We start from the raw sequence: 57671 nt of genomic DNA on the forward strand, positions 1-57671 counted from the left end.
CCGCCGATTTCATTTCACGCTACGGTCTCAACCGTCGCCTTGGTGACCCTTGCCATAGGTTGACGCCAGGGCACGGGCTTTTTGCAGACGCTCTTCGAGCTTGGGCAGCGTCTCATCCACCAGCGCTTTTATCTCCGGCACATCCGACGCGGCACCTTCTTTCTTGAACAGGGCGATGGCGTCTTCGTTTTCCTTGACCTGCTGTGCGGTATAGGCAGCGTCAAAGGAGTCGCCATCCTTGAGTTCAGGCATCAGGGTTTCGGCTTTATCGACGATCTTTTCCCGTGGCGCGACCGGCAAATCGAGCTTCTTGGCAATGGCTGCCAAGTGCTGGTTGGCCAGGGTGCGCTCGTTGATGACCTCAATCGTGTAGTCCTTGATCTCTTGGGACGAGGTCTTGGCGTGGGCCATGCGACTGGTTTCGATATCGGCCATACCTTTGGCCGAAGCCTGCTCGATAAATTCAGCAGGCGACTGGGCGAAAGCATTGCTGGCGCCGAGGCCCAGCAGCATCGCGAAACTGGCGGTGCGTAACCGGATAGCCATGCGGCTCATGATGGGTTCCTCCAGAGCAAAAATAGGTACGGGGATCTACACCCGCCCTGGATTCGAATTTTCAGAGCCGCAAAGGTTTAGAAAAAACTTGTCAGTGCGACGAACGGTTGTCGTCATTTCATGCAGGCTTGCTTGCGAACAAGCCCGGCAATGCATGCGCCAGGGCATTAATGGCAAAGCCGATGAACATCACGCCGCAGAGCTTGGTGATCAGGATTTCATGGCGTTGATACACCGTGCGCACTCGTTGGGCGCCGACCACGCCGATCAAAATCCCATAGGCCAACAGGCCGCCAACAAAGCTCAGGAAGATCAGCGACGGCAGCATCGACCACGTCAACAACTCGGCACGGCTGGACAGCAACGCGGTGAAGGTCGCCACGGCAACCGGATAGGCTTTGGGGTTGGTCAAGCCGAACACAATGCCATGCCAGAACGGGTGCCGCGCGGCGCCCTGGGGAGCATCGCCGTTGCGGCGCTGGGTACGGATCGCCCGCCAGCCGAGCCAGAACAGATACACACCGCTGAGTACGCCCAATACATCAAACGCACTGCTGCCCACTTCTCGCGCACCGACGATGGCAATCAGCGCAGTACTGCACCACACCACATCGCCGAGCAAATGCCCGCACAAAAAACCCGCTCCGGCACGCCGGCCACGCGCAGCACCGATGCCGAACACGGCCAAAACACCTGGGCCTGGCGTAATACCGTAGATAAAACCCGAAGCAAGGACGGCGAGCAGCAAGGATGGGGTCATGAATAGACGCTCTGAGGGACTCTTAAAGGTGATTGATTCTGCATGTTTCACTGCGGTGGGTAAAACTTCATTCCTGCGTAAGGCTTGGCGCGACAAGCTTGCAGGCGCGAGGCCAGATCGCCGACATGAACCTCCAGCTTGTGGCCGTCGGGATCGAGGAAATAAAACGACGCGCCTTCGCTGCGGTTGTCACGCCACCCCTGCACGCCGGCGGCCCGCAGGCGTTCGACCAATGCGGTGAAATCAGCGGCATCGACGGTGAAGGCATAGTGGGTGTAATCCATTGCCGCAGTGGTCGAGCGCACCGGATCCAGCGACAGGCACAGCCAAAGCCCGGGCAAGGAAAGGTAAGCACCATTGTCCCAAGTGGCATCGAGTTGAACACGCAGCAGATCGTGATAAAAACTGACGCTGCGCGGCACGTCGGTGACGGCCAGGGTCAGGTGGTTGAAGCCGGTTAGCATTTAGGTTTTCTCTTATTATCGGTGACCATCGGACAATACACCGCACACCCGCCCAATCAACCACTGCAACCCAGAATCACCACCCCGCCGCACATGCCAGGCGAGCTCAAAAGCAAACGAGGGAATATGAAACGGCGGTGGCACGGTCAGCAAATGTTGATGGTCGATATTCAGTAAACCCCGGGACGACACCGTCAAAATCAGATCCGTGCCCTCGATCAACTGAGGCGCCACGCCCCAGTGTGGCAGGCTGATTGCCACATGCCGCCGTTCACGTATCGCAGCCAGTGCCCGTTCGATTTCCGGCGTACCGCTGCCGCGCATCTCCAACAGTACATGTGGGCGTGACAGGTAAGTCGGCAGGTCCAGCGCACCGCTGGGTGCAAGGCTGTGGCGGTCGACCAGGCAGGTGTAATGCTCTTCGAACAATGGCGTCGTACACAGTTCGGCGGGCATGTCGGGGAATACGCCCGCCGCCAGGTCGAGATCGCCATTGAGCACGCCGTCAACCATACCTTCGCGGCTGGCCTGGATGATCTGCAGGTCGATGCCCGGCGCTTCGCTGCGCAGGACGCGGACCAATCCAGGTAGGAGGATCGCTGCGCTGTAGTCTGACATCGCCACGCGAAAGCGGCGCTTGGCCGAGGTGGGGTCAAAACGATTCGGCGCCAATAATGCCTGCACTTGGCCCAGCGCTTCGGCCAATGGCGCTGCCAACTCCAGAGCCCGAGCCGTGGGCACCAGCGCGCCGCCCTGACGCACCAACAGCGGGTCGCCAAGCATATCGCGCAGCCGGGCCAACGCGTGGCTGACCGCCGGCTGGCTCAGGTGCAGACGCTCGGCGGCGCGGGTCACGTGTTGCTCGCAGAGCAAGGCGTCGAGGATCACCAGCAGGTTAAGGTCGATGCGGCGTAGATCATTCATCAGCTGCATGGTCTGTATAAGAACTTGGAATTTAAATCTGCGCGACGAATAGCCTAGAGTCCAGCGAAACTTCTGGGAGCATGGAGATGAGCGTGTTGCATTGGATGGGTTTGTTAGCGCTGGCGGTGATCGCCGGAGCCGTGGTGCCGTTTCAAAGTGCAATCAACGCTAATCTTGGGCGCGGCCTCGGCCATCCATTGTGGGCCACCTTGGCGTCGTTGCTGGTGAGTATCATCGTGCTGCTGCCAGTGATTATCGCTTTGCGTCTGCCCTTGCCGAGCCTGACGTTTATCACCAAGGCTCCGTTGTGGATGTGGGCCGGTGGCGCCTTCGGCGTCTGTTTTATTTCACTGGCGTTGATGCTGCTGCCCAAACTCGGCGCGTCAGGGTTTATTGCGTTGGCGATGGCCGGGCAGATTCTAGCGTCGTTGCTGCTCGACCATTTCGGCCTGTTCGGCCTGGTGCAACGCCAACTGACAACGCCGCGGGTGTTGGGCGCGTTGCTGTTGATCGGCGGCGTGGCATTGATCCAGTTCAGTGGCGCTCAGCCGCCAGGCGATTGATCTGGGCCTGCTCTACCACCGGCTGCGGCGCGCCCAGGCTCGCGGCCTGTAACATTGCCCGGCCGACAGTCTCGGTGCTCACCACCCAAGCCGGTTTTACCCGCCGCACAAACGAAAGCACCGGCCCCAGCACGCTATAAAAAGCTTGATACACGGGGGTCTTCGAGCGCACGCCGTGCAACGGCTGAATGATCCCCGGACGGAACAGGTACACCGCCTTGAACGGCAGGCGCAGCAAGGCGTTTTCCGTCTTGCCCTTGACCCGCGCCCACATCAATTGGCCCGTCTCGGAACTGTCCGTGCCGGCGCCGGAAACGTAGATAAAGGTCATCTGCGGATTAAGCCGCGCCAGGGTACTGGCAGCTACCAGGGTGAGGTCATAGGTGAGGTGGGTATACCGGGCTTCGTTCATGCCCGCCGACGAGACACCGAGGCAGAAGAAACACGCATCAAACCCTTGCAGCAGGTTCTCCAGGGGCTGGAAGTCTAGCATGTCGCTGTGCAGCACCTGGTGCAGCTTGCTGTGTTGCTGGGTCAGGGGCGTACGGCCGACGGCCACCACTTCCTGCACATCCGCCGCCAGCAGGCACTCGCGCAGCACGCCTTGGCCGACCATGCCAGTGGCGCCGAATAACAGAACTCTCATTAGGTAACCTCAGCGGCACGCCGCAAGCTTGCTCAAGTAGAACGCGTTGAGCGTGTAGCTTAACGCCTGCCGCCTGAGGCTGCCCTATCAAAACGCGCTACGAAATATCTCCTCAATCTGACGCTGATCCGCCCGACGTGGGTTGGTCAGCCCGCACGCGTCCTTCAGGGCGTTGGCGGCCAGCACTGGGATGTCCTGCAACTTGGCACCCAGCTCACGCAGGCCGGTGGGGATTTCCACGTCCTGGGACAACCGACGGATTGCCGCAATGGCGGCCTGGGCGCCCTCCTCCACGGTGATGCCCTTGATGTCCGCGCCGAGGGCGCGGGCCACGTCGCTCAGGCGCTTGGCACTGACGCTGGCATTGAAGCTTTGTACGTGGGGCAGGAGCACGGCGTTGCAGACGCCATGGGGCAAGTCGTACAGACCGCCCAGTTGGTGAGCCATGGCATGCACAAATCCCAGGGACGCGTTGTTGAATGCCATGCCGGCGAGGAACTGCGCGTAAGCCATATTTTCCCGTGCGGCCATGTCGTTGCCGTCGCGCACCGCCAGGCGCAGGTTGGCACTGATCAGCTCGATGGCCTTGATCGCACAGGCGTCGGTGATCGGTGTGGCGGCGGTGGACACGTAGGCTTCGATGGCGTGGGTCAGCGCATCCATCCCCGTGGCGGCGGTGAGGCCCTTGGGCATACCGACCATCAGCGCCGGGTCGTTGACCGATAGCAGCGGCGTGACGTTGCGATCGACGATGGCCATTTTCACGTGACGGGTTTCGTCGGTGATGATGCAAAATCGCGTCATCTCGCTGGCAGTGCCGGCGGTGGTGTTGATGGCGACCAGTGGCAGTTGCGGCTTGCTCGACTGGTCAACGCCTTCATAGTCGCCGATGCGTCCACCGTTGGTGGCGCACAAGGCGATGCCCTTGGCGCAGTCATGGGGCGAGCCGCCGCCCAGGGACACCACGAAATCGCAGGCCGTCTGTTGCAACAGCGCCAGCCCCTTCTCGACGTTTTCCACCGTGGGGTTGGGCTTGGCGCCGTCGTAGATCACCGAGTCGATATCCTGCATCGCCAGCTTCTCGGCGATCATGCTGGCCACGCCAGCCTTGGCCAGGCCGGCGTCGGTAACGATCAAGGCTTTACGAAAGCCGTAGGCGCGAATGGCGGTCATGGCTTCGTCGAGGCAGTCGCTGCCCATGATGTTGACGGCGGGGATGAAGAATGTGCTGCTCATGGTCGATCCTCAGAGGCTTTATGCCGACAGAATCCACCGGTACCGCATGGCGCATCTTGATCAGGATCAACTTCAGCTCGTGATAAAGTCACCCTTCAGCCGATTTCGAGTAGACCCGCCGCAATGAAGGATTTCCAGGATATTGACGCCCACCTTGAAGACTGGAGCGCCCTGCGCGACGCCATCGACTTCAACGGGATTCTGATCGGCAACGGCGCCAGCCGCACGATCTGGGAAGACTTTGCCTACGACTCGCTGTTTGAAAACGCTCGCACCGTTGAAGAAAAACCCCTGAGCCAATCCGAACTCAGCGTGTTCGATGCCCTGCAAACCCGCAGTTTCGAGCAAGCCCTGGGCGCCTTGAAAACCACCAGCCGGGTCAACAAGGCCCTGGCGGTCAGTTCGGCGGCGCCGCGCAATCGCTATTACGCGATCAAGGAAGCGTTGATCAACACCATTCACACCGTACACATCCCCTGGCGACTGGTGCAGCCATCGACCCTGGCAACGATCAACAATGAGTTGGCACGCTACGCCACCGTCTTCACCAGCAACTACGATTTGCTCAACTACTGGGCAATCCTGCACACGCCCGGGATCGACGACCTGTTCCGCAGCGCCGATTCAAGCTTCGACCTGCGCAATACCCACACCGACACCACGCGCATTCTCTACCTGCACGGCGGCCTGCATCTGGTGCGCAACCTTGACGGCACAGCGCGCAAACTGCCGTCCACCGACAGCACCTTGCTCAGCAGTTTCGCGATCAACAACACGATCAAGACGCTGGACGATGTGCCGCTGTTCGTCAGTGAAGGCAAGGTGGAAGAAAAGCTCAAGAGCATTCGCAGTTCGGATTATCTGTCGTTCTGTTATGAGCAGTTGCTGAGCCATGAAGGCGCGTTGTGCATTTTCGGCCATGACTTGGGGCCGCAGGATAAACACCTGGCGGATGCGATTCGCCAGGCCGGTATCACCACCCTGGCGATCTCGGTGTCGGGGCGCACTGATGGCTTTATTCGTCAGCAGAAACAGCGGTATTCGCAGCTGTTTGAAGGGACAGGAGCGCAGCTTGAATTCTTCGCGGCGCGCACGCATCCGCTGGGTAATCCGGCGCTTTCAGTCCCGGTCGAACACTGAGCAAAATGTGGGAGCGGGCTTGCTCGCGAATGTGGTGGGTCAGTCAACATTTTCAGTGACTGACACTGCGCTTTCGCGAGCAAGCCCGCTCCCACATTTGATTGCATTTCAAATCGGGATCAGCGTCATTCCTCAGCGCTGTGCACCACCACCAGCAACTGCGCCTGCACCTCTCCCACCGAGCGAATCCGGTGGGGTTTCTGCGCATTGAAATGCAGCGCATCGCCGCGCTTCAACAGCACCCGCTCGCTCATGAAATCCACTTCCACCTGGCCTTCATGCACGAACAAAAACTCTTCCCCCAAATGCTCCTTGAAGGTCTTGTCGGTAAACTCCGCCGGCGGGTAGATGATGAACGGCAACAGGCTGCGCTCGCTCACCTGATGGGCAAGTACCGCATAACCCGGTGACGTGTCGGGCCGTTCATGGCTGCGCACCAGGCTGTAGCTGTCGAGGCTGACGTTGCCTTCGCTGAACAGCTCTTCGACTTTCACGTTCAGCGCCTTGGCCAGTTTCAGCGCAGCGGCAATGGACGGCGTGTTGAGCCCACGCTCCACTTTCGACAGGTAACTCTTGGTCATCCCGGATTTTTCGGCCAGGGCCTCCAGGGTTACGCCAAGTTTTTTTCTCAGTAATTTCAAACGGATAGACATTTGCTGCGGTTAATCCATGCAGAAAGCGATGAGCCGTGCTTGTCAATGACACAAGGTGTCATATAGCATCTTTAGTGTCATTTGCAGTCACCCAACGACCTTGCGAGCAGCGGGCGAGCAGCAAATCCGACGTCCATTGAACTACCCAAAGGACACCGATATGGCCAAGACATTAGCACTCCCAAAAGACCAACTGGTCAAGCAAGCCCTGAGCCAGATGCAAAACAGCCTGGCAGATAATACGTGGACCGAGCGCCAAAAGCTGGCGCTGACTTGCCGAATTCTGTTCGAACACGGCCACGACTCCGGCCTGGCCGGGCAAATTACCGCACGCGGGCCTGCGCCTGGCACCTACTACACTCAGCAACTGGGCCTGGGTTTTGACGAAATCACCGCCAGCAACCTGCTGCTGGTCAACGAAGACCTGGAAGTGCTCGAAGGTCATGGCATCCCCAACCCGGCCAACCGCTTTCACACCTGGGTGTACCGCGGGCGCCCGGATGTAAACTGCATCATCCATACACACCCCACGCACATTGCCGCGCTGTCGATGCTGGAAGTGCCGTTGCAGGTGTCGCATATGGACCTCTGCCCGCTGTATGAAGATTGCGCGTTCCTGGAGGCCTGGCCCGGCGTGCCGGTGGGCAATGAAGAGGGGGAAATCATCACCACGGCGCTGGGCGACAAGCGCGCCATCCTGCTCTCGCACCACGGCCAGTTGTCCACCGGGGCCAGCATCGAAGAAGCCTGTGTCATCGCGCAGTTGATCGAGCGGGCGGCCAAGTTGCAGTTGCTGGCGATGTCCGCGGGCACCGTCAAGCCGATCCTGCCAGAGCTGGGGCGCGAGGCCCACGACTGGATTTCCAAGCCCAAGCGCCACGGCGCTGCGTTCAATTACTACGCGCGGCAGAATCTGCGTAAACATGCCGATTGCCTGAACTGATCGCCCCCTTTTTCGACCGGAGTTTTCCCATGTCCAATCCAACTATTCACGGCATCATCGGCTACACCATCACCCCGTTCAGTGCTGATGGCCAGCGTGTTGACTTCGATGCACTCGGGCGTTCTATCGACCGCTTGATCGACAGCGGCATCCACGCCATCGCGCCGCTGGGCAGCACCGGCGAAGGCGCTTACCTGAGCGATGCCGAGTGGGACGAAGTCAGTGCCTACAGCATCGAGAAAGTCGCCAAACGCGTACCGACCATTGTCAGCGTGTCCGACCTGACCACCGCCAAGGCCGTTCGCCGTGCGCGCTATGCCGAGGCGCACGGTGCCGATGTGGTCATGGTGCTGCCCGCCTCATACTGGAAACTCAGCGAAGCGCAAATCCTCGCCCACTACGCCGCAATCGGCGACAGCATCGGCGTGCCGATCATGCTCTACAACAACCCGGCCACCAGCGGTACCGACATGTCGGTGGAGTTGATCCTGCGCATCCTCAAGCAGGTCGACAACGTGACCATGGTCAAGGAGAGCACGGGCGACATCCAGCGCATGCACCAGTTAAAACTGGAGAGTGACGTGCCGTTCTACAACGGCTGCAACCCGCTGGCCCTGGAAGCCTTCGCGGCCGGTGCCAAAGGCTGGTGCACCGCGGCGCCGAACTTGATCCCCCAACTCAATCTGGACCTGTATCAGGCAGTGCTGGCCAATGACTTGAATAAAGCGCGAGAGCTGTTCTACCGACAGTTGCCGTTGCTGCAATTCATCCTCAAGGGCGGGTTGCCGACGACGATCAAGGCCGGGTTACGCCTGACTGGATTGGAGGTGGGGGATCCCAGGTTGCCGGTGTTCCCGCTGGGTGAGGCGGGGATCGAGCAACTCAAAACACTTCTGAAATAAACTCAGGGCCTGTGTGGGAGGGGGCTTGCTCCCTCCCACAGTTGAATTGAGTACAGCCTTTAAATAGAGACAAATAGCAATAATTCTCGATATCATTCACGACCTTTCCACCTCGTGCTTCGTCAAGAAGGATATCCATGTCTCGTCCCAAGCCCGACCCGTCGTCGGCCGATGCCTGTCGCGGGTTTTATGCAGATATTCTGTATTTCCTGCGTAAACGCACGGACAACGCCAGCGACGCGGCGGACATGACTCAGGATGTCTTTACCCAGTGGCTGGGCTACCGCGACCGAGCCAAGGTCGAGCAGCCCCGGGCGTTTCTGTTCCAGATGGCGCGCAATCTGTTGCGCGATCACTGGCGCAAACAGAAGGTACGGCACACCGCCCATCCCGATCACGCCGAAATGGATACCGAGCCGGTCACCGACGAACAGCACGACCCCATGGCCGCCGCCCTGCGCCTGCAACGCCTGGAACAGTTGAAAGAAGTCCTCGCCGAACTCTCGCCCCGCCGGCGAGAAGCCCTTATGCTGCACCGCTTCGAAGGCTTGAGCCAGGCACAGATCGCCGAACGCATGGGCATTTCGACCAGCATGGTAGAAAAGCACATTGCCTTGGCCCTGCTGCATTGCAAGCGACGCCTTCAATCCGACCCCGGCACGGAGCAGCCAGAATGAACCGCCTGAGCGACATCGACGCCCTGGACAGCCAAGCGAGCGACTCCATCGACGCCCAGGCCGCCAGTTGGTTTGCACGCAACCGCAACGCTGCCAGCCGTGCCGACCGCAAAGCCTTTGCCGCCTGGCAGGCGGTGCCAGCCCATGCGCGTGCCTATGCCGAATTCGAACAGCTGTGGGCCGACCTGGCCCAGTTGCAACAACTGAACAAACCGCTGCCGCTGGCCAAACGCAAACGCCCCCTCTGGCGCCCAGCCCTTGCGGTGGCCGCTGCCGTGCTGTGCGCCGTGTTGGCGACCCACATCGGCGCGCCCCGCGAGCTGTATCACACCCAGGTCGCCGCTCATGCCAAAAGTATGCGTACCTTGAACCTGCCCGATGGCAGCACCCTGTACGTGAATGCCAACACCCGCATCCGCGTGGACTTCAGCGCCCATCAACGTGTCGTGCATCTGGACAAAGGCCAGCTGTATATCGAAGTGGCGGCCGACAAGGAGCGGCCACTCTACGTGCAAGCCGGCGAGTCGATCATACGGGTGGTGGGCACTGGTTTTGACGTGCGCCGCGGCCAGCAGCAACTGGTGGTGAGCGTTGCCCATGGCCAGGTGGCGTTCGAGCCGGACAGCAAAAGCCCCACCACCCTGCTCGGCGCCCGGCAACGTGCCGCTTACAGCTACGCCAAAGGCACCCTGCAACAACAAACCCTCAGCGCTGAAGAAGTGGCCGATTGGCGCAGCGGGCATTTATCGTTTCGCAATCGCGAACTGGCCAGCCTGATCGACGAGCTGAGCCTGTACCGTCCCCAGGCGCCGTTGCAGGTCAGCAAGGCCGTGGCGCAACTCAAGGTGTCGGGCAACCTGGATGTGAATGACCCCGATGCCCTGCTCAACGCCTTGCCCGCCCTGTTGCCGGTAAAAACCGTGGTCTTGGCCGATGGCAGTGTGAAAATCGAGCCGAGCAAATAGCCTGCATACTGCCCACATGAGAATATTTTGCATTCGCATGTGTGGTTTTTTTGGTCTGCCCCGTCTTCCTCCTGTCCGTGTTTGATACGCACACCTTTTTGGCTATTTAGCCGCTCCGGGGGATTTCATGTTTCGCGCGCCTTGCCACGCTTCGCACCTGTTTCTTCGACCCACGCTCCTGGCCACGTGCCTGGCCTTCAGCCTCAACGCCCAGGCCGAGTCGTTCACCCTGCACCTGCCGGCCCAGTCACTGGCCACGTCCCTGAGCCAGGTGGCACAGCAGGCGAAAATCCAGCTGCTGTTCGATGAAAGCCTGCTCAAAAACCTGAAAGCGCCGGCGCTCGACGGTGACTACACCGCGGAAGTAGCGATTCGCTCCCTGCTGAAAAACGGCGAGTTCACCCTGATCAAGGTCGGCAGCACCTACGTAGTGCGCCCCGATGAGGGCAAGGCCACCAGCAGCGCCGCGATCCAGCTGGACACGCTGAGCGTGATCGGCACCGGCAACGAAGTGAACGCCGGCACCGTCAACCGCTCCACCCTGACCCAGGCCGATATCGACCGCTACCAGTCCAATAACATTCCGAGCCTGTTGCAGACCCTGCCCGGTGTCAGCCAGGGCGGCTCGCTCAAACCTGGCGGGCAGACCATCAACATCCGTGGTTTCGGCGATGCCGAAGACGTGCCGTTGACCGTGGACGGCGCCACCAAGACCGGCTTTGAGCGCTACCAGCAAGGCACGGTGTTTATCGAACCCGAGCTGATCAAGCGCATCGAAGTGGAAAAAGGCCCCAACTCGCCGTTCACCGGCAATGGCGGCTTCGGCGGCACCGTCAACATGATCACCAAGGACGCCCCGGACCTGCTCCAGGACGGTCGCAACAGCGGCGCGATGCTCAAATACGGCTACTCCAGCAATGATCATGAACAGGTCTACAGCGGTGCCGTGTATGGCCGCACCGACGATGGCCGTTTCGACGCCCTGGCCTACCTGACCCAACGCGACGGCGGCGATATGAAGGTGGCCGCCAAGTTGCCCAACGACAACAACGAGTACCCGATCAACCCCCAGCGCTTGCCCAACAGCGCGCAAGATGTGGACGGCAAGTTGTTCAAGGTCAACGCGTACTTCACCGATGAGCAGAGTGTCGGCCTGTCGTACTCGCGTTCTCACAGCAACCGCTGGACACCGTTTTCCGCCGCGAGCTACCCGACGCCGCCTACCCAGTTCAACATCGACCGCTACGGCTACGAAGGGGCCTTGAAGCGCTTCCTCGCGCACCGCGATACGGTCGATACCACCTGGTCGGGCAAGTATCACTACCAGCCGCTGGATAACCCGCTGGTGGACCTCACCGTCAAATACTCCCAGTCCAATACCGAACAGACCGACGAGCGTGATGCTACCGCGTTTTTCCAACTCGCTACCGGCGGGCGCAAGATGGACACCGCCTACACCGACAAAAACCTCGACATCCGCAACGTCAGCTTGTTCGACACCGGGCCCTTGCAGCATGCGGTGACCGTCGGCGGGCAGATCCGCAAGCACATCCGCGAAACCGAAATGTGGATGCCCGGCACCACCTACAACACGCCGCGCTACAACTATGGGCACTTCCAGCCGGGCTTCATGCCCCAAGGCAAGGTCGATACCAACAGCTTCTTTATCCAGGACGCGGTAACCCTCGGCGATGTGACGATCACGCCGTCGCTGCGCTATGACCACGTGCGCAATCGCGGCGAGGGCAACGATGCGCCCTACTACAACAACCCCGACCCCGCGGTTGGCCACGATTACAGCGACCGCACCTACACCGGCTGGTCGCCACGCCTGGCGCTGTTCTGGACCGTGACGCCGAATGTGGGGTTGTTCGCCAACTGGAGCCAGACCTGGCGCGCCCCGGTGATCGACGAACAATATGAAGTACAGGGCCTGGGCAGCCGCACCGCGACCAGCGTGGACCTGGACCCGGAGCGCATCACCTCGATCACCCTGGGCAACATCACCAACTTCGACAACCTGTTGGTCCAGGACGATAACCTGCAACTGCGCACTACCCTGTTCCACAACAAGATCGAAGACGAAATCTTCAAGGCCACCGGCGTGGGCTGCCAGAACCAGGCCATCAACGGCGGCAGCATCTCCTCAGCGTGCCCACCGGGGCCGATGTCCAACTATCGCAATATCGGTGGCATGACCATCAAGGGTGTCGAACTCGAATCGATCTATAACTCCACCTACCTGTTTGGTTCGGTATCGTTTGCCTATGCCAAGGGCCAGCACCAGGGCGCCTACACCAACCCGTGGGGCCCGGATGTGGCGGCACGGGATATCCCACCGACCAAATGGGTGCTGGTACTGGGCACCAACATCCCGGCCTGGGATGCCCAGGTGGGCTGGATGGGTCAATTCATCGGCGCTACCGACCGCTTGCCCAGCGACAAATACTCCGGTGGCCCGGGCTCCGGCGTGGGTGATTTGTTCTTCGACCAGTACGGCAACAAGCGTTACAACACCCAAGGCCTGTTCGCCAAATGGAAACCGCAGCAGGCTTACCTCAAAGGCACCGAGGTGAACTTCACGGTGGACAACCTGTTCAACGAAATCTTCCGCCCGGCGTTGAGCGGCGACCGCGCCTATACCAAGGGGCGCGATGCGAAGATCAGCGTGACGCGATTCTTCTGACCACACACGCATTCCAAATGTGGGAGCTGGCTTGCCTGCGATAGCCGTGGTACAGCCACCATCGTCATCGCAGGCAAGCCAGCGCCCACAGGGAACGCGCTCACTTCAGGCCAGGTAGCGATCCCCGCGCAACAGGGTTTCCAGGCAGTGCTCAGTGATGTGGTAGAACGCCTTGAGCTCCTGGATTTTCACCAGCAACTGCGCGTTGTCCAAAGGCTGCGCACGCTTGACCGCAAGAATCATCTTGTTCTTGTTGGTGTGCTCCAGCGAGATGAACTCGAACACCTTGGTCTCGTAGCCACAGGCTTCCAGGAACAACGCACGCAAGCTGTCGGTGACCATTTCTGCCTGCTGGCCCAGGTGCAGGCCGTATTGCAGCATCGGCTTGAGCAGCGCCGGGCTCTGGATCTGCAGGCGGATCTGCTTGTGGCAGCATGGCGAGCACATGATGATCGACGCGCCGGAGCGGATGCCGGTATGGATCGCGTAATCGGTGGCGATGTCGCAGGCATGCAGAGCGATCATCACGTCCAGCTCGCTCGGCGCCACACTGCGTACGTCCCCGCACTTGAACACCAGCCCCGGGTGCTCCAGGCGTGCGGCAGCACTGTTGCACAGGGTGACCATGTCTTGGCGCAATTCAACACCGGTAACCTCGCCCTCGGCCTTGAGGGTATTGCGCAGGTAATCATGGATGGCGAAGGTCAGGTAGCCCTTGCCCGAGCCGAAATCGGCAACGCGCACCGGTTGGTCGAGTTTCAACGGCGACGACGTCAGCGCATGGCTGAACACTTCGATGAACTTGTTGATCTGCTTCCACTTGCGCGACATCGAGGGAATCAACGCCTGCCTGGCATCGGTCACTCCCAGATCGGCGAGAAACGGCCGGCTCAGGTCGAGGTAGCGGTTCTTCTCACGGTTATGCTCGGCTGACGGTGCTTCGCGCAGTTGCTGCGGCTGGCTTTTGAACAGCGAGCTTTTGTTCTTCTTGCTGTATTCCAGCTGGGCTTCGTCAGTCAGCGACAGCAAGTGCGCGTTCTTGAATGATGCAGGCAACAGCTCGGCAATCGCCGCCACGCCGTCGGCCGAGGGGAAATTCTTGGTGATGTCGCGGGTCTTGTAGCGGTACACGAAGGACAGGCACGGCTGGTCTTTGACGGTGACCGGCTTGATGATCAGCCGTTGCAGCTCGGCTTCCTCACCGACGTACTTGGCCAGCACCAGCTTGATAAAGGCGTTTTGCGCAAGGCTTGCGCTCAGCAATTGGATGAACTGGGCGTGATGATCCGGCGCAGGGTTGGCGGGTTGAGCGGTGACGGACATGAACAAAAACGCCTCGGGCAAAGAATGCCGGGCATTTTAGGGGGGATAGGGGTTCAGGGCACGGGGTTATTTGACCAATGGTCAGTTCCAGCAGCCACAGTAGATCCAAATGTGGGAGGGGGCTTGCCCCCGATTGCAGTATGTCAGCCACCAGATTCATTGACTGGTGCACCGCCATCGGGAGCAAGCCCCCTCCCACATTTGGAACTGAGTTGGCCGGGTTATTCGAGTACCACCAGGCGATTGGGCAGCTCATTGCGCGTTTGCGTCACCGGCACATGCACCTTGAGCAACTCGCCGCACGCCTCGATGCACGCAATAAACCCGGCCAGCGTCTGCCCCTGTTTCACCTGCTGGGTGAACGTCTTGACGATGGCGTCCCAACTGCTGTCATCCAGGCGTTTGGAAATGCCGTCATCGACGAGGATTTCCACGTAACGTTCCGCCTCGCTGACAAATATCAGCACGCCAGTGCTGCCCAACGTGTGGTGCAGGTTCTGCTCCAGAAACTGCCGACGCGCCAGGTTAGAGGCGCGCCAGTGGCGTACGGAGCGGGGAATCAGGCGGGTGGTGACCTTGGGCAAGCGAAACACCAGGCACAACACAATAAACGTCGCCCATTGCGCCAACAGCAAGGTGTACATGGTCAGGTAGCCCGACAAATAATGCACCACGCCCGGCACCACCAACGCGATCAGGCTGGCCCACAGCAACGGGATGTAGGCGTAGTCGTCGGCACGCGCCGCCAGCACGGTCACCAGTTCTGCGTCGGTGTTTTTTTCGACCCGGGCAATTGCTTCGGCGACTTGGCGCTGCTCATGTTCAGTCAGTAATGCCATGGTTGTAGATGCTCTTTTCTCGTTATTGTCATTACCAGCCGCCCGAAGCCCCGCCACCGCCGAAGCCACCACCGCCGCCACGGAAACCACCGCCACCGCCGCCCCCACCACCACCGCGGCCGCTGCTGCTGAGAATGGCCAGCAGGATAGCGCCTACCGGCAAGCCCATGCGATTGCACAGCCACAATACGCCGATCAGCAGGATAAACAGGCCGATGGAAAACCCGGGATTATCCTTGGCGAAATTCGCATCCGCCACATGGGCGGGCACCGCCAGGGGTTCACCGCCCACGACCTGGATCATCGCCGCCACGCCGTCGCTGATGCCCTGGCTGAAATTGCCGGTCTTGAACTTGGGCAGGATCACCTGGTTGATGATCACCCAGGACTGCGCATCCGTCAGCACGCCTTCCAGGCCGTAACCGACTTCGATGCGCAATTGGCGCTCATCACGGGCAACGATCAACAGCGCGCCGTTGTCCTTGCCCTTCTGGCCGATGCCCCATGCGCGCCCCAATTGATAACCGTAGTCTTCAATCGGAACGCCCTGCAGGTCGGGCACGGTGACCACCACAAGCTGGTCACCGGAGGTCTGCTCCAGCGCCTGCAGCTGTTGAGTGAGCTGCTGGCGCGTTGCCGGGTCGATCATCTGGGCGTTGTCCACCACCCGCCCGGTCAGTGCCGGGAAGGTCAGGGCCGCCTGGGCCATGCCCATGCAGGCCAGTAGCCAGAATGCCAGGCCTATCCGTAATAAACGCATCGACACCTCAAGGCAGCGTTATTTGAATTTCACCTGCGGCGCCTTGTCGGCATCGGCGCTGGTGGCTTCAAACGTGGCGCGAATCGGCAAATCGCTGTACATCACGCTGTGCCACAGACGGCCCGGGAAAGTACGGATTTCGGTGTTGTACGCTTGCACGGTCTGGATGAAATCACGACGGGCCACGGCGATACGGTTCTCGGTGCCTTCAAGTTGGGATTGCAAGGCCAGGAAATTCTGGTTGGCCTTGAGGTCCGGGTAACGCTCGGACACCACCATCAAACGGCTGAGTGCGCCGCTCAAGCCATCCTGGGCTTGCTGGAACTGCTTGAGTTTTTCCGGGTTGTCCAGGGTGCTGGCGTCCACCTGGATCGAGGTGGCCTTGGCCCGCGCTTCGATCACGGCGGTGAGGGTCTCCTGTTCGTGGGCGGCATAGGCCTTCACCGTTTCCACCAGGTTGGGAATCAGGTCGGCACGGCGTTGATACTGGTTCTGCACCTGGCCCCAGGCCGCCTTGGCCTGTTCGTCCAGGGTCGGGATGTTGTTGATGCCGCAACCGCTCAGCACGCTGCTGATCAATAGCAAAGCCGCGGCCTTGAAGCCCCAACGGTAAGTCTGTGCTGCTTGCATGGTGTTTCTCCTGCCCAATCTTGATGGAATTTGACGACTAACCCTATAAACCACGCGCTTGGGGCATAATCCGCCACCACTGGAATGCATCGAGCCAATCAGCTACAAAGATGCCCAGCGCGAAAAAGAGTTCAGAGTGTGCTGCATTTATCTGAACAACACCCGAACAACAATAGACGCTCCCCACATTTTGGCCGACCAGCGTAACCGCTGTGCAGTGAGCCGAAAAAGGATATTCATGAAGAAGCTGTGTTTGCTCGGCCTTGTTGCCACTCTGGCCACCCACCCCGTCTGGGCAGAAACAAAGCCTGCTGCGCTTAAAGACAAGGACGCCTTCGTCAGCGACCTGCTCAAGCAAATGACCCTGGACGAAAAGATCGGCCAATTGCGCCTGATCAGCATCGGCCCGGAAATGCCCCGCGAGATGATCCGCAAGGAAATCGCCGCCGGCCGCATCGGTGGCACCTTCAACTCCATCACCCGCCCGGAAAACCGTCCGATGCAGGACGCGGCCATGCGCAGTCGCTTGAAGATCCCGATGTTCTTCGCCTATGACGTGATCCACGGCCACCGCACCATTTTCCCGATCAGCCTGGCCCTGGCCTCCAGCTGGGACATGGACGCCATCGGCCGTTCCGGGCGTATCGCCGCCCAGGAAGCCGCTGCCGACAGCCTCGACATCACCTTCGCGCCGATGGTCGATATCTCCCGCGACCCGCGCTGGGGCCGTACCTCCGAAGGTTTCGGCGAAGACACCTACCTGGTCTCGCGGATTGCCGAAGTCATGGTCAAGGCGTTCCAGGGCGCAAGCCCGGCGAATGCCGACAGCCTGATGGCCAGCGTCAAGCACTTCGCCCTGTATGGCGCGGTGGAAGGCGGGCGCGACTACAACGTGGTCGACATGAGCCCGGTCAAGATGTACCAGGACTACCTGCCGCCCTACCACGCGGCGATCAAGGCCGGTTCCGGCGGCGTGATGGTCGCGTTGAACTCGATCAACGGCGTGCCCGCCACCGCCAACACCTGGCTGATGAACGACCTGCTGCGCAAGGACTGGGGCTTCAAGGGCCTGACCGTCAGCGACCACGGCGCGATCTTCGAGCTGATCAAGCACGGCGTGGCCAAGGACGGGCGCGAAGCCGCCAAGCTGGCGATCAAGGCCGGCATCGACATGAGCATGAACGACTCGCTGTACGGCAAGGAATTGCCCGGCCTGCTCAAGTCCGGCGAGATCGAACAGAGCGACATCGACAATGCCGTGCGCGAAGTGCTCGGCGCCAAGTACGACATGGGCCTGTTCAAGGACCCGTACCTGCGCATCGGCAAGGCCGAGGATGACCCGGTCGACACCTATGCCGACAGCCGCCTGCACCGCGCCGAGGCCCGCGACATTGCGCGCCGTAGCCTGGTGTTGCTGAAAAACCACAACGACACCCTGCCGCTGAAAAAATCCGCGACCATCGCCCTGGTCGGCCCGCTGGCCAAGGCGCCGATCGACATGATGGGCAGTTGGGCGGCTGCCGGCCGACCTGCGCAATCAGTGACCCTGCTCGACGGCATGAACGCCGTGATCGGCGAAAAGGGCAAAGTGATCTATGCCCGCGGTGCCAACATCACCGGCGACAAGGCGGTGCTCGACTACCTCAACTTCCTCAACTTCGATGCTCCGGAAGTGGTGGATGACCCACGCCCTGCCCAAGTATTGATCGACGAAGCGGTGAAAGCGGCGAAGAACGCCGACGTCATCGTCGCGGCCGTGGGCGAATCCCGTGGCATGTCCCACGAGTCGTCGAGCCGTACCGACCTGAACATCCCGCAAAGCCAGCGCGACCTGATCAAGGCCCTCAAGGCGACCGGCAAGCCGTTGGTGCTGGTGCTGATGAACGGCCGCCCGCTGTCGATTCTCGAAGAGAACCAACAGGCTGACGCGATCCTGGAAACCTGGTTCGCAGGTACTGAAGGCGGCAACGCCATCGCCGACGTGCTGTTCGGGGACTACAACCCGTCGGGCAAGCTGCCGATCACCTTCCCGCGTTCGGTAGGGCAGATTCCGACCTACTACAACCACCTGACCATTGGCCGGCCGTTCACCCCAGGCAAGCCGGGCAACTACACCTCGCAGTACTTCGATGACACCACAGGTCCCCTGTTTCCCTTTGGCTATGGCCTGAGCTACACCCAGTTCAGCCTGTCGGACATGGCACTGTCGTCCACCACCCTGAACAAGACCGGCAAGCTCGACGCCAGCGTCACCGTGAAGAACACCGGCAAGGTCGATGGCGAAACCGTGGTGCAGTTGTATATCCAGGATGTGGCCGGCTCGATGATCCGCCCGATCAAGGAGCTGAAGAACTTCCAGAAGGTCATGCTCAAGGCCGGCGAAGCGCGCACGCTGCACTTCACCATCACCGAGGACGACTTGAAGTTCTACAACGCCCAGCTCAAGTTCGCGGCGGAACCGGGTGAGTTCAATGTGCAGATCGGGCTGGATTCCCAGGATGTGCAGCAGCAGACCTTTGAACTGCTCTAACGCCTGACGCGGTCAAAAATGTGGGAGGGGGCTTGCTCCCGATAGCAGTGAGTCAGTCAATGAATCTGTTAACTGAAACACCGCCATCGGGAGCAAGCCCCCCTCCCACATTTGACCTCATTGTTCTTGTTAGCCGCGCCGGTCGAGCAGATTGACAACCAACCGATCAATCCACCCCCACACCCGCTGCTTCACCCGCTTCCACAACGGCCGCGCCTTCCAGGCCTCCAGGCTCACCACCTGGCTTTGGGCAAAATCCGCTTCGAAACTGCCCACCACCGCCGCCGTCAATCCCGGGTCCAACGCTTCGAGGTTGGCTTCCAGGTTGAAGCGCAAATTCCAGTGGTCGAAATTGCACGAGCCAATGCTGACCCAATCGTCCACCAGCACCATCTTCAGGTGCAAAAAGCACGGCTGGTATTCAAAAATCTGCACGCCTGCACGCAGCAGACGCGGGTAATAACGATGGCCGGCGTAGCGTACTGACGGGTGATCGGTACGGGGCCCGGTGAGCAGCAAACGCACATCCACCCCGCGCCCTGCCGCCCGGCGCAAGGCACGACGCACGCTCCAGGTCGGCAGAAAATAGGGAGTCGCCAGCCAGATACGCCCTTTGCTGCTGTTCAACGCGCGAATCAACGACTGCAGGATATCGCGGTGCTGACGAGCGTCGGCGTACGCCACGCGACCAAGCCCAGGGCCCGTCGCTGGCACTTTCGGCAAGCGCGGCAAACCGAAATGGGTCGCCGGTTTCCATTCACGGCGCGCGGCGTTAGCGTGCCATTGCCGGTCGAACAGGGCCTGCCAGTCCAGTACCAGCGGGCCGCTGATCTGCACCATCACTTCATGCCAATCGGCGCTGTCTTGCCCCGGCGTCCAGAACTCATCGGTGACGCCCGTACCACCGACCACGGCAACGCGCTGGTCGATCAGCAGCAGCTTGCGGTGGTCGCGATACAGGTTGCGCATCCAGCGCCGCCAATTCAGGCGGTTGTAAAAACGCAGCTCCACGCCGGCGTCGGTCAAGCGCTTGCGCAGCCCAAGGGTAAACGCCAGGCTGCCGTAGTCATCGAACAAGCAGCGCACCTGCACCCCACGTTCGGCGGCCAGCACCAGCGCCTGCACCATCGCGTCGGCACAGGCGCCGGCTTCGACCAGATACAGCTCAAGATCCACCTGCTGCTCGGCCCGGGCGATGCCCACCAGCATCTGCGGGAAGAAACTCGGCCCGTCGATCAGCAGTTCGAATTGATTGGCGCTGCGCCACGGGAACACTGCGCCACTCATGTCAGCGCGCCGTGAAGATCAGTACCGCACCCACCGGCACCGACAAACTGATCGACTTGAGCCCCGCCGCCTTGCGCAACGCCGCCACACCCGGCGCCAGATCGAAGTCCTCGGCGTGCAACACCACAGGCTCCAGGGTCACCACCTGGAAACGTCGCTCATCCAGGCGCGTGGCAAGCAATTCGGCGCTGTAGGTCTGGGTCTTGCCGTGCAGGGTGACGCTCAGCGGCAGGCGCAACTCCAGTTGCGCGCCGGACGCCAGGTCGTTGATCGGTTGCAGATTGATCTGTGCGCTGATCAATGCGTCGGGAAAGGCCTTGATCTGGAACAGCTCTTTGCGCATGCGCTCATCGCGCAGCGGGATGCCGCTGTTGATCGACTCCATCTCCACTTGCAACTGCGCCGCGCCTTTGGCATCGACTTTGCCGTGCAGCACCAGGAAGCGGTGGACTTCAGCAACCTCAGTGTTTTTGGTGGTGACGAAAGACAGGCGCGAGGATTCGTTATCCAGGTACCAATCGGCGTGGGCAGGCACGGTGGCGCAGGTCAGCAGGGCGAAGACCAGAGGTTTGACATTGAACATAAAGACTCATGGGGCAAAAAACCTGGGCGAACATTAAGCGCAATCTCACGAACGGCGCAAATCCATTGTGGGAGCTGGCTTGCCTGCGATGGCGGTGTGCCAGGCGAGAAATGGTTGACTGATACATCGCCATCGCAGGCAAGCCAGCTCCCACAGGGTTTTGCGGTGTTTTTAATCCAGCGTTCGCTGAACTTCGCACACCGCCTGTTCAAGGCTGGCCATATGCAAATTCAACACCCGCTCCACCGGCGCCTGATGCATGGGCCAATGCAACGCCATGCTCCCCACCAACCGGCCATTGGCGTGCACCGGCAACGCCACCGCCCGAATCAGGAAGGGCAAACGCACCGGGTATTCCCAATAGCCCTCGGTACGCTGGCCGAACCCCTGGTGCTGGGTTTGCTCGCAAGCATGGCTTTGCTCATCGGCGGCCACACGATCGCGACACGCCAGCCGCTGCACTTCATCAAGGGGCAACTGCGTCAGGCATGCCTTGCCCATCGCCGAGTGAAACAGGCTGGCGTACTGACCGACGATCTGGCAGTTGTTCGGGTAGAGCTTGCGCAACACGCTGGGAATCGCGCTTTCCATGACTTCCAGGCGCTCGCCGTCGAAACACGACAAGTCCACCACCAACCCCGTGCGCTCGCTGAGCTCCAATAACCAGGGCGCCGCGCTTTCCACCACCTGGCGCTTGAAGCGTTGCTGGGTATCACCGAACAAACGCCGAGCGCGCAGGCGGTAACGCCGATCGCTCAGGCCGCGGTAGACCCAGCCCTGATCCTGCAAGGTCAGTAACATGCGCGACACCGTGGCCTTGGGCAGCCGCGTAAGGTAGTGCAGTTCTTCCAGCCCAAGGGCCTGGTGCTCGCCCAGCAACTCGACGATTGCCAGTGCGCGCTCAACCGAGCGTACCGTGCCTGTCTCCATGTTCGATCTCCCTGTTGCTGGTGGATGATCTGTTTTACACAGCAAGATACAGGCCCGGTCGCAGGTCAGGTGGTGGTGGCAATGCACGCCGGCGGCCGGCGTTGCACCCATTGAGTCAGCTGTTCATGGGCAAATGCCAGTTGCAGCACGGCTCGGTCGGCCTGGGCCGGGCCGATGACTTGCAGGCCCATGGGCAGCCCTTGGGGGTTGAAGCCCACCGGGATGCTCATGCTCGGCAAACCGGCGAGTGTCGGGCCGATCACCACTTCCATCCAGCGGTGATAGGTGTCCATTTCGCGCCCGCCAACGAGGCGTGGCCAAGGCTGTTGTGCATCGAAAGGGAACACTTGGGCGGTGGGCAACAGCAGAAAATCGTAACGCTCAAACAACTTGGCCAGGGCCCGATACCACTCGCTGCGATCCACCGACGCCTGGTACACCTGCTGGGCACTCAGGCCCTGGCCGCCCTCCACTTCCCATTGCGCTTCGGGCTTGAGCAATGCGCGTTTTCGCGGGTTTGCGTAGGCCGCGCCGAGGTTGCCGTGCACCAGCCAATGGCGGTGTACCAGCCAGCAACGCCACAGGCGCGCCAGGGAAAAGTCCGGCTGGCAGCTTTGCACCTCGCAGCCCAGCGTGGCGAAATCATCGAGTGCCGCCTCGCACAGGCTCAGCACGCCGTCTTGCATCGGCAGATAACCGTTGTAGTCACCCAGCCAACCCAGGCGCGTGCCTTTGAAGTCGCGCTGTAACGACTGGCCCAGCATCGCGGGATCGTCCTGGGATGACAAGGGCACACGGGGGTCGTAACCGGCCTGGATGCTCAGCAGTCGCGCTACATCCGTGACACTGCGCCCCATCGGGCCTTCGGTGCCCAGTTGCTGCACAAACAGCTCCGGCATCGGCCCGTGGGGCACGCGGCCCTGGGACGGGCGCAAGCCGAACACGTTATTGAACGCCGCCGGGTTGCGCAGCGAGCCCATCATGTCGCTGCCATCGGCCACCGGCAACATCCGCAACGCGAGGGCCACCGCTGCCCCGCCGCTGCTGCCGCCGGCCGTCAGGCGTGGGTCATAGGCATTGCCGGTGGTGCCGAACAGCGTGTTGTAGGTGTGGGACCCCAGGCCAAACTCCGGCACGTTGGTCTTGCCGATGATGATCGCGCCACTGGCGCGCACCCGCGCCACGCTGATGGCGTCTTCGCTGGGTACATGCTCGGCAAACAATGGTGAGCCCAACGTGGTGCGCAAACCTTGGGTTGCCGCCAGATCCTTGATGGCCTGGGGCATGCCATGCATCCAACCGCGGGATTGGCCCTGGGCCAACTCCCGGTCGCAGGCCCTTGCCTCGGCCAGCACAACCTCGCTGTCGCGCAACGACACCAACGCATTCACACGGGGGTTGAAACGCTGGATCTGCGCCAGGTACGCCTGCATCACCTCTTCGCACGACACCTGCCGCCCATGGATCGCCTGCGACAGTTGCGTGGCATCCCAATCGACAATACTCAAGGCTTCACCTCTCTGGAAAACGCCAGCGGCTTGCTCGCCCGCGGAGCCTCGCGCATGCAATAAGTGCCGAGCAGCGTCAGCACGCACGCGAACAATACGTAGAACGACGGCGCCACCGGCGTGCCCAGTACCTTACTCAACCAGGTCACGATCAACGGCGCAAAACCGCCGAACACCATCACCGCCACGTTATAGGCCACCGACACGCCGGTCGAGCGCACCTCGATGGGAAACTGTTCAGCCAACGCCGTCGGCGCCGGGCCGAAGAACCCGCCAATGGCCGTGCACAGCATCACCTGCATCACCAGCAAACGCTCAATGGACGGCGCGGCAGCCACCCATACATACAACGGGTAGACCATCACGAAGAACGCCAGGGTGAAGGCCATCAACACCGGTCGCCGCCCCAAGCGATCCGAGAGCAGGCCGGACAAGGGAATCACCACGGTCATCAGCGCCACCGCAAACATCTGCACCATCAGCACCTGGTCCAATGGCAGGCCGAGATTCTTGTGGGCGAAGGTCGGCATGTTCACCAACACCACATAGAACGACACCGTCGCCCCGCACGCCAGGCCCATGGACACCAGGATGCTGCGCCGATGTTCACGCAGCACCTGCATCAGGCTCGGCGCCGGGCCGGTAGCGTTTTTGCGCGCTTGGATAAACTCTTCCGGGTCTTCCATGTGCCGCCGGATCCACAACCCCACCGGGCCGATCAGCAAGCCCAGCACAAACGGCAGGCGCCAGCCCCACAGGTCGAGGGTTTCGGGGGAGAAGAAGTGCGTGACCAGCGCCACCATCGCCGCACCACCAAACACCGCCAGGCACTGCCCCACCAATTGCCAGGAACCATACAACCCCTTGCGATGGGCCGGTGCGCTCTCCACCAGAAACGCCGTGGCACTCGCGTATTCACCGCCGGTGGCAAACCCCTGAAGCATCCGCGCCACCACAATCAGCAACGGCGCGCCCATGCCGATGGCGGCGTAGTTGGGGGCGAAGGCGATCAGCGCGATGGACACGGTCATCAACCGAATAATCAATTGCATCGCGGCTTTGCGGCCTTTGCGGTCGGCGTAGATACCCAACAGGATCCCGCCCACCGGCCGCATGAAAAAGCCCACGCCAAAGGTGGCCAGGGCCATCAGCAGCGAAGCGTATTCATCCTCCGACGGGAAAAACTGCCGGGCGATGATGCTGGCGAGAAAGCCGTAGACGATGAAGTCATACCATTCCAGTGCATTGCCGATCACGGCGGCCACCACTTGGCGGGTGCGCGAGACGCCTGGTTTTAAAGTCTGCATGAGGAGCACTCCATTCAACCTATAAGGGAAAGGGTCCAGCGGCAGAAAAAAGTGCAGTCGTCAGGCAGGCTTGAGCCAGCTCTCGGCCAACGCGCCCCAATAGGCGGCGCCGGTCAGCAGGATGTCGTCGTTGAAGTCATAGGCGGGGTTATGCACCATCGGCCGCGACACGCCATTGCCGATAAACAGGTAACTGCCGGGGCAGCGTTGCAGCATCCAGGCGAAGTCTTCACTGCCCATCAGCGTGCGAGTGTTGCCATCCACCGCATCGGCGCCGAGCAAGGCCACACCGACCTGGCGAGCGAATTCGGTTTCTTCGCCATGGTTGACCAGCACCGGGTAGGCCGGGCGGTGCTCGATCTGCACGGTGCAGCCGAAGCTGGCGGCCTGGGTGTTGATGATCGCGTTGACCCGCTCCAGCATCTGTTCGCGCACCTTGGGGTTGAGTGCACGCAGGCTCAGGCGCAATAACGCTTGCTGGGGAATCACGTTAGCAGCCTGGCCGGCCTGCAAGGCGCCGACGGTGACCACGGCGGCTTCCTGGGTATCGATATTGCGCGCCACCACCGTCTGCAAGGCCATGACCATACTCGCTGCAGCCACCAGTGGATCGACCGTGAGGTGCGGCATGGAACCATGGCCGCCGACGCCTTCAAGGGTGACAGTGAGCAAGTCCTGGGACGCCATCATCGGGCCAACTCTTAATCCCAAATGCCCCGCCGGCAAGCCCGGCATATTGTGCATGCCGAACAGGCCGTCACACGGAAAGCGCTCCAGCAAACCATCCGCCAACATCGCCTCGGCACCGCCCTGGCCTTCTTCGGCGGGTTGGAAAATCAGATTCAGGGTGCCGTCGAATTGCCGGGTCGCCGCCAGGTAGCGGGCAGCGCCGAGCAGCATGGTGGTGTGGCCGTCATGCCCGCAGGCGTGCATGCAACCGGCGTGCTGGCTGGTGTAGGCCGCACCGGTATTTTCGATGATGGGCAAGGCGTCCATATCGGCACGAATACCCAGCGTGCGCGAACTGCTGCCATTGCGCAGCACCCCGACCACACCGGTCTTGCCGATGCCGGTATGCACCTCATACCCCCAATCCCGCAGGGACTGCGCGACCAGCGCTGAGGTGCGGTTCTCTTCAAAGCCGAGTTCGGGATGGGCGTGGATATCGTGGCGCACAGCGTGCAAGTCGCTGGCAACATCGCTGAGCCAATCCAGAATGTGCTGGTGTGGGCGCATGGTGATTCTCCTCACAGGCGGGTGGTCCCGTTCTTGTTGGCGACACATCGACAGCTAAGCGCGATGTGGGCGTGAGGACAATCAAAGGTGGTTCCACCCTGTGGAACCTCAAGGCCGGTTCTTTTTCCGAGAACCCACGCAGATAATCTAAATGTGGGAGCTGGCTTGCCTGCGATGACGGCGGCACAGGCACCAGTGATGTTGGCTGACCTGACGCTATCGCAGGCAAGCCAGCTCCCACAGGGGAATTTGGGTGTGTCAGGGGTTGAGGCGGCAGCCTTGACGGTCGCCCAACCACCGCGCCGTGTGCGTACGCCCTAAACCGCTTGTGGTGACTTCACTGCGTTCCGGCGAGTCAGTGAACGCACTGGTCGACACGTACTGCTTCACATACCCCAGGCAATACTGCGCCGGGTTGTTCTCCACATACCGACACGAGCAATACTCCTTGGCCGTGTACGCCGCGATGATGTCGGGGAAGGCTTGCAGGTTGACGCGCTCGTGCCATACCCAACCCAATAGGGCCAGTAACAGCAGTAGCAGCAGGCTGGTAAATGGCCGACGACGAATCATGACCGCACCGCCGCCAGCACGCGCTTGAGCAGTTCGTTGTGGCGGTAGCTGCCATCGCGGTCATCGCCGTAGCGCACGATCACCAAGTGCTCGTCGGGCAGTACAAACAGTGCCTGGCCCCAGTGCCCCAGCGCAGCGAAGGTGTCGGTCGGGGCGTCGGGCCAGGGTTGGGGCGTACCCTTGTTGAGCCACCAGTGGCCGCCCGGTACCGCTTCATCCTGGCCGGCTTTGTATTTGTCGAAAGGCCGCCGATTGAAAGCCACCCACTCTTTGGGCAGCAACTGTTGCTCACCCCAGCGCCCTTCCCGTGCCATCAGCAGCCCGACCCGCGCCAGATCGCGAGCAGTGAGGTAGGCGTAGGACGAGGCAACAAAGGTTTCGTCGGCATCGGTTTCCCACGTCGCGTTGCGAATGCCCAATGGCTTGAACAGCGCATCCCACGGATAGCTCATGTACGCCTGGTGGCCGAGCATCCCTTTAAGCGCAGCGGACAGAATATTGCTGTCGCCACTGGAATAACGGAACGCCTGGCCGGGTTCGGCGGCGGCTTCGGTATCGGCGGCAAATTGCGCCATATCGCCACGCCCACGGGTATAGAGCATCGCCACAACAGAAGACTTCAATGGCGCGTATTCATAGTCTTCCTGCCAATCCAGCCCCGAAGCCCAATGGAGCAAGTCGCCCATGCTCACCTTGGGGTGTTGCTTCATTGGCGGGTAAAAACGTGCGGCCGGGTCGGTGAGTTTGAAGCGGCCTTCACCATAGGCCACGCCCAGCACGGTGGTCATCAGGCTTTTGCTCACCGACCAGGTCAGGTGCGGCGTGCTGGCGGTAGTGGGTGCGGCGTAGCGCTCGTAGATGATCTCACCGTCACGAATGATCAGCAGCGCGTCGGTACGAATGCCTTTGCGGGTGGTGTCGTCACGGGACGGGAAAGCATAGGCGTTCAGGGCATCGACAGCGGGACCTTCAAGTGACGTGCCCGTGGCCCATTCTTTTTCGGGCCAGGTTTCAGCGCGGACGGTAGCGGTAACTAAAAGCACAACAACGCACAGCAGGCCTCGGACCATGGGCACGAACTCAAGGGGGCATTCAAGCCCGCGAGCCTAGCGCAGACCAATGACAGATTTGCTACACGGGGGCTGTCACCCAACCGTCACCGTAAGTTCATGGAGATGACACCGAGGCTACATAGCCTGACTTTGGACAACAAAGTCGACTGGCCGCAACCTGGCCGGCACCCGGAGACTCGCTATGACTCAGATCGCCCGCATCAGCGACAAAGGCAATGAACGCCGTCTGCAAGCCGAACGCCTGGTGGGCGCCAAGGCCTTGCAGGAAGCCCAGGCCCTGCGGTTCAACGTGTTCAGCGGCGAGTTCAACGCCAAGCTGAAAGGCGCGGAACTGGGCCTGGACATGGATGACTATGATGTTCACTGCAGCCACATCGGCGTGCGGGACTTGAACAGCGGTCGACTCGTCGCCACCACCCGTCTGCTCGACCACCAGGCCGCCAGCACTTTGGGCCGGTTCTACAGCGAAGAAGAATTCAGCCTGCATGGCTTGCTGCACTTGCAAGGCCCGATCCTGGAAATCGGTCGCACCTGCGTCGACCCGGCTTACCGCAACGGCGGCACCATCGCGGTGCTCTGGGGCGAACTGGCCGAAGTGCTCAACCAGGGCAGCTACAGCTACCTGATGGGCTGCGCGAGCATCCCGATGCACGATGGCGGCATTCAGGCCCACGCAATCATGCAGCGCTTGCGCGAGCGCTACCTGTGCAACGAACACCTGCGCGCCGAGCCGAAAAAGCCACTGCCGGCCCTGGACTTGCCGTCCAACGTCATCGCCGAAATGCCACCGCTGCTCAAAGCTTATATGCGCCTGGGCGCGAAGATCTGCGGCGAGCCGTGCTGGGATGAAGACTTCCAGGTGGCCGATGTGTTCATCCTGCTCAAGCGCGATGAGTTGTGCCCGCGCTACGCGCGCCACTTCAAGGCGGCGATGTGATGAACCGCCTGCGCATCTACGGGCGCATAGCCCGCGTGCTGTTGGTGGTGGCGCTGGGCTTGAGCATGGCCAGTGTGTTTGGCCTGTTCGAACGTCTGGGCGTGGCCAATTCGATGGTGCGGCGCCAGCGTTGGTCGCGGTTCTTTATGGCGCGGTTGAGCAACGCCCTGCCCTTTCGCGTAACGGTGCACGGCGAGTTGCCGCAAGCGCCGATGCTGTGGGTGAGCAATCACGTGTCCTGGACCGACATTCCACTGCTGGGCATGGTCACGCCGCTGTCGTTTTTGTCCAAGGCCGAAGTCCGCACCTGGCCGGTAGCCGGCTGGCTGGCGGCCAAGGCCGGCAGTCTGTTCATTCGTCGTGGCGCGGGTGACAGCCAGTTGATCCGCAAACAGATGACCCGCCATCTGGAGCAACAGCACCCGCTGCTGATGTTCCCCGAGGGCACCACCACTGACGGACGCAGCTTGCGTACGTTTCACGGGCGTTTGCTGGCCAGTGCAATCGATGCGGATGTGTCGCTGCAACCGGTGGCGATTCGTTATTTGCGTGACGGTGGGGTTGATCCGCTGGCGCCGTTCATTGGCGATGACGATTTGCTCTCGCACCTGATGCGCTTGTTTTCCAACGACCAGGGCGATGTGCAGATTCATCTGCTCAAGCCGATTGCCTGCGCCGGGCAGGAACGCGCGGCATTGGCGTATCAGGCTCAGCAGGCGGTGCAAAAGGCGTTGTTTGGGCCGGTGCCGGAAGCTGAGCAAGTGGCTGCTCGACCTGCGTTCGCGGCATAAAGCGGGCACAGTCATATGTGGGAGGGGGCTTGCTCCCGATAGCAGTTGTTCAGTCAACATAGACAGTGACTGACACACCGCAATCGGGAGCAAGCCCCCTCCCACATTTAGACATCGGTGGTCAGTTGGATCTGCGCAAATCTCTGCAATTGGGGATAGAACACCCGGAAATCTTCACTTAACGGCTTATAAAGCTCGCGCAACTCGTGCATCGCAAATCCGAGTGCCTGCGGGTCAGTCAGCCGCCGCGAAATTCCACGCAGCACCTGCTCCATCACCGCGAACTCGCGATACGAACCCAGCCAGTCATCCGCCGCCATATACGGCGCAATCTGCGCCAGCCGCCCCGGTAACTCAGGTTCTGCCGCCAGCACGCGATACACCTGCGAGGTAAAACGCTCCAGGGGCTGCTCGGCATACAACGCCCAATCCCGCGCCAGGCAATGGTCAAAAAACACATCGAGCACGATCCCGGCATAGCGCCTGCGGGTCAGGCTGAAGCGCGACAACGCCTCGCCCACCAACGGGTGGCTATCGGTAAACCGGTCAATCGAACGGTGCAACTGGATCGCTGCTTCGATTTGCGGGCTGAACTGGCCCTGCAGGCGGCCTTTGACGAAGTCGCCATACAGGCTGCCCAGCAGTTGCGCAGGAAGTTGGCCGCCCAGGTGCAGATGTGCGAGATAATTCATGGCGCGCAGTCTATCACTGCCGCACTCATATCGTTATAACCCGATATACCGATTCGCTTTGGCCTCAGATCAAAATCATATTGGTATATCGAGATATGACGATTTAAAGTTCGCCTCATCGCGATATAACGCTTTACGACACCGAGCACCCTGCCATGTCCATCGACCTCGACGAAATAATAAAAGCCCTGGCGCACCCAGTACGACGAGACATCCTCACCTGGCTCAAAGACCCGAAAGTGCAATTCCCCGAGCAACTGCACAACCACGAATACGGCATCTGCGCCGGGCAGATCGACCAGCGCTGCGGCCTGTCCCAGTCGACCGTGTCGGCGCACCTGGCAACCTTGCAACGGGCGGGATTGATCAGCAGCCAGAAGGCCGGGCAATGGCACTTTTTCAAACGCAATGAGGAGACGATCCAAGCCTTTCTCACGGCGCTCATAACCGAACTCAGCGCACCGCAATAACCAAGGAAACGCAAATGCCCCTCTCGCTCCTCATACTGGCCCTGAGCGCCTTCGCCATCGGCACCACCGAGTTCGTCATCATGGGGCTGCTGCCCGATGTCGCGGCGGACCTGGGTGTGTCGATTCCCGGCGCCGGCTGGCTGGTCACCGGCTACGCCTTGGGCGTGGCCATCGGCGCGCCCTTCATGGCACTGGCCACCGCCAGGCTGCCACGCAAGGCCGCTCTGGTAGCGTTGATGGGCATCTTTATTGTCGGCAACCTCCTCTGCGCCCTGGCCAGTGACTACAACGTGCTGATGTTTGCCCGCGTCGTCACGGCGCTGTGCCACGGTGCCTTCTTCGGGATCGGTTCCGTGGTGGCGGCCAACCTGGTGCCGGCCAATAAACGCGCTTCTGCGGTGGCCTTGATGTTCACCGGTTTGACCCTGGCCAACGTGCTCGGCGTGCCGTTGGGCACTGCACTGGGTCAGGAAGCTGGCTGGCGCTCGACCTTTTGGGCAGTGACCGTGATTGGCGTGATCGCCTTGATCGGCCTGATCCGCTTCCTGCCGGCCAAGCGTGACGAAGAAAAACTCGACATGCGCGCCGAACTCGCTGCCCTCAAAGGCGCGGGTATCTGGTTGTCGCTGAGCATGACGGCGCTGTTCGCCGCCTCCATGTTCACCCTCTTTACCTACGTAGCCCCGCTGCTGGGCGATGTGACCGGCGTGTCGCCCAAAGGCGTGACCTGGACCCTGCTGTTGATCGGCCTGGGCCTCACGGTGGGCAACATCATCGGCGGCAAGCTGGCCGACAAACGCCTGGCGGCCACCCTGATCGGCGTGTTCATCAGCATGGCGGTGGTTTCCACGGTGTTGAGCTGGACCAGCGTTGCACTGATACCGACCGAAATCACCCTGTTCCTGTGGGCCACCGCCTCGTTTGCCGCCGTACCAGCGCTGCAGATCAACGTGATGACCTTCGGCAAGGCCGCCCCCAACCTGGTGTCCACCCTGAACATCGGTGCCTTCAACATCGGTAACGCCCTCGGCGCCTGGGTCGGTGGCAGCGTGATTGCCCACGGCTTCGGCCTGACCAGCGTGCCCCTGGCCGCAGCAGCACTGGCGATTCTCGCGCTGCTGGTGACCCTGATTACCTTCCGCCAGAGCGGCGATGCCGACCTGGCCCCCGCGACCAACTGATCAACTTAAAGACAAAGGTGTTTTCCCATGACGACTATTTTCGATCCGATCACACTGGGCGACCTGGAACTGTCGAACCGCATCATCATGGCGCCACTGACCCGCTGCCGTGCCGATGCCGGCCGCGTGCCCAACGCGCTGATGGCCGAGTATTACGTGCAGCGCGCATCCGCCGGGCTGATCCTCAGCGAAGCCACCTCCGTGACGCCCATGGGCGTGGGCTACCCGGACACGCCGGGCATCTGGTCCAACGACCAGGTGCGTGGCTGGGCCAACATCACCAAGGCCGTGCATGGCGCGGGCGGCAAGATCTTCCTGCAACTGTGGCATGTGGGTCGCATCTCCCACGAGTCCTACCTGAACGGCGAAACCCCGGTGGCCCCCAGCGCGATCCAGGCCAAAGGTCACGTCAGCCTGGTGCGCCCACTGGCCGACTACCCTACCCCGCGCGCCCTGGAAACCGCTGAAATCGCCGACATCGTCGACGCTTACCGCGTGGGCGCCGAAAACGCCAAGGCCGCAGGCTTTGACGGCGTGGAAATCCACGGCGCCAACGGCTACCTGCTCGACCAGTTCCTGCAAAGCAGCACCAACCAGCGCACCGACCAATACGGCGGTTCCCTGGAAAACCGTGCGCGCCTGCTGCTGGAAGTCACCGACGCCGCCATCGAAGTATGGGGCGCCGGCCGCGTGGGCGTGCACCTGGCACCGCGTGGCGATGCGCACGACATGGGCGACGCCAACCTGGCCGAAACCTTCACCTACGTCGCCAGCGAACTGGGCAAGCGTGGCATCGCCTTCATCTGCTCCCGTGAAAAAGAAGGCGCGGACAGCCTCGGCCCACAACTGAAAAAAGCCTTCGGCGGCGTCTACATCGCCAACGAACGTTTCACCAAAGACAGCGCCAACGCCTGGCTGGCGGCGGGCAAAGCGGATGCGGTGGCCTTCGGTATTCCTTTCATCGCCAACCCGGACCTGCCGGCGCGCTTGAAGGCTGATGCGCCGTTGAACGAACCGCACCCAGAAACCTTCTATGGCAAAGGCCCGGTGGGTTACATCGACTACCCGACGCTGCCGATCTAACCTGATCCGCAAAACCAATGTGGGAGGGGGCTTGCCCCCGATAGCAGTGCTTCAGTCAACACATCAGTGACTGATCCACCGCTATCGGGGGCAAGCCCCCTCCCACATTTGCCTGTTTGTAGCGCCTGCGGAAACATTGCTTCACAGAACGGCAACAATATCGCTACAAAATACTTAGCCGGCTACCTATCAACGGCCCGCCAGCCCGTATATAAAGTCATCCCACAAATCAGGCAGGAGGACGATTGACCGTCCTTAGGCTTTACTGTTGACACAACTGGTCGCAATTACGCATTTTGTCTCAATTGCGCAGGCTGGGGCTCAGGCGCAGCATGTCCAGCCCTATATCAGCCCAACGCTCGGCGTCCTGATGCAATTGAAAACTGTCAGGCACCAGCAGCCACTGGCCGATCAAGCCGTGGATAAAGGCATGAATACACACGGCGCCGCGGGTGGTATCCAGCGTGGCTGGAAGTTGCCCGCGATGGACCGCGTTACGCAACGTCAAGCCGATGCGCAGGTTGCACTCAAGGGTGTGGGTCTGGCGTTGGCGGCGCATGTCACACATTTCATCGGTGAACTCGCACTTATGAAACAGAATCTCGTTGATGCGCCGGGTTTTCGGGTCCAGGGCCACTTCATGGTAGAGATGAATCAGCAGCTTGCGCATACAGCCCAGCGGGTCGGCTTCGTCCTCGCTTTCACTGGCCCGCGCCAGTTCGTCCAGGGGCTCGTGCAACGTGTCGAGCAGTGCCTGAAGCAAGTCGGACTTGTTGCTGAAGTGCCAGTAGATAGCCCCGCGCGTCACCCCTGCCAGCGTGGCGATGTCCGCCAGGGTGGTCCGCGCGACGCCGCGCTCATAAAAGGCTTGCTCGGCGGCTTGGAGAATCTGGCTGCGCGTTTCCTGAGCTTCCTCTTTGGTGCGACGAACCATGGCAGTAAAACCTCAATCGGGACACTGTGGATGGTACTTGACCATCATCTGAATAATTATGGGACGATGCCGTCATGGGCACCGAACGTACTAGAATCGAGGCTTGCGGCAGTGCTTTGTCAACAATGCGCCAAGCCTGTCAAGAGTTTACAAACAACCATGAACGTAAGTATATTGCGTAGCAAGCTACTTATCCACTCACAGCTTGTTTTTTACCCTTCCACACTTCTTGTGCGCACTCTGCGCGCCTGACCCGAGGATCTTCATGCAACTTAAGCCAGCTGTTACCGCTCTGGTCACTGCCGTCGCCCTGGCATCGCTGCTCAGCGGATGTAAAAAGGAAGAAGCGGCACCGCCCGCTCAAACCCCTCAGGTCGGCGTGGTCACCATTCAACCGCAAGCCTATACCCTGACCACCGAGCTGCCAGGCCGCACCACGGCCTTTCGCATCGCGGAAGTGCGGCCTCAGGTCAACGGCATCATTCTCAAGCGCCTGTTCAAGGAAGGCGCCGACGTGAAGGAAGGGCAACAGCTCTACCAGATCGACCCGTCGGTGTATGAGGCCACGCTGAAAAGCGCACAAGCCAGCCTGTCCCAGACCAAGTCCATCAGCGACCGCTACAAGCAGTTGGTCGATGAACAGGCCGTCAGCCGTCAGGAATACGACACCGCCGTCGCCAACCGCATGACCGCCGAAGCAAACGTTCAAACCGCCCAGATCAACGTGCGCTACACCAAAGTGTTTGCACCGATCTCCGGGCGTATTGGTCGTTCTTCGGTGACCGAAGGCGCACTGGTCAGCAATGGCCAGGCCGATGCCATGGCCGTGATTCAGCAACTGGACCCGATCTACGTCGACGTTACGCAGTCCTCGGCTGAAATGCTGAAACTGCGCCGCGACCTGGAAAGCGGCCAGCTGGAGAAGGCCGGCGAAAACGCCGCCAAGGTCAAGCTGACCCTGGAAGACGGCACGCCTTACGCCCAGGACGGCAAGCTGGAATTCTCCGAAGTGTCGGTCGACCAGACCACCGGTTCCGTGACCCTGCGTGCCGTGTTCCCCAACCCTGACCACGTGCTGCTGCCGGGCATGTTCGTACACGCCCAGTTGCTGGCCGGTGTGAACAGCAAGGCCATCCTGGCTCCGCAGCAAGGCGTGACCCGTGACCTGCGCGGCATTCCGACGGCGCTGATCGTGAACAAGGACAACAAGGTCGAGCAACGCGAACTGGTTGCCAACCGTACCGCGGGTGCCTACTGGCTGGTGGAAAAAGGCCTCAATGCCGGTGACCGCGTCATCACCGAAGGCTTGCAGTACGTCAAGCCGGGCGCCGAGGTGAAGGTCACGGAAGCCTCCAACGCTAAACCCGCCGGTACTGCTGCAGCGCCTGCTGCCGCTGCTGGTCAAGGGGAGTAATCCATGTCGAAATTTTTTATCGACCGTCCCATTTTCGCCTGGGTAATTGCCCTGGTGATCATGCTGGTCGGGGCACTCTCGATCCTGAAGTTGCCCATCAACCAATACCCGGCCATTGCGCCAACGGCCATTGATATCCAGGTGACCTACCCGGGCGCTTCCGCACAAACCGTGCAGGACACCGTGGTGCAGGTCATCGAGCAACAGCTCAACGGTATCGACAACCTGCGTTATGTTTCCTCGGACAGTAACTCCGACGGCAGCATGACCATCACCGTGACGTTCAACCAGGGTACCAACCCGGATATCGCCCAGGTTCAGGTACAGAACAAGCTGAACCTGGCCACCCCGCTGCTGCCGCAAGAAGTGCAGCAACAGGGTATCCGCGTCACCAAGTCGGTGAAGAACTTCCTGATGGTGATCGGTCTGGTGTCGGAAGACGGCAGCATGACCAAGGACGACCTCTCCAACTACATCGTGTCCAACATCCAGGACCCGATCTCCCGTACCGCGGGGGTGGGTGACTTCCAGGTGTTCGGTTCGCAGTACGCCATGCGTATCTGGCTCGACCCGGCCAAACTGAACAATTACCAGCTCACGCCAGTGGACGTCAGCAATGCCATCAAGGCCCAGAACGTGCAGGTGGCCACCGGCCAACTGGGCGGCCTGCCTGCGCTGCCCGGCACCCAACTGAACGCCACCATCATCGGCAAGACGCGCCTGCAAAGCACAGAGGAATTCGCCAAGATCCTGATGAAGGTGAACACCGACGGCTCCCAAGTTCGCCTAGGTGACGTCGCGCGTATCGAACTGGGCGGCCAGAACTACAGCATCAGTGCGCAATTCAACGGCAAGCCGGCCTCGGGTATGGCAATCAAGCTGGCGGCCGGTGCCAACGCACTGGACACCGGCAAGGCCATCCGCGAAACAGTGAAGTCTCTGGAACCGTTCTTCCCGCCAGGCATGAAGGCGGTGGTGCCCTATGACACTACGCCGGTAGTGACCGAGTCGATCTCCGGCGTGGTTCACACCCTGGTCGAAGCGATCGTGCTGGTGTTCCTGGTGATGTTCCTGTTCCTGCAGAACTTCCGCGCCACCATCATCACCACCATGACCGTACCGGTGGTATTGCTGGGTACCTTCGGGATCCTGGCCGCGTGCGGCTTCACCATCAATACCCTGACCATGTTCGGCATGATCCTGGCCATCGGCTTGCTGGTGGACGATGCCATCGTCGTGGTGGAAAACGTCGAACGGGTCATGGCCGAGGAGCACCTGTCGCCCAAGGAAGCGACGATCAAGTCCATGGGCCAGATCCAGGGCGCCCTGGTGGGTATTGCCCTGGTACTGTCGGCGGTATTGCTGCCGATGGCGTTCTTCGGTGGCTCCACCGGTGTGATCTACCGCCAGTTCTCCATCACCATTGTTTCGGCGATGGCGTTGTCGGTACTGGTTGCCCTGATCTTCACCCCGGCCTTGTGCGCCACCATGCTCAAGCCGATCGATCCGGAAAAGCACGGCCAGCCCAAGCGCGGCTTCTTTGGCTGGTTCAACCGCACCTTCGACAGCGGCGTACTCAAGTACGAGCGCGGCGTGGGCAACATGATCAAGCACAAGATCCCGGCGTTTCTGGTGTATGTGCTGATTCTGGCCGGCATGATCTGGATGTTCACCCGTATTCCAAGCGCGTTCCTGCCAGAGGAAGACCAGGGTGTGATCTTCGCCCAGGTGCAGACACCAGTCGGTGCTTCGGCTGAGCGTACGCAAAAAGTCGTCGACGATATGCGTGCCTTCCTGCTGAACGACAAGGAAGGCGAGCCTGGCGAAGGCAAGTCGGTGAACTCGGTGTTTACCGTAAACGGCTTCAACTTCGCCGGCCGTGGCCAGAGCTCGGGCCTTGCGTTCGTGATGCTCAAGCCGTGGGACGAGCGTGACTCGACCCAATCGGTATTCGAAGTGGCCAAGCGTGCCCAGGGTTACTTCTTCGGGGCCTTCAAGGACGCCATGGTATTTGCCATCGTGCCGCCTTCGGTTCTGGAATTGGGTAACGCCACCGGTTTCGACGTGTTCCTGCAAGACCAGGGTGGCGTGGGCCACGACAAGCTGATGGCTGCACGTAACCAGTTCCTGGGTGCGGCGGCACAAAGCAAGGTGTTGGCGGGCGTACGTCCCAACGGCGTGAACGATGAACCGCAGTACGAGCTGACCGTCGACGACGAGAAAGCCAGTGCCCAGGGCATCAGCCTTGCCGATATCCAGCAGACCCTGGCCATTGCCTTGGGTGGCAGCTACATCAACGACTTCATCGACCGTGGTCGTGTGAAGAAGGTGTATGTGCAAGGTGACGCCGCCAGCCGCATGTCGCCGGAAGACCTGGACAAATGGTACGTACGCAGCGGCGACGGAAAAATGGTGCCGCTGTCGGCCATCTCGTCGGGCCAGTGGATCTACGGTTCGCCCAAGCTTTCGCGATACAACGGTGTAGCGGCGATGGAAATCCTCGGTACCCCGGCACCAGGCTACAGTACCGGTGACGCGATGGCCGAAGTCGAACGCATTGCCAAAGAACTGCCGGCCGGTGTCGGCTATGCCTGGACCGGCCTGTCGTACGAAGAACGCCTGTCCGGCTCCCAGGCGCCAGCCCTGTACGCATTGTCGCTGCTGGTGGTGTTCCTGTGCCTGGCGGCACTGTACGAAAGCTGGTCGATCCCGATCGCGGTGATTCTGGTTGTGCCACTGGGTGTGATCGGTGCACTGATCGCTACCAGTATGCGGGGCTTGTCCAACGACGTGTTCTTCCAGGTGGGCTTGCTGGTGACGGTGGGCCTGGCGGCGAAAAACGCCATCCTGATCGTGGAATTCGCCAAAGAGCTGCACGAGCAAGGCAAAGGCATCGTCGAGGCGGCTATCGAAGCGTCCCGTATGCGTCTGCGCCCGATCATCATGACGTCCATGGCGTTCGTGCTCGGCGTACTGCCGCTGGCGATTTCCAGCGGTGCCGGCTCAGGCAGCCAGCACGCGATCGGTACCGGCGTGATCGGCGGTATGATCACCGCCACTGTGCTTGCCATTTTCTGGGTGCCACTGTTCTACGCAACCGTGTCCTCGGCCGGCGAACGCAAAAAGAAAGACACTACTGAAACTCCTAAAGAGGCTGGCCAATGAGCAAGTCGCTACTTTCCCTAGCCGTCACGGCATTCGTGCTCAGTGGCTGCTCGCTGATACCTGACTATCAGCGCCCCGATGCGCCGGTGGCTGCACAGTTCCCGCAGGGGCCGGCGTATTCGTCGGCCCAGGCGCCGAACCAGGCCGCTGCCGAGCAGGGCTGGAAGCAGTTTTTCCATGACCCTGCCCTGCAACAGCTGATCCAGACCGCATTGGTGAACAACCGTGACCTGCGTGTCGCGGCCCTTAACATCGACGCCTATGCAGCGCAGTACCAGATCCAGCGTGCCGACCTGTTCCCGGCGGTATCGGCCACCGGTAACGGCAGCCGTTCGCGCACCCCGGCCAAGCTGTCACAGACCGGCGAATCGTCTATCGCCAGCCAGTACTCGGCGGGCCTGGGGATCAGCTCTTATGAGCTGGACCTGTTCGGTCGCGTGCGCAGCCTGAGTGAAGAAGCGCTGCAGAAGTACTTCGCCACTGAAGAAGCGCGGCGCAGTACCCAGATCAGCCTGGTGGCCAGCGTGGCCAATGCCTACCTGACCTGGCAGGCCGACAAGGAACTGCTCAAGCTGACCCAGGACACCCTGGGTGCGTTCGAGCAGAGCTTCAAGCTCACCTCGCGCAGCAACGAAGTCGGCGTGGCGTCGGCGCTGGACCTCAGCCAGGCACGCACCTCGGTGGAAAACGCCCGGGTGCAACTGGCACGTTATACGCGCCAGGTGGCTCAGGACGAAAACAGCCTGACCCTGTTGCTGGGCACCGGCCTGCCGGCGAATATCGCCAGCAAGCCGCTGTCCGATGACCTGCTCAGCGAAGTGCCTGCCGGCTTGCCGTCAGACCTGCTGCAACGTCGTCCCGACATTGTGCAGGCCGAGTACAACCTCAAGGCTGCCAATGCCAATATCGGCGCGGCCCGTGCGGCGTTCTTCCCGAGCATCAGCCTGACGGCCAGTGCCGGTACCGCCAGCCCAACCCTGGGCGGCCTGTTCAAAGGCGGTTCGGGTACCTGGGCGTTTGCCCCGCAGATCAACATCCCGATCTTCAACGCCGGTAGCCTGCGCGCAAGCCTGGACTACTCGAAGATCCAGAAAGAGATCAACGTGGCCAACTACGAGAAAGCCATCCAGACCGGCTTCCAGGAAGTCTCCGACGGCCTCGCTGCGCGTCAGACCTACAAGCAGCAACTGGATGCCCAACGTGGCTTCGTCGAGGCTAACCAGGATTACTACCGCCTGGCCGAGCGTCGCTACCGCATTGGTGTCGACAGCAACCTGACTTTCCTCGACGCCCAGCGCCAACTGTTCAGTGCCCAGCAATCGCTGATCACCGACCGCCTGGCGCAGCTGACCAGCGAGGTCAACCTGTACAAGGCCCTCGGCGGTGGCTGGAATGAGCAGACCGCCAAGAACGAGCCGTTGAAAGAACAAGCACCGCCGTTGAAGTTGTTCTGATAGCGCGTGTGTAAGAAAACCGCTTCCCTTACCGGAAGCGGTTTTTTTATGCCTGGTTTTTTACCTCGCCAACTTGCGTTCGATCACCGCCCACAACCCGCCCTCCCCCACTTTCATCGCCCCCATACCGCCGCGCACCATGGCCGCCACCTGCATAAACCCAATAACAACAGGTCCAACACCATGAGCACTTTTCACCCGCGCCAGCTGTTGCTGGCTGCCGCTGTCGGCAGTCTTGCCGTTCCTGCAATCGCCGAAGAACACGGTTTTCTTGAAGATGCCAGCGCCAACCTCAACCTGCGTAACTTCTTCTTCAACCGCAATTACACCAACCCGACCAAGGCCCAGGGTGGCGCGCAGGAGTGGACGCAGAGTTTCATCCTCGACGCCAAGTCCGGCTTTACCCAAGGCACCGTGGGTTTTGGTGTGGATGTGCTGGGCCTGTACTCGCTCAAGCTTGATGGCGGGCGCGGCACGGGCGGCACCCAGTTGCTGCCGCTGGACCATGATGGCCGTCCGGCGGATGAGTTCGGGCGCCTGGGCGTGGCGTTCAAGGCGCGGTTTTCCAAGACAGAGCTGAAGGTAGGCGAATGGATGCCGGTGCTGCCGATCTTGCGTTCCGACGACGGCCGCTCCCTGCCGCAGACCCTGCGCGGCGGGCAGATCACCTCGAAGGAAATCGACGGCCTGACCCTGTATGGCGGCCAGTTCCGCGCCAACAGCCCGCGTGACGACGGCAGCATGAGCGACATGTCGATGTTCGGCAAAACCGCCTTCACTTCCGACCGTTTCAATTTCCAAGGTGCCGAGTACGCATTCAACGACAAGCGCACCCAGGTCGGCGTATGGAATGCCCAGCTCAAGGACATCTACAGCCAGCAGTATCTCAACCTGATCCACAGCCAGCCTGTCGGCGCCTGGACCCTCGGCGCCAACCTGGGGTTCTTCTACGGCAAGGACGACGGCAGCGCCCGCGCAGGTAACCTGGACAACAAAACCTGGTCCGGCTTGCTTTCTGCCAGGTATGGCGGCAACACCTTCTATGTCGGCCTGCAAAAACTCACCGGCAACAGCGCCTGGATGCGCGTCAACGGCACCAGTGGCGGCACCCTGGCCAACGACAGCTATAACTCCAGCTACGACAACGCCGAGGAAAAATCCTGGCAAGTGCGCCACGACTACAACTTTGCCGCCCTGGGCATTCCTGGCCTGACCCTGATGAACCGCTATATCAGCGGCAGCAACGTGCACACCGGCACTATCACCGACGGCAAGGAGTGGGGCCGCGAAAGTGAAGTGGGCTACACCGTGCAGAGCGGCGGCCTGAAAAACCTCACGGTGCGCTGGCGTAATTCGAGCATGCGCCGCGACTACAGCAACAACGAATTCGACGAAAACCGGTTGATCGTCAGCTACCCCATCAGTCTGCTGTAAACCGGCGCCGGACTTGCTGTATGGTGCGCGCCTGCCGCTGCTGATCCCCCCAGCAGCGGCCTTTATCGAGCCTGCGTACCTGATGAAACCCTTTGCCGCAGCGAGCGTAGTGTTTGCCTTGGCCCTGAGCCTGAGTGGCTGCATCGGCGCGCCCATTGCCCTGACACCGGCAACCCAGCAACGCTTGCAAGCCCAGGCGCCGATCCGCTTTCTGCTGACCTTCGATGACGGCCCCAGCGCCTCGGGCTACAACAACCCGAGCCGTTCGGTCGTGGCGGATCTGGCGAATAACCCGGTATTGCCTGGGATCAAGGCGGTGTTCTTCTCTCAGACCGAAGCCGCTCGCTCCGGCGGCAGTTCTCGCGGGCGCAAGACCATGGAACGTGAATTCGCCGCTGGCCATGTACTGGCCTTCCACACGGCGACGGCGTTTCATACCAATCACCGCTGGCTGAACGATGCAGAGCTGGAACGCACCCTTACCGAAGGTGCGGCAGACATTGCCGCCATCACCGGCACGCCGCCCATGCTGGTACGCCCACCGTTCTGGAACTACGACCGCCGTACCTTCGCCGCCTACCAGCGGCATGGCATGCACGTACTGCTGACGGACCTCAGCGCCAATGACGGCAAGATCTGGGGCTTCAACGCCAGCCCGCGCCGGCGGGCCAATTTGTATCGGCAGCTGTCGGTCGTGCGTGAGCGCATCGCGCTGGGTGAACTGCCGATGGTGGAAGGCGTGATACCGGTGGTAGTGACCTTCCATGACATCAACCGCTACACCGCCCGGCATATGCAGGAATACATGCAGATCCTGATGGACAGCGCGCAAATCAACGGAGTGAAGACCGCTGCCGAGCCGTTCTACACCGACACCGCCATGCTGGAACGCGCAGCACTGGCACGCACCGTGAAGGATGTGAATGAAGAGGCCCATCTGCCGGGTGTATGGAACTGGATATGGGATGCGGACTCACACTGAAAGCTACAAACAGTTACAACAGTAAGATGTTTAAGTCAGACAGGTAGTCCCATCCTGCCCCACCACGCCCACCTTATTAACCACCCACTGACCATAAGCCCTTTGAATACGTAGGAAAGTGAAACAAGTGGCGTTGGAACTCAGTACTCCTTCCCGCCCACTATCGGATCAGTAGTTCGCAAGACTTACCGCGCACTGCCCAACCTTCTCACACTTGCCAACCTTTAAAAGGACTTAGTCATGTTGACAACTCCCTTACAGAACAACTATTCGCACAGCCTTTACAACCCTAACTCCTCGATGGATAAACCCGTCAATTCCGCAGCTACGGCTCCAGCACAACAGCCCATCGAATCAAACCCCATCACCGAAGTACCACGCGCCCTCACCAGTACCCCGACCACTCACACGTACGATAACGGCAACGTCAAGATCACCTCGGCAACGGCTCATGAAGGCAGTTTTCACGGCGTTCCCATGCTGCGCAACAAAGTCACCATCGAAACCGGTAATAGTGCAGACAACGTTCACCTCAAGAGTCTTCCGGACATTGGGGTCGTCGCAGAAATAAACGGCAGGCGATACCTGTTACCGGTTCAGAATGCTGGCGGCACGACCGAGACCGTGGAAATAAAAACCAGGGGTGGCGATGACCACGTCACGATTGCAGACGACATCTGGTTCCAAACCACTGTGAGTCTTAACGACAACCACACGGTTTCCGGGACCAATGGGTATACCTCCGCCCCCGAGTCAGCGGGCGTGAAAACATTCTCGCAACCCGGAATCATCGCCATTGCACCTCACCTGCAAAAAGGCGCCGAGTTCAAACATGACGAGACCACCTTCAAGTTCTCGCCAAACGCCAACCCAAGGCAGTTCGGCGACGGCGTCATGCAAATAACCGCCGGCAGCGGCAATGACACTATTCGTATCAGCGCAGCAGAAGACAATTCATTGTTAGCTGAAGTGAATGGGCAACAATTCCTCCTGCCTATTAAAAACGATCCAGCAGGTGGTTCCAGGCTGTTCATTCAAGCCGGAGACGGAGACGATAAAGTCACCATCGACTCTAATGTAAAGAACTATGCCTTTATCAACATGGGCGAGGGTAAAGCAGGCACTTTGTACAGTGGCGGCGGGTTCGTTTCGGGTGAAGAAGAGCCCAATTTGAGGCAGCGCTATACCACGCAAAACTACAAACCTGTCGAAACCAGTGTCTGACCCCCGATATGGCATAACCTCACCCCACGCCAAGTTTGCATCGGCGCACGGTGAATGAATTCCGAGCCTAGGTGTACGTGATAAAAACCCACCTGATAACCAGGGGGTGGGTTTTCACTCTTTTTACGCTCGGGATTGCGCCTGCTAGCCCAAGTGCTGATCCGTTTCCCGCTGACCCTCTATGACGCCGTAGCGTTTCATACCAATCGTAGGTGATGCGGCTGCCGACGGTGACCGAGCTGATCCCATTGCAGCCACGCGGGTTATGTCGAGTGACCCGCAAATTTTTGTATCAGATGGGTTGGGCCAGAAACAATTAACAAATCACCCGGCAGAACCAGCGAACCAGGAGTTGCATGCTGGAAGTCTTGACTCGCGCGCTTCAGCCCTACGACCGTTACGCCAAATTTCTCACGGATCTGGCCGTCGGCCAGCGTGCTGTTATGGCTCGACAGGGGTGAATGAATCTTGGCAATGGCGAAGCCGTCATCGAACTCGATGAAGTCGATCATCCGCCCGGTAATGAGATGAGCAACACGCTCGCCCATTTCTCTCTCCGGATAGACAACATGATGGGCACCAATGCGCTGGGCTATTTGCCCATGCTCGGCAGTGCGGGCCTTGACCCAGATATCAGGGATACCCAGTTCGGTCAGCGTCATGATGGTCAGCAAGCTGGCTGACAGATCGGTGCCTATCCCTACAATGGCATGAGCGAAGTCGGCAACTCCCAACTGGCGCAAGACCTGCAGGTTGGTGGAGTCGGCCTGAACCGCATGAGTCAACAGATCTGCCCACTCATGGACAGGTGCGGGGTCCAGGTCGATGCCCATCACATCGTGACCAAGGCGCATCAGCGACTGCGCCACGGAGCCGCCGAAGCGGCCAAGACCGACCACCACCACGCTATCGCCCTTGGAAAATGAAAACTGCTCTGAAAACAAAAGTTTAGCCAACAATTGGATGTTCCTCAGGGTAGCGATAGGGCATGCGGCGCTCGCCCAAGGCTAATGACGCCGCAAGTGTAATGGTGCCGACCCGTCCGGCATACATCAGCAGCGTCAGCACCAGTTGACTCGATGGGGGTAGATCAGCGGTGATGCCAGTGGACAACCCGACGGTGCCAAACGCCGAGATGACTTCAAATATGACCTGATCGGTAGGCAAATCTGTTCCACGCAAGATAAAGAGCGTCGCCAGTACGATCATGGCGCTGCTTAGAACGAGCACCGTGATGGCTTGACGTTGGGCCGGGGCACCGACTCGCCGGCCAAATGCCTCGCTGTCACTGTGACCACGAATTTCGGCAACAACCAGCAAGACCAAAATGGCGACAGTACCGACTTTGACCCCACCCGCCGTTCCGGCGCTGCCCCCCCCGACAAACATCAGAAAGTAGTGCACTGCCCAACTTTCAGGCGTCAATGCACCTATATCGAGGGCGTTGAACCCGGCAGTACGCGCAGAAACGGAAGCAAATGCAGCCGAGAGGATTTTATCGGCTAACGCCATCGGCCCAATCGTCGCCGAATTGTCCCACTCGAACAGAAGCACGGTGAAAAACCCGCCCAGTAACAGGATTACCGTTCCAGTCAGGGTGAATTTGGTGTGTAAGGACCAACGACGGGGATGCTTGAACCTACTGCGCAAGTCATACAGCACGGGAAACCCAATGCCGCCGATAACAATCGCAACCATGATCGGCAGCAGGATCCAGCCATCTGAGGCATAGCGCATCAGGCTGTCGGGATAAAGGGAGAAACCCGCATTATTGAATGCCGATACTGCGTGGAACAGGCCATTCCAGGCTGCACCGGCCCACGGCAAGTCATAAGCCCAATGGAGTCTAAGTGTAAGCCACACGGTCGCAATGAATTCCAAGGCGAATGTCACTAACAACACCAGCTTGGCCACGCTGGCGATGTCGCCCGCCCCTAATGAGCGTGATTCCAACTGTGCAACCATTTTGGTGCGTAGACGAAAACTGCGGTTAACCATCAAACCGAGCAAGGTCGCCACTGTCATGATGCCGAAGCCACCGAGCTGGAACAGTAACAAAATCACTGATTGGCCGAAGGTTGACCAGTACGTGCCGGTATCCACCACTACCAGCCCGGTCACGCAGACAGCCGATACCGCAGTAAAGAAGGCAGTCAGCCAAGGAGCCGCGATACCCTCGGATTGAGAGATCGGCAGCATCAAAATGACCGTTCCAGCCACAATCGCTGCCAGGAACACCAAGGCAACCGCCCTGGCTGGATGAAGCATTAATTTCATTGGGCGTCAGGGCTCATGTCGTGTCAGGAAAATGCACAGCGCTCGAGAAACCTGACCTCTATATCACTCGCTTGATATCGATAGGCACAACTGAAGCATTCAGCGTCAGCTCTAACTCAACATCATCCGCACTGGGATTGGCAGTATATGCCGTTGAAAAACTATTCAACGTAAGAGATTTCACTCGATGATCATTCAGTCAGGCTGGCGGGACTCAACCCCGAGCTCATCCCACACCGACTCGGCCAAGTGAAACGTCGCATTCGCCGCCGGTATTCCGCAATAGATCGCACTCTGCATCAGCACTTCCTTGATCTCGGCGCGGGTCACACCATTGCTGGCGGCCGCACGCAGGTGCAGCTTGAGCTCTTCACTGCGGTTCATGCCGATCAACATGGCGATGGTGATCAGGCTGCGGGTATGCCGAGGCAGCCCGGGGCGCGTCCAGATATCGCCCCAGGCATGGCGCGTGATCATTTCCTGGAACTCGCTGTTGAACTCGGTGAGGGCATTAAGGCTGCGGTCGACATGAGCATCGCCCAGCACTTCGCGGCGCACCTGCAGGCCATCGGCGTAACGTTGTTTCTCGTCCACAAAACGCTCCTCAGCGAGCCAGCAGAAAGTTGATCACGCGGTCGCTGAAGGCAGCGCCGGCTTGCACGTTGGACAGGTGCGCCGCATAGAACTCGGCGTATTCGGCGCCCTGCACATGGTGCTGGATAAAGTGGCTGCCAGCCGGCGGTGTCACCGCATCTTCAGTGCCGGCAATCACCAGGGTCGGCACCTTGATCAACGACAGTTGCTCACGAAAATCCGCGTCGCGCACGGCGCCGCAATTGGCGGCGTAGCCCTCGGGCGATGTGGCCGCGAGCATGTCAGTGATCTGCTTGGCCTGGTGCGGGTTGGCCGCAGCGAAATCCGCGGTAAACCAGCGCGCAATCGAAGCATCGCGTAGCGCCACCATCGCAGCGGCGCCGTCACGCAGGACCATTTCGATGCGCGGGTTCCAAACCTCAGGCGTGCCGATCTTGGCGGCGGTATTGCACACCACCAGACGCCGCAAACGCTCGCCGGCGTGGATGCCCAGCCATTGGCCGATCAAGCCGCCCATGGACAGGCCGCAAAAATGCGCGCGCTGGATATCCAGCGCATCCAGCAACGCAAGCACGTCTCGCCCCAGTTGTTCGATGCTGTACGGCCCCTCGGTGACCAGGGATTTGCCGTGACCGCGGGTATCGAAACGCAACACGCGAAAATGCTCGGTGAACGCCGGAATCTGCACGTCCCACATATGCAGGTCGGTGCCCAGGGAGTTGGACAGTACCAGCACCGGTGCATCCCCCGGCCCGTCCAATTGGTAATGCAATTCGCCCTCGGCGAGTTGTACAAAAGCCACAGCGGTCTCCTCAGGCAGTCAAAGCAAAGTGTTCAGTCACGGCACGCGTGACCCAGGTCTGGGCCTGGCCCAGGTAATGAGCCGGGTCGAGCAGGCGGTCCAGTTCAGCCGCTGACAACTCGGCAGTCACCTGGGACTCATCCGCCAGCACGGCGCGCAAGTGACGCTGCTCGGCCACGGCGCGTTTGCAGCATTGCTCCAGCAGGTGGTGTGCGGTATCGCGGCCCAGGCGTTGGGCAAGCACGATGCTGACTGCTTCAGCCAACACCAGGCCCTGGGTCAGGTCGAGATTCTGCGCCATGCGCGCGGTATCGACCTCCAGCCCTTCACTCACCAGCAGCGCCTGTTGCAAGGCGCCGGACACCAGGCGGCAAATCTCTGGCAAGGTTTCCCATTCGGCGTGCCACAGGCCCAGGCTGCGTTCGTGCTCCTGGGGCATGGCGCTGAACATGGTCGCCACCAGGCCCGGCACGCGGGTGGCAGCGCTGATCAATACGGCGGCGCCTACGGGGTTGCGTTTGTGCGGCATGGTCGATGAACCGCCCTTGCCCGGCGCGGCGGGCTCAAACACCTCTGCCGCCTCGGTTTGCATCAACAGGCTGATATCGCGACCCAGCTTGCCGAGGCTGCCGGCGATCAGGCCGAGCACGCTGGCAAATTCCACCAGGCGATCACGCTGGGTGTGCCAGGGCTGTTCCGGTAAGCCCAGTTGCAACTCGGCGGCCAAGGCTTCGGCGACGGGCATGGCGTGTTCGCCGAGCGCCGCCAAGGTGCCGGATGCACCGCCGAATTGCAGCACCAACAGGCGCGGTTTCAACTCGGCAAGACGCTGGCGACTGCGTGTCACGGCGCCCAGCCAACCGGCGATTTTCATGCCCAGGGTGACCGGTGTCGCGTGCTGCAGCCAAGTGCGGCCAGCCAACGGCACGGCGGCGTGGCGCTGCGCCTGGGCAGCCAGCACGTCCCCCAGGCGCGCCAAATCCGCCTCGATCAGCACCAGCGCCTGACGCACTTGCAGCACCAGGCCGGTGTCCATCACATCTTGACTGGTCGCGCCCAGATGCACATAACGCTCGGCGTCGGCATCTTCGCTGGCGATCAACTTACCCAGCGCCTTCACCACTGGAATCGCGGAATTACCCGCCGTCGCAATGGCCGCGCCAAGCGCATCGACGTCATACAGCGAAGCCAGGCACGCCTGGGCAATCGGCGCGACGGCAGCCTGGGGAATCAACCCGACCCGAGCCTGGGCCCGGGCCAGCGCCGCCTCGAAATCCAGCATGCCCTGCAAGCGTCCCTGGTCACAGAACACTTCGGCCATGCTGGCGGCGGTGAAGTAAGCGTCGAACAGTTGATTGCTCGTGCGCAGCGTCATAACTCATCCCTTACAAATCGTGATGCAGGTACGCCGCCTGTTTAGGCAGGCGCAAGCTGAACAGGAAGGCCACCGCCATCATCGCAGTGACGTACCAATAGAAGGTGTTTTCCATGCCGATGGATTTCAGGCTCAGTGCGACCACTTCCGCCGAACCGCCAAACACCGCGTTAGCCACGGCATATGCCAGGCCCACACCCAAGGCACGCACCTGGGGCGGGAACATCTCGGCTTTGACCAGGCCGCTGATGGAGGTGTAGAAGCTGACAATCGCCAAGGCCAGGGTGATCAGTACAAACGCCAGGAACGGGCTGGTCACGGTTTTCAAGGTCAACAGGATCGGCACAGTGAACAAGGTGCCAAGGCCGGCGAACCAGAGCATGGAATTACGTCGCCCGATCTTGTCGGCCAACATGCCGAACAGCGGCTGCATGCACATGTACAGAAACAGCGCGCCGGTCATGATGTAGCTGGACGTCTTGGCGTGCATACCGACAGTGTTCACCAGGTACTTCTGCATGTAAGTGGTGAACGTGTAGAAAATCAGCGAGCCGCCAGCGGTGTAGCCCAGCACAGTGATGAAGGCTTTGCCGTGGTCACGGAACAGCGCGACGATGCTGCCGGCGTCCTTGTCCTGACGCATTTCCTTGCTGGTTGTTTCTTTCAGGGTGCGACGCAGCAGCAGGGAGATCACCGCGGCGATGGCGCCGATTACAAACGGAATGCGCCAGCCCCAGGCACGCAGTTCTTCTTCGGTGAGGATCTGTTGCAGGATCACCACCACCAGCACCGCCAGCAACTGGCCGCCGATCAGGGTCACGTACTGGAACGAAGCGAAGAAACCGCGCTGGCCCTTGAGCGCAACTTCACTCATGTAGGTCGCCGTGGTGCCGTATTCGCCACCCACCGACAAGCCCTGGAACAGCCGCGCCACCAGCAGCAGCGCCGGGGCCCAGGCACCGATGTCGTTGTAGGTGGGCAGGAAGGCGATGACCAGGGAACCGGCGCACATCATCAGCACCGAGATCATCATCGAGTTCTTGCGCCCGTGCTTGTCGGCCACCCGGCCAAACAGCCAGCCGCCGATCGGCCGCATCAGGAACCCGGCGGCGAATACACCGGCGGTGTTGAGCAGTTGCACCGTGGGGTCGTCCGAGGGGAAAAACACCGGGGCAAAATAGATTGCGCAGAAGGCGTAGACGTAGAAGTCGAACCATTCGACCAGGTTGCCGGAGGAAGCCCCGACAATCGCAAAAATCCGTTTGCGGCGTTCTTCTCCGGTGTAGTGACTCGTTGTTGTTGTCATGGTTTTTTACTCAGTGGGAACGGTTATAGCCTAGACATACTTTGCAACAACCATGTTCCGCAAGCAGACTTTTGGGTATGTAGTGACTGTGAGGGCCTCATCGGGAGCAAGCCCCCTCCCACATTGGTATGTATTCACAAGTCCAAATGTGGGAGGGGGCTTGCTCCCGATGAGGCCCTACAGCCAACTCAGTAATCGAAAAACACCGTTTCCTTATCTGTCCCCTGCAAAATCACATTCCACTGATGCACGCCCTGCGTATCCGGCTTGGCAATCAACGTACCGCGACGCTCGGCTGGCACACACGCCAGCAGCGGGTCATCGCCATTGAGTGCCTCACCGTCAAAATAAATCCGCGTCAGCAAGTGCTTCACCAGCCCGCGGGCAAACACCAGCACCACCAGGTGCGGCGCCTGGGTGGTGCCCTTCAAGCCAGGAACGGCACCCGGCTTGATGGTGGTAAAGCGGAACCGCCCTTCAGCATCCACCGGCACCCGGCCAAAACCTTCAAAGTGCGGATCGACCGCCTTGTCCTGTTCATCCTCAGGGTGGTCATATTTACCGGCAGCATTGGCCTGCCAGACTTCCAGCATGGCGTCGTTGACGACATCACCGTTGCCGTCCACTACCTGGCCGCTGATCGCCACGCGCTCGCCGAGTGTGGCGGCTACGGTCATGTCTTCGCGGTTCAGCCAGGTCAGGCCAATGTGGTAATACGGCCCGACGGTGTGGGACGTGGTCGCGTTGAGTGTCATCTCATTTCTCCATCGGCGTGGCGTCGCGGCCGCGCAGGACGATGTCCCAGCGGTAACCGAGGGCGTAGGAAGGGACGGTCTTTTCCAGGTCGAAGCGCGCGATCAGGCGTTCCTTGGCCCGCGTATCCGGCACGCAGTTGTAGATCGGGTCGTATTCGAGCAATGGGTCGCCAGGGAAATACATCTGCGTCACCAAGCGCGTCAGCACACTGGGGCCGAACAGCGAAAAATGGATATGCGCCGGGCGCCATGCATTGTGATGGTTGCCCCACGGGTAGGCGCCGGGCTTGATGGTTTGGAACTGGTACCAGCCATCGGCGTCGGTAACGGTGCGCCCGGTGCCGGTGAAGTTCGGGTCCAGCGGCGCGTCGTGCAGGTCACGCTTGTGGTTGTAGCGCCCGGCGGCGTTGGCCTGCCAGATCTCCACGAGAATGCCCGGCACCGGCAGGCCATTCTCGTCCAGCACACGGCCATGAATGATGATGCGCTCGCCTTGGGGCTCGCCTTCATGCTGGGCGGTCAGGTCGTTGTCCTTGTCATTGATGCGCTCGGCGCCGATCGTCGGGCCGGTGATTTCCGACAAGGAATGGGGCAGGAACACCAACGGCTGGGACGGCGAACGCAGGTTCGTCGACTGATACGCCGGGTGCAGGTAATCAGGTTGAGTGCCCGCTTGCGGGCGCCGGTAACCAGGCTTGTCACTCATGGAGCAATCCTCTTTTATTAGACGCGTTCAATCGCCAGGGCCAGGCCTTGGCCGACGCCCACGCACATGGTCGCCAGGCCTTTGCTGCCGCCGGTTTTTTCCAACTGGTGCAGGGCCGTCAACACCAGCCGCGCACCGCTCATGCCCAGGGGATGACCCAGCGCAATGGCACCGCCGTTCGGGTTGACCTGAGGTGCATCGTCGGCAATACCCAGCTCGCGCAGCACCGCCAGACCCTGGCTGGCGAAGGCTTCGTTAAGCTCGATCACGTCGAAGTCGGTGACCGCCAACCCCAGGCGTTCCACCAGCTTGCGCACCGCCGGCACCGGGCCGATACCCATTACGCGCGGTGCGACACCGGCACTGGCCATGCCCAGCACCCGGGCGCGCGCGGTGAGGCCGTGTTTCTTGACGGCGTCGGCGGATGCCAGAATCAGCGCGGCGGCACCGTCATTGACCCCCGAGGCATTGCCGGCGGTGACGGTCTTGTCCGGGCCGTTGACCGGCTTGAGTTTGGCCAGGGCTTGCAGGCTGGTGTCACGCGGGTGTTCGTCGTGTTCCACCAGGGTTTCGCCTTTTTTATGGGCAACCCGTACCGGCACTATTTCCTCGGCGAAGAAACCGGCGGCTTGCGCAGCGGCGGTCCGCTGCTGGCTGCGCAAGGCGAAAGCATCCTGGTCGGCGCGGGAAACCAGGTAGTCGTCGGCGACGTTATCGGCGGTCTGCGGCATGGCATCCACGCCGTACTGGGCCTTCATCAACGGATTGATGAAACGCCAGCCGATGGTGGTGTCTTCCAGCTTCATACTGCGCGAAAACGCCGCATCGGCCTTGCCCATCACGAACGGCGCACGGGACATCGACTCGACGCCGCCAGCAATCGCCAGCTCCATTTCGCCACTGGCAATAGCGCGAAAGGCCGTGCCGATGGCATCCATGCCCGAGGCGCACAGACGGTTGAGGGTCACGCCCGGAATGCTGTCCGGCAGCCCCGCCAGCAACAGTGCCATGCGCGCCACGTTACGATTGTCTTCGCCGGCCTGGTTGGCACAGCCCAAAAAGACTTCGTCCACCGCGTCCCAGTCCACCGACGGGTTACGCTCGATCAGGGCCTTGATCGGCAGCGCCGCCAGGTCATCGGCACGCACCGTGGACAGCCCACCGCCGAAACGACCGATAGGTGTGCGAATGGCATCACAGATAAATACCTCGCGCATCAGGCTTCTCCCGGTGCTTGGCCATGGGCGGCGGCGGTGCGGGCTTCAAGCTCGCGCAGCGCGGTCAGTTCTGTCTCGGTCGGTTCTGCCGTGGTGCTGACCTGGTCGGCAAAGCGAATCGCCCAGCCGGTGGCAGCGACCACTTGCTCGCGGGTCACGCCGGGGTGCAGCGCGGTGACCACGAACTCATGGCTGCCCTCCTCCGGTTCCATGATGCACAGGTCGGTAATGATGCCGACGGGGCCGGCACCGGGCAGGCCAAGACGCTTGCGCGAGTCGCCACCTTCGCCGTGACCGACGGAGGTGATGAAGTCCAGTTTGTCGACAAACGAACGGGACGACTGTTTAAGGATGATCAGCACGCTCTTGGCGGAACCGGCGATCTCCGGCGCCCCACCGGCACCCGGCAAACGCACTTTGGGCTGGTGATAATCACCGACCACGGTGGTGTTGATATTGCCGAAACGGTCGACCTGGGCCGCACCGAGAAAGCCCACGTCAATGCGCCCGCCCTGCAGCCAATAGCGAAAGATCTCACCGGTGGGCACCACAGTGTCGGCGGTCTCGGCCAACTCGCCATCGCCGATTGACAGCGGCAACACGCTGGGCTTGGCGCCAATCGGGCCGGACTCGTAGATCAGCACTACATCGGGTGAGGACGTCAGCCGCGCCAGGTTGGCGGCCTTGGACGGCAGGCCGATACCGACGAAGCACACTGAACCGTTCTTCAAGCGGCGTGCAGCGGCGACGGTCATCATTTCATTGGTGGAGTAGGTCATTACTTGGCCTCCTGCGCGGTGGCCAGCTTGGCCTGGAACTCGCTGAAATCAGCAGTGCCGTGGATGAATTCATCAATCCAGGCGGTAAAGGTCCCACGGTCGCGAGCAATCGGATCCCACGCCTGGTAGAAGCGGTTATCCCGCTCGTTGTAGCCGTGAGCGTAGGAGGGATGTGCACCACCCGGCACATGGCACACCGCGGTCAGTGCCCAGGTCGGCAACACGCAACTGTTCATCGGCGCATTGAGGTCATCGACGATTTCTTCCACGGTGACAATGCAACGCTGAGCCGCAAGGGCCGCTTCCTTCTGTACCCCGAGAATGCCCCAGAGCAACACGTTGCCCTTGCGATCGGCTTTCTGCGCGTGAATTACGGTGACATCCGGACGTACCGACGGCACCGCCGCCAGCACTTCGCCGGTGAATGGGCACGTGACGGTCTTGATCAGCGGGTTGACCTTGGGCAAGTCGGAACCAGCGTAGGCACGCAGCACCGCGAACGGCAGGCCCGAGGCACCGGCGACGTAGGCATTGGCCAAGTCGGCGTGGCTGTGTTCTTCGATCTCCAGCGGTTGCGGCCATTGCTTCTCCACCGCGTCGCGCAACCGATGCAGGGAGCCCACACCCGGGTTGCCGCCCCAGGAAAAAATCAACTTGCGCGCGCAGCCGGCACCGATCAATTGGTCGTAGATCAGGTCGGGCGTCATACGCACCAGCGTCAGGTCTTTCTTACCCTGACGAATGATTTCATGACCTGCGGCCGTTGGGATCAGGTGGGTAAAACCTTCGAGAGCGACGGTATCGCCGTCGTTCACAAAGCGCTTGACCGCATCACGCAGGGTGAGGATTTCAGCCATGGGGTTGGGCTCCCGGTGTTGATCGAAAAAGGCGCTGAGGTGGCGCCGAAGTGCTTGAAGATTAAGCCGGGGAAATGGGCCGAACAATCCGATAATCGACTCAGCGTTCGATTATCGAACAGATTGTTGTCTAGCTAATCGTCTAAGCGAACGCAATTCAAATGTGGGAGGGGGCTTGCTCCCGATAGCGGTGGATCAGCCAACAAATTTTTTGACTGACACCCCGCAATCGGGAGCAAGCCCCCTCCCACATTTGAGTCCCATCAAGGCTTAAGTGGCGTCGGCGTGGCTGACCATGCCTTTGATCAACACGGCTGCAGTGGCGAGTGCCGCCGGAATCACCAGTGCCGTGAGCACCTGCTCGAAATTCCAGCCCAGGCCCAGCAAGGTGGCCCCCATCCACGCACCCAGGATCGCGCCGAAGCGGCCAATGCCAAGCATCCACGACACACCGGTGGCACGCCCCTGGGTAGGGTAAAAACGTGCGGCCAGGGACGGCATCGCTGACTGCGCACCGTTGACGCACATCCCGGCGATCAGCACTAACGTTGCCAATAAAGTGATATTGCCAAGGCTTTGCCCTACCGCGTAGGCAAACACCCCGGCCAGCAGGTAGAAAGTCCCGATCACTTTGTGCGGGTTGAACCGATCCATTGCCCAGCCCACGCCCACTGCGCTCAACACCCCGCCTAACTGGAACAACGCGCCGATAAATGCCGCCTGCTCCATGCTGGCGCCACTGTCGCGCATCAAGGTAGGCAGCCAACTGGTCAGCAGGTAAACAATCACCAGGCCCATGAAGTAAGTGAGCCACAGCAGCAAGGTGCCGGCGCTGTAGGTGCCCGAGAAAATCACCGCGAACACGTTGCGAGCCTTGACGGTTGCTTGCTCCGGCACGCTGAAGCTGCCGGCCTGGGCCACGATATTGGGCTCAATGGGTGCCAGGGCCTTGCGTACCTTGTCGGTACCGCGATTACGCACTACCAGGTAACGCGCCGACTCCGGCAGCCACACCAACAGCACCCCCGCGAGGATCAATGGCAGGATGCCGCCGATGAGCAGCAAGCTGTGCCAGCCAAACGCCGGGATCAACTTGGCCGAGATAAACCCACCACCGGCCATGCCCAGGTTGAAACCGCAAAACATGCTGGTGACCAACAACGACTTATGACGCTCGGGGGTGTATTCGGAGAGCAAGGTCGTGGCATTGGGCATACCCGCGCCCAGACCCAGCCCGGTCAGAAAGCGCAGCACCAGCAACTGGTCGACATTGGTGCTGTAGGCCGAGGCCAGGCTGAACGCGCCAAATACCAGTACCGCGCCGACCAACACGACTTTGCGGCCAAAGCGGTCGGCCAGCGGGCCGGACCCGAGTGCGCCGAACACCATGCCGATCAACGCGGCGCTCATCACCGGGCCAAGGCTGGCGCGGTCGATGCCCCAGTCCTGGGACAGGGCCGGCGCAATAAAACCCATCGCCGCCGTATCGAGGCCGTCAAGAAAGACAATCAGGAAACACAGGATCACCACGCGCCACTGGTAGCGTGACAATGGCTGGGTGTTGATAAAGGACTGCACGTCCAGGGGGGTACCGACAGAAGGCTGATTCATTATTTTTATTCCACACCGATGGCGGGCCGATGACCTCAGGTCATCATTATTGTTAGGCGGCGCTTTGAAGCGCTGCCGCACATTAATAAGCCAGGGGAAACACCGTCAATCGAGCCGACCGGGATCTGTGCGGTCACCGAACAGCTTAGGCAAACAGTTGCGCGCTCAACTCACGGCTGGCGGTGAGCATACTCGGCAGAAAACGCTGTTCCAGCTCGCTGCGGCTGACGCGCCCGGCATGGGTGCTGACGTTCAGTGCGGCCAACACCTGGCCGGATGCGTCATACACCGGCACCGCGATGGAACGCAGGCCCTGCTCCAATTCCTGATCGACGATGCACCAGCCTTGCTGACGTACCTGTTGCAAGCATTCGAACAAGGCTTGGGGAGTCGTGAGCGTGCGGCTGGTCTTGGTTTGCAGGTCTGCGTGGTCGAGGTAATCCTGCAGCGAGGCATCATCCAGGGCCGCCAGGAGGATGCGCCCCATGGACGTGCAATAGGCCGGCAGCCGACCGCCGACGGAAAGGTCCACGGAAATCAGGCGCTGAGTCGTGGCCGAACGTGCGATGTAGAGAATATCGTCGCCTTCAAGGGTGGCCATGTTGCAGGCTTCATGGAGCTGCTCGCTCATGCGGTCCAGATAAGGTTGGGCCGAGACGGCCAACGGTGTGGACGACAAATAGGCATGACCGAGCGTCAGCACTTTAGGCAATAGGGAGTAGGTACGCCCGTCCGTGGTGGCGTAGCCGAGTTTGATCAAGGTATGCAGGCAACGGCGCACAGCGGCGCGGGGGATTTCCGTGCGGTGGCTGATCTGGGCGATGGTCAGGTGACGCTTGCGCTCCTGGAACGCTTGCACCACGGCCAGGCCACGGGCCAGGGACGTCATGAAGTCCGGATCACCGGTGAACGCCTGGATGCGCTTGGCCGGTGAAGCCACGATCGGCGGCGCCACTGATGCGAAGGAGTTGCGCAATTGATCGTTCATTTCCAGGGTCCTGTCTCTTGTTCTTACCACGGGAGGGTTGGCCGCTATTACAAGCCGTGCCGATCGCGATGCACAAGCCAGCGCCAGCAACATTGGGCGATTATCGGACGATCATGCGATTATCGCAATTTGTCAGGCTAGGGCAGCCGCCGCCGCCGCCAAGTTTCAGATTTGCCTGATGACCTGGGAAGTGCGCAGATTTACGCTTTTATTTAGAACAGGTGGCGACAATATGATGACGCTGTTCACAAATAGTGATGCCCACCCATAACACCCTCCCCTGCACCGTTGACGCTTTTTAACTTTATGATGATAGTGTTATTCAAATGCGCCGCTATAATGCAACCTGTGCAGAGGTCGGCCCGGTATCACTATCGGGATGGGAGCTCGCCAGGCGCTGGAGGACGTAAGCCGCGCCGGCCGCAAGTAGCCGCTTAAAAGAACTGCCCTCAGGCCTGCTTTTCAACTTGAACGGTTTTCTACTGTTTTATTTGGAATCGCCCGAGGACGACTGTTGAAGCGCGACACTGCGCAATCAATAAACTTCACACAATTAGGTAATACTGTGACGAAAGATGAACTGCGCGCCGAACTTGAGCGCCAGGAGCAACGTTACAAGGACGTCTACGGCGGGGAAGTCACCACCTACGCCGCGCAACCTGAGCCGGAACGCAAGCCATGGCGCAAACGCGCCAGCCTGCTGGATCAGGCATTTGCCCAGGAAATCCAAAAGATCGAACAGGAACTCAAAACCGAAGAGCCATAAGCGCTTCGGTGCGAGTAGGCTGGGCCCTGCTGTCTCTGCCGGTCCACCACCGGCAGGGAGCCCCTCGCGTCAGCGCCCGTTGGTCAGTCACCTACAGCCGCGCACGAAATTTCATACAAATGTTTCAGGCATGACGTTTTCATGACAAATGCCGGCCTTTTGCGGCCTGCGCTTTATAAATCAA

Annotated in this window: 54 protein-coding genes; 20 read left to right on the forward strand and 34 right to left on the reverse strand. The window is 60.6% G+C overall.

What is annotated here, in order from left to right; translation table 11 throughout:
* Positions 1–27: 27 nt before the first annotated feature.
* The 4 genes from E4O97_RS10100 to E4O97_RS10115 form a co-directional block, all read right to left on the reverse strand.
* Positions 28–555 (reverse strand): DUF4142 domain-containing protein, encoded by a 528-nt coding sequence (locus tag E4O97_RS10100; RefSeq protein ID WP_005785958.1) that lies wholly within the window; start codon positions 553–555, stop codon positions 28–30.
* 118 nt (positions 556–673) lie between these two features.
* Positions 674–1315 carry a LysE family translocator gene (locus tag E4O97_RS10105; protein WP_032877291.1) on the reverse strand — a complete coding sequence of 214 codons (642 nt, stop codon included), beginning with the start codon at positions 1313–1315 and terminating at the stop codon, positions 674–676.
* Positions 1316–1362: 47 nt separating this feature from the next.
* On the reverse strand, positions 1363–1779 hold the full coding sequence (gene fos, locus E4O97_RS10110; protein WP_078820526.1) for a fosfomycin resistance glutathione transferase: 417 nt from the start codon (positions 1777–1779) through the stop codon (positions 1363–1365).
* Between the two features lie 15 nt (positions 1780–1794).
* Positions 1795–2712 carry a LysR family transcriptional regulator gene (locus E4O97_RS10115; protein ID WP_179119798.1) on the reverse strand — a complete coding sequence of 306 codons (918 nt, stop codon included), beginning with the start codon at positions 2710–2712 and terminating at the stop codon, positions 1795–1797.
* A 77-nt stretch (positions 2713–2789) separates the two neighbouring features.
* Here E4O97_RS10115 and E4O97_RS10120 point away from each other — a divergent pair, with 77 nt between their 5' ends.
* Positions 2790–3266 (forward strand): DMT family transporter, encoded by a 477-nt coding sequence (locus E4O97_RS10120; protein ID WP_032877293.1) that lies wholly within the window; start codon positions 2790–2792, stop codon positions 3264–3266.
* Here the strand turns inward: E4O97_RS10120 and E4O97_RS10125 are convergent.
* Positions 3238–3912 carry an NAD(P)H-binding protein gene (locus tag E4O97_RS10125; RefSeq protein ID WP_248161286.1) on the reverse strand — a complete coding sequence of 225 codons (675 nt, stop codon included), beginning with the start codon at positions 3910–3912 and terminating at the stop codon, positions 3238–3240. The genes E4O97_RS10120 and E4O97_RS10125 overlap by 29 nt on opposite strands.
* 87 nt (positions 3913–3999) lie before the next feature.
* A complete protein-coding gene (yiaY, locus tag E4O97_RS10130) occupies positions 4000–5148 on the reverse strand; it encodes an L-threonine dehydrogenase (RefSeq protein WP_078820523.1) in 1149 nt (382 codons plus the stop codon).
* 123 nt (positions 5149–5271) lie between these two features.
* On the opposite strand from yiaY, the gene E4O97_RS10135 reads away from it, so the two are divergent.
* Positions 5272–6288 carry a DUF4917 family protein gene (locus tag E4O97_RS10135; RefSeq protein WP_078820522.1) on the forward strand — a complete coding sequence of 339 codons (1017 nt, stop codon included), beginning with the start codon at positions 5272–5274 and terminating at the stop codon, positions 6286–6288.
* Positions 6289–6413: 125 nt separating this feature from the next.
* On the opposite strand, the gene E4O97_RS10140 is transcribed toward E4O97_RS10135, so the two are convergent.
* On the reverse strand, positions 6414–6941 hold the full coding sequence (locus E4O97_RS10140) for an XRE family transcriptional regulator (protein ID WP_032877297.1): 528 nt from the start codon (positions 6939–6941) through the stop codon (positions 6414–6416).
* A 160-nt stretch (positions 6942–7101) separates the two neighbouring features.
* Between E4O97_RS10140 and E4O97_RS10145 the strand changes: the two genes are divergently transcribed.
* The 5 genes from E4O97_RS10145 (at position 7102) to E4O97_RS10165 (ending at position 13114) form a co-directional block, all read left to right on the forward strand.
* Complete coding sequence (locus tag E4O97_RS10145) at positions 7102–7884, forward strand: aldolase (protein ID WP_005785944.1); 783 nt, start codon at positions 7102–7104, stop codon at positions 7882–7884.
* A gap of 29 nt (positions 7885–7913) precedes the next feature.
* Positions 7914–8786, forward strand: coding sequence for a dihydrodipicolinate synthase family protein (locus E4O97_RS10150; protein ID WP_005785942.1), 873 nt, complete (start codon positions 7914–7916; stop codon positions 8784–8786).
* 137 nt (positions 8787–8923) lie between these two features.
* A complete protein-coding gene (locus E4O97_RS10155; RefSeq protein WP_032877298.1) occupies positions 8924–9463 on the forward strand; it encodes an RNA polymerase sigma factor in 540 nt (179 codons plus the stop codon).
* A complete protein-coding gene (locus tag E4O97_RS10160; protein ID WP_216090870.1) occupies positions 9460–10428 on the forward strand; it encodes a FecR domain-containing protein in 969 nt (322 codons plus the stop codon). Before E4O97_RS10155 ends, E4O97_RS10160 begins: the two co-directional genes overlap by 4 nt.
* A gap of 127 nt (positions 10429–10555) precedes the next feature.
* On the forward strand, positions 10556–13114 hold the full coding sequence (locus tag E4O97_RS10165; protein ID WP_248161288.1) for a TonB-dependent receptor: 2559 nt from the start codon (positions 10556–10558) through the stop codon (positions 13112–13114).
* A gap of 105 nt (positions 13115–13219) precedes the next feature.
* On the opposite strand, the gene E4O97_RS10170 is transcribed toward E4O97_RS10165, so the two are convergent.
* The 4 genes from E4O97_RS10170 to E4O97_RS10190 form a co-directional block, all read right to left on the reverse strand.
* On the reverse strand, positions 13220–14437 hold the full coding sequence (locus E4O97_RS10170) for an SAM-dependent methyltransferase (RefSeq protein WP_216090868.1): 1218 nt from the start codon (positions 14435–14437) through the stop codon (positions 13220–13222).
* A 221-nt stretch (positions 14438–14658) separates the two neighbouring features.
* Positions 14659–15276, reverse strand: a complete 618-nt coding sequence (locus E4O97_RS10175) for a TPM domain-containing protein (RefSeq protein ID WP_005785935.1) — start codon at positions 15274–15276, stop codon at positions 14659–14661.
* 31 nt (positions 15277–15307) lie between these two features.
* Positions 15308–16036, reverse strand: coding sequence for a TPM domain-containing protein (locus tag E4O97_RS27520; protein WP_032877302.1), 729 nt, complete (start codon positions 16034–16036; stop codon positions 15308–15310).
* Positions 16037–16054: 18 nt separating this feature from the next.
* Positions 16055–16666 carry a LemA family protein gene (locus E4O97_RS10190; RefSeq protein WP_078820514.1) on the reverse strand — a complete coding sequence of 204 codons (612 nt, stop codon included), beginning with the start codon at positions 16664–16666 and terminating at the stop codon, positions 16055–16057.
* Between the two features lie 238 nt (positions 16667–16904).
* Between E4O97_RS10190 and bglX the strand changes: the two genes are divergently transcribed.
* Positions 16905–19196: a beta-glucosidase BglX gene (bglX, locus tag E4O97_RS10195; protein WP_032877304.1), complete on the forward strand. Its 2292-nt coding sequence runs from the start codon at positions 16905–16907 to the stop codon at positions 19194–19196.
* 129 nt (positions 19197–19325) lie between these two features.
* On the opposite strand, the gene E4O97_RS10200 is transcribed toward bglX, so the two are convergent.
* The 8 genes from E4O97_RS10200 to E4O97_RS10235 form a co-directional block, all read right to left on the reverse strand.
* Positions 19326–20483, reverse strand: a complete 1158-nt coding sequence (locus E4O97_RS10200) for a phosphatidylserine/phosphatidylglycerophosphate/cardiolipin synthase family protein (RefSeq protein WP_005785930.1) — start codon at positions 20481–20483, stop codon at positions 19326–19328.
* Position 20484: 1 nt separating this feature from the next.
* Entirely contained in the window at positions 20485–21066 is a 582-nt protein-coding gene (locus tag E4O97_RS10205; RefSeq protein WP_032877305.1) for a YceI family protein, read from the reverse strand.
* 171 nt (positions 21067–21237) lie between these two features.
* The gene (locus tag E4O97_RS10210) at positions 21238–21996 is read right to left on the reverse strand and encodes a helix-turn-helix domain-containing protein (protein WP_078820513.1); all 759 of its coding nucleotides are present in this window, start codon (positions 21994–21996) and stop codon (positions 21238–21240) included.
* A gap of 65 nt (positions 21997–22061) precedes the next feature.
* Positions 22062–23504 carry an amidase gene (locus E4O97_RS10215; protein WP_078820512.1) on the reverse strand — a complete coding sequence of 481 codons (1443 nt, stop codon included), beginning with the start codon at positions 23502–23504 and terminating at the stop codon, positions 22062–22064.
* Positions 23501–24811, reverse strand: a complete 1311-nt coding sequence (locus tag E4O97_RS10220) for a citrate-proton symporter (RefSeq protein ID WP_248130498.1) — start codon at positions 24809–24811, stop codon at positions 23501–23503. The genes E4O97_RS10215 and E4O97_RS10220 overlap by 4 nt, the downstream gene beginning before the upstream one ends.
* Positions 24812–24871: 60 nt before the next feature.
* Positions 24872–26047 (reverse strand): M20 aminoacylase family protein, encoded by a 1176-nt coding sequence (locus tag E4O97_RS10225; protein ID WP_005785919.1) that lies wholly within the window; start codon positions 26045–26047, stop codon positions 24872–24874.
* A 258-nt stretch (positions 26048–26305) separates the two neighbouring features.
* The gene (locus tag E4O97_RS10230) at positions 26306–26620 is read right to left on the reverse strand and encodes an amidase (RefSeq protein ID WP_216090864.1); all 315 of its coding nucleotides are present in this window, start codon (positions 26618–26620) and stop codon (positions 26306–26308) included.
* The gene (locus E4O97_RS10235) at positions 26617–27690 is read right to left on the reverse strand and encodes a serine hydrolase (RefSeq protein WP_248161291.1); all 1074 of its coding nucleotides are present in this window, start codon (positions 27688–27690) and stop codon (positions 26617–26619) included. Before E4O97_RS10235 ends, E4O97_RS10230 begins: the two co-directional genes overlap by 4 nt.
* A 184-nt stretch (positions 27691–27874) precedes the next feature.
* Between E4O97_RS10235 and olsB the strand changes: the two genes are divergently transcribed.
* Both olsB and E4O97_RS10245 read left to right on the forward strand, forming a co-directional pair.
* The gene (gene olsB, locus E4O97_RS10240; RefSeq protein WP_005785912.1) at positions 27875–28630 is read left to right on the forward strand and encodes an L-ornithine N(alpha)-acyltransferase; all 756 of its coding nucleotides are present in this window, start codon (positions 27875–27877) and stop codon (positions 28628–28630) included.
* Complete coding sequence (locus E4O97_RS10245; protein ID WP_032877310.1) at positions 28630–29421, forward strand: lysophospholipid acyltransferase family protein; 792 nt, start codon at positions 28630–28632, stop codon at positions 29419–29421. The genes olsB and E4O97_RS10245 overlap by 1 nt, the downstream gene beginning before the upstream one ends.
* A gap of 107 nt (positions 29422–29528) precedes the next feature.
* On the opposite strand, the gene E4O97_RS10250 is transcribed toward E4O97_RS10245, so the two are convergent.
* Positions 29529–30113 (reverse strand): ACP phosphodiesterase, encoded by a 585-nt coding sequence (locus E4O97_RS10250; RefSeq protein WP_032877311.1) that lies wholly within the window; start codon positions 30111–30113, stop codon positions 29529–29531.
* Positions 30114–30268: 155 nt separating this feature from the next.
* On the opposite strand from E4O97_RS10250, the gene E4O97_RS10255 reads away from it, so the two are divergent.
* The 3 genes from E4O97_RS10255 to E4O97_RS10265 are packed head-to-tail and all read left to right on the forward strand — an operon-like array spanning position 30269 to position 32847.
* A complete protein-coding gene (locus E4O97_RS10255; protein ID WP_032877312.1) occupies positions 30269–30583 on the forward strand; it encodes a helix-turn-helix transcriptional regulator in 315 nt (104 codons plus the stop codon).
* A gap of 14 nt (positions 30584–30597) precedes the next feature.
* The gene (locus tag E4O97_RS10260; protein ID WP_248161293.1) at positions 30598–31764 is read left to right on the forward strand and encodes an MFS transporter; all 1167 of its coding nucleotides are present in this window, start codon (positions 30598–30600) and stop codon (positions 31762–31764) included.
* Between the two features lie 27 nt (positions 31765–31791).
* Positions 31792–32847, forward strand: a complete 1056-nt coding sequence (locus E4O97_RS10265; RefSeq protein ID WP_248161295.1) for an alkene reductase — start codon at positions 31792–31794, stop codon at positions 32845–32847.
* 301 nt (positions 32848–33148) lie between these two features.
* Here E4O97_RS10265 and E4O97_RS10270 read toward each other — a convergent pair whose 3' ends face one another.
* A complete protein-coding gene (locus E4O97_RS10270; protein ID WP_005785903.1) occupies positions 33149–33781 on the reverse strand; it encodes a TetR family transcriptional regulator in 633 nt (210 codons plus the stop codon).
* Positions 33782–34046: 265 nt separating this feature from the next.
* On the opposite strand from E4O97_RS10270, the gene E4O97_RS10275 reads away from it, so the two are divergent.
* From E4O97_RS10275 to E4O97_RS10300, 6 genes are all read left to right on the forward strand, one after another.
* A complete protein-coding gene (locus tag E4O97_RS10275) occupies positions 34047–35195 on the forward strand; it encodes an efflux RND transporter periplasmic adaptor subunit (RefSeq protein ID WP_078820508.1) in 1149 nt (382 codons plus the stop codon).
* 3 nt (positions 35196–35198) lie between these two features.
* Positions 35199–38360 carry an efflux RND transporter permease subunit gene (locus E4O97_RS10280; protein WP_032877315.1) on the forward strand — a complete coding sequence of 1054 codons (3162 nt, stop codon included), beginning with the start codon at positions 35199–35201 and terminating at the stop codon, positions 38358–38360.
* Positions 38357–39814 carry an AdeC/AdeK/OprM family multidrug efflux complex outer membrane factor gene (gene adeC, locus E4O97_RS10285; protein WP_032877316.1) on the forward strand — a complete coding sequence of 486 codons (1458 nt, stop codon included), beginning with the start codon at positions 38357–38359 and terminating at the stop codon, positions 39812–39814. Before E4O97_RS10280 ends, adeC begins: the two co-directional genes overlap by 4 nt.
* Before the next feature lie 183 nt (positions 39815–39997).
* Positions 39998–41248, forward strand: a complete 1251-nt coding sequence (locus E4O97_RS10290) for an OprD family porin (protein ID WP_032877317.1) — start codon at positions 39998–40000, stop codon at positions 41246–41248.
* Positions 41249–41330: 82 nt separating this feature from the next.
* Complete coding sequence (locus E4O97_RS10295) at positions 41331–42230, forward strand: polysaccharide deacetylase family protein (protein ID WP_248161325.1); 900 nt, start codon at positions 41331–41333, stop codon at positions 42228–42230.
* Positions 42231–42470: 240 nt separating this feature from the next.
* Entirely contained in the window at positions 42471–43454 is a 984-nt protein-coding gene (locus E4O97_RS10300) for a hypothetical protein (RefSeq protein ID WP_248161298.1), read from the forward strand.
* Positions 43455–43717: 263 nt separating this feature from the next.
* On the opposite strand, the gene E4O97_RS10305 is transcribed toward E4O97_RS10300, so the two are convergent.
* The 13 genes from E4O97_RS10305 to pcaR all read right to left on the reverse strand — a co-directional run bounded on the left by E4O97_RS10305 (position 43718) and on the right by pcaR (position 56721).
* Positions 43718–44413, reverse strand: coding sequence for a TrkA family potassium uptake protein (locus E4O97_RS10305; protein ID WP_216090857.1), 696 nt, complete (start codon positions 44411–44413; stop codon positions 43718–43720).
* Positions 44403–45731 carry a potassium transporter TrkG gene (locus E4O97_RS10310; protein WP_248128133.1) on the reverse strand — a complete coding sequence of 443 codons (1329 nt, stop codon included), beginning with the start codon at positions 45729–45731 and terminating at the stop codon, positions 44403–44405. Before E4O97_RS10310 ends, E4O97_RS10305 begins: the two co-directional genes overlap by 11 nt.
* Before the next feature lie 195 nt (positions 45732–45926).
* Positions 45927–46325, reverse strand: a complete 399-nt coding sequence (gene pcaC, locus E4O97_RS10315) for a 4-carboxymuconolactone decarboxylase (RefSeq protein ID WP_078741193.1) — start codon at positions 46323–46325, stop codon at positions 45927–45929.
* A 10-nt stretch (positions 46326–46335) separates the two neighbouring features.
* Positions 46336–47127, reverse strand: a complete 792-nt coding sequence (gene pcaD / locus E4O97_RS10320) for a 3-oxoadipate enol-lactonase (protein ID WP_216090855.1) — start codon at positions 47125–47127, stop codon at positions 46336–46338.
* Between the two features lie 10 nt (positions 47128–47137).
* Entirely contained in the window at positions 47138–48502 is a 1365-nt protein-coding gene (locus tag E4O97_RS10325; RefSeq protein WP_032877320.1) for a 3-carboxy-cis,cis-muconate cycloisomerase, read from the reverse strand.
* Positions 48503–48512: 10 nt separating this feature from the next.
* A complete protein-coding gene (locus tag E4O97_RS10330; protein WP_248161300.1) occupies positions 48513–49808 on the reverse strand; it encodes an MFS family transporter in 1296 nt (431 codons plus the stop codon).
* Positions 49809–49996: 188 nt separating this feature from the next.
* A complete protein-coding gene (gene pcaG / locus E4O97_RS10335; protein ID WP_078820502.1) occupies positions 49997–50563 on the reverse strand; it encodes a protocatechuate 3,4-dioxygenase subunit alpha in 567 nt (188 codons plus the stop codon).
* Between the two features lies 1 nt (position 50564).
* Positions 50565–51269: a protocatechuate 3,4-dioxygenase subunit beta gene (gene pcaH, locus E4O97_RS10340; RefSeq protein ID WP_005785874.1), complete on the reverse strand. Its 705-nt coding sequence runs from the start codon at positions 51267–51269 to the stop codon at positions 50565–50567.
* A 17-nt stretch (positions 51270–51286) separates the two neighbouring features.
* A complete protein-coding gene (pcaF, locus tag E4O97_RS10345) occupies positions 51287–52489 on the reverse strand; it encodes a 3-oxoadipyl-CoA thiolase (protein WP_248161326.1) in 1203 nt (400 codons plus the stop codon).
* A complete protein-coding gene (locus E4O97_RS10350) occupies positions 52486–53265 on the reverse strand; it encodes a CoA-transferase subunit beta (RefSeq protein ID WP_005785870.1) in 780 nt (259 codons plus the stop codon). Before E4O97_RS10350 ends, pcaF begins: the two co-directional genes overlap by 4 nt.
* Positions 53265–54122: a CoA transferase subunit A gene (locus E4O97_RS10355; RefSeq protein ID WP_005785868.1), complete on the reverse strand. Its 858-nt coding sequence runs from the start codon at positions 54120–54122 to the stop codon at positions 53265–53267. The genes E4O97_RS10350 and E4O97_RS10355 overlap by 1 nt, the downstream gene beginning before the upstream one ends.
* Positions 54123–54392: 270 nt before the next feature.
* Complete coding sequence (locus E4O97_RS10360) at positions 54393–55733, reverse strand: MFS transporter (RefSeq protein WP_216090852.1); 1341 nt, start codon at positions 55731–55733, stop codon at positions 54393–54395.
* A 145-nt stretch (positions 55734–55878) separates the two neighbouring features.
* Complete coding sequence (gene pcaR, locus E4O97_RS10365; protein WP_032877325.1) at positions 55879–56721, reverse strand: pca regulon transcriptional regulator PcaR; 843 nt, start codon at positions 56719–56721, stop codon at positions 55879–55881.
* Positions 56722–57286: 565 nt separating this feature from the next.
* On the opposite strand from pcaR, the gene E4O97_RS10370 reads away from it, so the two are divergent.
* Entirely contained in the window at positions 57287–57487 is a 201-nt protein-coding gene (locus tag E4O97_RS10370; protein WP_003189295.1) for a hypothetical protein, read from the forward strand.
* The last annotated feature ends 184 nt before the right edge of the window (positions 57488–57671 follow it).

Origin of the sequence: Pseudomonas sp. W15Feb34 (assembly GCF_023127765.1) — a bacterium.
GTDB lineage: Bacteria > Pseudomonadota > Gammaproteobacteria > Pseudomonadales > Pseudomonadaceae > Aquipseudomonas > Aquipseudomonas synxantha_A.

Excerpts from the sequence above, each read along its gene's own strand:
- E4O97_RS10205 (WP_032877305.1), bottom strand. The coding sequence starts at position 21,066 with ATGTTCAATGTCAAACCTCTGGTCTTCGCCCTGCTGACCTGCGCCACC.
- E4O97_RS10300 (WP_248161298.1), top strand. The coding sequence starts at position 42,471 with ATGTTGACAACTCCCTTACAGAACAACTATTCGCACAGCCTTTACAAC.
- E4O97_RS10275 (WP_078820508.1), top strand. The coding sequence starts at position 34,047 with ATGCAACTTAAGCCAGCTGTTACCGCTCTGGTCACTGCCGTCGCCCTG.
- E4O97_RS27520 (WP_032877302.1), bottom strand. The coding sequence starts at position 16,036 with ATGCGTTTATTACGGATAGGCCTGGCATTCTGGCTACTGGCCTGCATG.
- E4O97_RS10250 (WP_032877311.1), bottom strand. The coding sequence starts at position 30,113 with ATGAATTATCTCGCACATCTGCACCTGGGCGGCCAACTTCCTGCGCAA.
- E4O97_RS10100 (WP_005785958.1), bottom strand. The coding sequence starts at position 555 with ATGAGCCGCATGGCTATCCGGTTACGCACCGCCAGTTTCGCGATGCTG.
- E4O97_RS10280 (WP_032877315.1), top strand. The coding sequence starts at position 35,199 with ATGTCGAAATTTTTTATCGACCGTCCCATTTTCGCCTGGGTAATTGCC.
- E4O97_RS10265 (WP_248161295.1), top strand. The coding sequence starts at position 31,792 with ATGACGACTATTTTCGATCCGATCACACTGGGCGACCTGGAACTGTCG.
- E4O97_RS10210 (WP_078820513.1), bottom strand. The coding sequence starts at position 21,996 with ATGGAGACAGGCACGGTACGCTCGGTTGAGCGCGCACTGGCAATCGTC.
- E4O97_RS10190 (WP_078820514.1), bottom strand. The coding sequence starts at position 16,666 with ATGCAAGCAGCACAGACTTACCGTTGGGGCTTCAAGGCCGCGGCTTTG.
- olsB (WP_005785912.1), top strand. The coding sequence starts at position 27,875 with ATGACTCAGATCGCCCGCATCAGCGACAAAGGCAATGAACGCCGTCTG.
- E4O97_RS10310 (WP_248128133.1), bottom strand. The coding sequence starts at position 45,731 with ATGAAATTAATGCTTCATCCAGCCAGGGCGGTTGCCTTGGTGTTCCTG.
- E4O97_RS10105 (WP_032877291.1), bottom strand. The coding sequence starts at position 1,315 with ATGACCCCATCCTTGCTGCTCGCCGTCCTTGCTTCGGGTTTTATCTAC.
- E4O97_RS10135 (WP_078820522.1), top strand. The coding sequence starts at position 5,272 with ATGAAGGATTTCCAGGATATTGACGCCCACCTTGAAGACTGGAGCGCC.
- E4O97_RS10290 (WP_032877317.1), top strand. The coding sequence starts at position 39,998 with ATGAGCACTTTTCACCCGCGCCAGCTGTTGCTGGCTGCCGCTGTCGGC.
- E4O97_RS10225 (WP_005785919.1), bottom strand. The coding sequence starts at position 26,047 with ATGCGCCCACACCAGCACATTCTGGATTGGCTCAGCGATGTTGCCAGC.
- E4O97_RS10125 (WP_248161286.1), bottom strand. The coding sequence starts at position 3,912 with ATGAGAGTTCTGTTATTCGGCGCCACTGGCATGGTCGGCCAAGGCGTG.
- pcaG (WP_078820502.1), bottom strand. The coding sequence starts at position 50,563 with ATGACACTCAACGCGACCACGTCCCACACCGTCGGGCCGTATTACCAC.
- E4O97_RS10260 (WP_248161293.1), top strand. The coding sequence starts at position 30,598 with ATGCCCCTCTCGCTCCTCATACTGGCCCTGAGCGCCTTCGCCATCGGC.
- E4O97_RS10200 (WP_005785930.1), bottom strand. The coding sequence starts at position 20,483 with ATGAGTGGCGCAGTGTTCCCGTGGCGCAGCGCCAATCAATTCGAACTG.
- pcaR (WP_032877325.1), bottom strand. The coding sequence starts at position 56,721 with ATGAACGATCAATTGCGCAACTCCTTCGCATCAGTGGCGCCGCCGATC.
- E4O97_RS10255 (WP_032877312.1), top strand. The coding sequence starts at position 30,269 with ATGTCCATCGACCTCGACGAAATAATAAAAGCCCTGGCGCACCCAGTA.
- E4O97_RS10170 (WP_216090868.1), bottom strand. The coding sequence starts at position 14,437 with ATGTCCGTCACCGCTCAACCCGCCAACCCTGCGCCGGATCATCACGCC.
- E4O97_RS10150 (WP_005785942.1), top strand. The coding sequence starts at position 7,914 with ATGTCCAATCCAACTATTCACGGCATCATCGGCTACACCATCACCCCG.
- E4O97_RS10270 (WP_005785903.1), bottom strand. The coding sequence starts at position 33,781 with ATGGTTCGTCGCACCAAAGAGGAAGCTCAGGAAACGCGCAGCCAGATT.
- E4O97_RS10175 (WP_005785935.1), bottom strand. The coding sequence starts at position 15,276 with ATGGCATTACTGACTGAACATGAGCAGCGCCAAGTCGCCGAAGCAATT.
- E4O97_RS10350 (WP_005785870.1), bottom strand. The coding sequence starts at position 53,265 with ATGACCTACTCCACCAATGAAATGATGACCGTCGCCGCTGCACGCCGC.
- E4O97_RS10235 (WP_248161291.1), bottom strand. The coding sequence starts at position 27,690 with ATGGTCCGAGGCCTGCTGTGCGTTGTTGTGCTTTTAGTTACCGCTACC.
- E4O97_RS10160 (WP_216090870.1), top strand. The coding sequence starts at position 9,460 with ATGAACCGCCTGAGCGACATCGACGCCCTGGACAGCCAAGCGAGCGAC.
- E4O97_RS10355 (WP_005785868.1), bottom strand. The coding sequence starts at position 54,122 with ATGGCTGAAATCCTCACCCTGCGTGATGCGGTCAAGCGCTTTGTGAAC.
- E4O97_RS10295 (WP_248161325.1), top strand. The coding sequence starts at position 41,331 with ATGAAACCCTTTGCCGCAGCGAGCGTAGTGTTTGCCTTGGCCCTGAGC.
- E4O97_RS10220 (WP_248130498.1), bottom strand. The coding sequence starts at position 24,811 with ATGCAGACTTTAAAACCAGGCGTCTCGCGCACCCGCCAAGTGGTGGCC.
- E4O97_RS10115 (WP_179119798.1), bottom strand. The coding sequence starts at position 2,712 with ATGCAGCTGATGAATGATCTACGCCGCATCGACCTTAACCTGCTGGTG.
- fos (WP_078820526.1), bottom strand. The coding sequence starts at position 1,779 with ATGCTAACCGGCTTCAACCACCTGACCCTGGCCGTCACCGACGTGCCG.
- E4O97_RS10360 (WP_216090852.1), bottom strand. The coding sequence starts at position 55,733 with ATGAATCAGCCTTCTGTCGGTACCCCCCTGGACGTGCAGTCCTTTATC.
- E4O97_RS10330 (WP_248161300.1), bottom strand. The coding sequence starts at position 49,808 with ATGACAACAACAACGAGTCACTACACCGGAGAAGAACGCCGCAAACGG.
- E4O97_RS10145 (WP_005785944.1), top strand. The coding sequence starts at position 7,102 with ATGGCCAAGACATTAGCACTCCCAAAAGACCAACTGGTCAAGCAAGCC.
- yiaY (WP_078820523.1), bottom strand. The coding sequence starts at position 5,148 with ATGAGCAGCACATTCTTCATCCCCGCCGTCAACATCATGGGCAGCGAC.
- E4O97_RS10325 (WP_032877320.1), bottom strand. The coding sequence starts at position 48,502 with ATGACGCTGCGCACGAGCAATCAACTGTTCGACGCTTACTTCACCGCC.
- E4O97_RS10165 (WP_248161288.1), top strand. The coding sequence starts at position 10,556 with ATGTTTCGCGCGCCTTGCCACGCTTCGCACCTGTTTCTTCGACCCACG.
- E4O97_RS10245 (WP_032877310.1), top strand. The coding sequence starts at position 28,630 with ATGAACCGCCTGCGCATCTACGGGCGCATAGCCCGCGTGCTGTTGGTG.
- pcaH (WP_005785874.1), bottom strand. The coding sequence starts at position 51,269 with ATGAGTGACAAGCCTGGTTACCGGCGCCCGCAAGCGGGCACTCAACCT.
- adeC (WP_032877316.1), top strand. The coding sequence starts at position 38,357 with ATGAGCAAGTCGCTACTTTCCCTAGCCGTCACGGCATTCGTGCTCAGT.
- E4O97_RS10155 (WP_032877298.1), top strand. The coding sequence starts at position 8,924 with ATGTCTCGTCCCAAGCCCGACCCGTCGTCGGCCGATGCCTGTCGCGGG.
- E4O97_RS10120 (WP_032877293.1), top strand. The coding sequence starts at position 2,790 with ATGAGCGTGTTGCATTGGATGGGTTTGTTAGCGCTGGCGGTGATCGCC.
- E4O97_RS10140 (WP_032877297.1), bottom strand. The coding sequence starts at position 6,941 with ATGTCTATCCGTTTGAAATTACTGAGAAAAAAACTTGGCGTAACCCTG.
- bglX (WP_032877304.1), top strand. The coding sequence starts at position 16,905 with ATGAAGAAGCTGTGTTTGCTCGGCCTTGTTGCCACTCTGGCCACCCAC.
- E4O97_RS10230 (WP_216090864.1), bottom strand. The coding sequence starts at position 26,620 with ATGATTCGTCGTCGGCCATTTACCAGCCTGCTGCTACTGCTGTTACTG.